This is a genomic window from Streptomyces sp. NPDC055966, from assembly GCF_042269865.1.
Lineage (GTDB): Bacteria > Actinomycetota > Actinomycetes > Streptomycetales > Streptomycetaceae > Streptomyces.
Map to the genome: position 1 here is coordinate 108,663 of NZ_JBHJYK010000019.1, position 56,607 is coordinate 165,269.

48 protein-coding genes and 6 pseudogenes (1 of these 54 cut by a window edge) are annotated in these 56,607 nt (G+C 69.7%); 29 read left to right on the plus strand and 25 right to left on the minus strand.

Annotation, left to right across the window (positions count from 1 at the left end):
• Together ACFC8N_RS34110 and ACFC8N_RS34115 are read left to right on the plus strand one after the other, a co-directional pair.
• Positions 1–896 carry the 3' end of a putative Ig domain-containing protein gene (locus ACFC8N_RS34110; RefSeq protein ID WP_376292534.1) on the plus strand. 1,312 nt of this gene lie to the left of the window's left edge, so only the last 896 of its 2,208 coding nucleotides appear in the window; its start codon lies beyond the left edge, outside the window; it ends in the stop codon at positions 894–896.
• Positions 897–1,131: 235 nt separating this feature from the next.
• Positions 1,132–1,515 (plus strand): transposase domain-containing protein, encoded by a 384-nt coding sequence (locus ACFC8N_RS34115; protein ID WP_376292536.1) that lies wholly within the window; start codon positions 1,132–1,134, stop codon positions 1,513–1,515.
• Between the two features lie 756 nt (positions 1,516–2,271).
• Here ACFC8N_RS34115 and ACFC8N_RS34120 read toward each other — a convergent pair.
• The 5 genes from ACFC8N_RS34120 to ACFC8N_RS34140 all read right to left on the minus strand — a co-directional run bounded on the left by ACFC8N_RS34120 (position 2,272) and on the right by ACFC8N_RS34140 (position 8,419).
• Positions 2,272–3,897, minus strand: a complete 1,626-nt coding sequence (locus ACFC8N_RS34120) for a phospholipase D-like domain-containing protein (protein WP_376292539.1) — start codon at positions 3,895–3,897, stop codon at positions 2,272–2,274.
• 278 nt (positions 3,898–4,175) lie between these two features.
• Complete coding sequence (locus ACFC8N_RS34125; RefSeq protein WP_376292541.1) at positions 4,176–5,855, minus strand: Ig-like domain repeat protein; 1,680 nt, start codon at positions 5,853–5,855, stop codon at positions 4,176–4,178.
• 151 nt (positions 5,856–6,006) lie between these two features.
• Complete coding sequence (locus ACFC8N_RS34130; RefSeq protein WP_376292543.1) at positions 6,007–6,834, minus strand: class I SAM-dependent methyltransferase; 828 nt, start codon at positions 6,832–6,834, stop codon at positions 6,007–6,009.
• 328 nt (positions 6,835–7,162) lie between these two features.
• Positions 7,163–7,921, minus strand: a complete 759-nt coding sequence (locus ACFC8N_RS34135) for an ATP nucleotide 3'-pyrophosphokinase (RefSeq protein ID WP_376292546.1) — start codon at positions 7,919–7,921, stop codon at positions 7,163–7,165.
• A gap of 267 nt (positions 7,922–8,188) precedes the next feature.
• The gene (locus ACFC8N_RS34140; protein ID WP_376292549.1) at positions 8,189–8,419 is read right to left on the minus strand and encodes a hypothetical protein; all 231 of its coding nucleotides are present in this window, start codon (positions 8,417–8,419) and stop codon (positions 8,189–8,191) included.
• A gap of 848 nt (positions 8,420–9,267) precedes the next feature.
• Here ACFC8N_RS34140 and ACFC8N_RS34145 point away from each other — a divergent pair.
• Positions 9,268–9,474, plus strand: coding sequence for a hypothetical protein (locus ACFC8N_RS34145; RefSeq protein ID WP_376292551.1), 207 nt, complete (start codon positions 9,268–9,270; stop codon positions 9,472–9,474).
• Positions 9,475–9,801: 327 nt separating this feature from the next.
• On the plus strand, positions 9,802–9,963 hold the full coding sequence (locus ACFC8N_RS34150; RefSeq protein ID WP_376292554.1) for a hypothetical protein: 162 nt from the start codon (positions 9,802–9,804) through the stop codon (positions 9,961–9,963).
• A 137-nt stretch (positions 9,964–10,100) separates the two neighbouring features.
• Here the strand turns inward: ACFC8N_RS34150 and ACFC8N_RS34155 are convergent, their stop codons facing one another.
• The 3 genes from ACFC8N_RS34155 to ACFC8N_RS34165 all read right to left on the minus strand — a co-directional run bounded on the left by ACFC8N_RS34155 (position 10,101) and on the right by ACFC8N_RS34165 (position 12,353).
• Complete coding sequence (locus ACFC8N_RS34155) at positions 10,101–10,745, minus strand: helix-turn-helix domain-containing protein (protein WP_376292557.1); 645 nt, start codon at positions 10,743–10,745, stop codon at positions 10,101–10,103.
• A gap of 76 nt (positions 10,746–10,821) precedes the next feature.
• The gene (locus ACFC8N_RS34160; RefSeq protein ID WP_376292560.1) at positions 10,822–11,811 is read right to left on the minus strand and encodes an LD-carboxypeptidase; all 990 of its coding nucleotides are present in this window, start codon (positions 11,809–11,811) and stop codon (positions 10,822–10,824) included.
• A 365-nt stretch (positions 11,812–12,176) separates the two neighbouring features.
• A complete protein-coding gene (locus ACFC8N_RS34165) occupies positions 12,177–12,353 on the minus strand; it encodes a hypothetical protein (RefSeq protein WP_376292562.1) in 177 nt (58 codons plus the stop codon).
• A gap of 777 nt (positions 12,354–13,130) precedes the next feature.
• Here ACFC8N_RS34165 and ACFC8N_RS34170 point away from each other — a divergent pair.
• The 3 genes from ACFC8N_RS34170 to ACFC8N_RS34180 all read left to right on the plus strand — a co-directional run bounded on the left by ACFC8N_RS34170 (position 13,131) and on the right by ACFC8N_RS34180 (position 16,118).
• Positions 13,131–14,351: a glycosyltransferase 87 family protein gene (locus ACFC8N_RS34170; RefSeq protein WP_376292564.1), complete on the plus strand. Its 1,221-nt coding sequence runs from the start codon at positions 13,131–13,133 to the stop codon at positions 14,349–14,351.
• 1,199 nt (positions 14,352–15,550) lie between these two features.
• Complete coding sequence (locus ACFC8N_RS34175) at positions 15,551–15,904, plus strand: DUF6400 family protein (RefSeq protein WP_376292566.1); 354 nt, start codon at positions 15,551–15,553, stop codon at positions 15,902–15,904.
• A complete protein-coding gene (locus tag ACFC8N_RS34180) occupies positions 15,885–16,118 on the plus strand; it encodes a hypothetical protein (protein WP_376292568.1) in 234 nt (77 codons plus the stop codon). The genes ACFC8N_RS34175 and ACFC8N_RS34180 overlap by 20 nt, the downstream gene beginning before the upstream one ends.
• A gap of 691 nt (positions 16,119–16,809) precedes the next feature.
• On the opposite strand, the gene ACFC8N_RS34185 is transcribed toward ACFC8N_RS34180, so the two are convergent.
• Positions 16,810–17,982 carry an alpha/beta hydrolase family protein gene (locus ACFC8N_RS34185; protein WP_376292570.1) on the minus strand — a complete coding sequence of 391 codons (1,173 nt, stop codon included), beginning with the start codon at positions 17,980–17,982 and terminating at the stop codon, positions 16,810–16,812.
• A 103-nt stretch (positions 17,983–18,085) separates the two neighbouring features.
• Here ACFC8N_RS34185 and ACFC8N_RS34190 point away from each other — a divergent pair, with 103 nt between their 5' ends.
• Both ACFC8N_RS34190 and ACFC8N_RS34195 read left to right on the plus strand, forming a co-directional pair.
• Entirely contained in the window at positions 18,086–18,694 is a 609-nt protein-coding gene (locus ACFC8N_RS34190; protein ID WP_376292572.1) for a TetR/AcrR family transcriptional regulator, read from the plus strand.
• Between the two features lie 109 nt (positions 18,695–18,803).
• The gene (locus ACFC8N_RS34195; protein ID WP_376292779.1) at positions 18,804–18,953 is read left to right on the plus strand and encodes a multicopper oxidase domain-containing protein; all 150 of its coding nucleotides are present in this window, start codon (positions 18,804–18,806) and stop codon (positions 18,951–18,953) included.
• A gap of 399 nt (positions 18,954–19,352) precedes the next feature.
• Here the strand turns inward: ACFC8N_RS34195 and ACFC8N_RS34200 are convergent, their stop codons facing one another.
• The 6 genes and pseudogenes from ACFC8N_RS34200 to ACFC8N_RS34225 all read right to left on the minus strand — a co-directional run bounded on the left by ACFC8N_RS34200 (position 19,353) and on the right by ACFC8N_RS34225 (position 24,073).
• Positions 19,353–19,745 carry a hypothetical protein gene (locus ACFC8N_RS34200; RefSeq protein ID WP_376292574.1) on the minus strand — a complete coding sequence of 131 codons (393 nt, stop codon included), beginning with the start codon at positions 19,743–19,745 and terminating at the stop codon, positions 19,353–19,355.
• 286 nt (positions 19,746–20,031) lie between these two features.
• Positions 20,032–20,677: pseudogene (locus tag ACFC8N_RS34205) on the minus strand (ATP-binding protein); the annotation flags it as partial.
• A 278-nt stretch (positions 20,678–20,955) separates the two neighbouring features.
• Positions 20,956–21,939: a DUF1259 domain-containing protein gene (locus tag ACFC8N_RS34210; protein WP_376292577.1), complete on the minus strand. Its 984-nt coding sequence runs from the start codon at positions 21,937–21,939 to the stop codon at positions 20,956–20,958.
• A 344-nt stretch (positions 21,940–22,283) separates the two neighbouring features.
• Positions 22,284–22,404 (minus strand): annotated as a pseudogene (locus tag ACFC8N_RS34215) (IS701 family transposase); the annotation flags it as partial.
• 203 nt (positions 22,405–22,607) lie between these two features.
• Positions 22,608–23,270: a CoA transferase subunit B gene (locus ACFC8N_RS34220; RefSeq protein ID WP_376292579.1), complete on the minus strand. Its 663-nt coding sequence runs from the start codon at positions 23,268–23,270 to the stop codon at positions 22,608–22,610.
• 2 nt (positions 23,271–23,272) lie between these two features.
• Positions 23,273–24,073, minus strand: coding sequence for a CoA transferase subunit A (locus ACFC8N_RS34225; RefSeq protein ID WP_376292582.1), 801 nt, complete (start codon positions 24,071–24,073; stop codon positions 23,273–23,275).
• A 188-nt stretch (positions 24,074–24,261) separates the two neighbouring features.
• Here ACFC8N_RS34225 and ACFC8N_RS34230 point away from each other — a divergent pair, with 188 nt between their 5' ends.
• From ACFC8N_RS34230 to ACFC8N_RS34255, 6 genes are read left to right on the plus strand one after another with little or no spacing between them, the layout of a single operon-like run.
• Positions 24,262–25,497, plus strand: coding sequence for a substrate-binding domain-containing protein (locus ACFC8N_RS34230; RefSeq protein WP_376292585.1), 1,236 nt, complete (start codon positions 24,262–24,264; stop codon positions 25,495–25,497).
• Positions 25,498–25,516: 19 nt separating this feature from the next.
• Positions 25,517–26,314 (plus strand): ABC transporter ATP-binding protein, encoded by a 798-nt coding sequence (locus ACFC8N_RS34235; RefSeq protein WP_376292587.1) that lies wholly within the window; start codon positions 25,517–25,519, stop codon positions 26,312–26,314.
• Positions 26,311–27,114: an ABC transporter ATP-binding protein gene (locus ACFC8N_RS34240; protein ID WP_376292589.1), complete on the plus strand. Its 804-nt coding sequence runs from the start codon at positions 26,311–26,313 to the stop codon at positions 27,112–27,114. Before ACFC8N_RS34235 ends, ACFC8N_RS34240 begins: the two co-directional genes overlap by 4 nt.
• Complete coding sequence (locus ACFC8N_RS34245; RefSeq protein WP_376292592.1) at positions 27,114–28,001, plus strand: branched-chain amino acid ABC transporter permease; 888 nt, start codon at positions 27,114–27,116, stop codon at positions 27,999–28,001. The genes ACFC8N_RS34240 and ACFC8N_RS34245 overlap by 1 nt, the downstream gene beginning before the upstream one ends.
• Positions 27,998–29,131, plus strand: coding sequence for a branched-chain amino acid ABC transporter permease (locus ACFC8N_RS34250; RefSeq protein WP_376292595.1), 1,134 nt, complete (start codon positions 27,998–28,000; stop codon positions 29,129–29,131). The genes ACFC8N_RS34245 and ACFC8N_RS34250 overlap by 4 nt, the downstream gene beginning before the upstream one ends.
• On the plus strand, positions 29,128–30,090 hold the full coding sequence (locus ACFC8N_RS34255; protein WP_356033798.1) for an alpha/beta fold hydrolase: 963 nt from the start codon (positions 29,128–29,130) through the stop codon (positions 30,088–30,090). The genes ACFC8N_RS34250 and ACFC8N_RS34255 overlap by 4 nt, the downstream gene beginning before the upstream one ends.
• Positions 30,091–30,119: 29 nt before the next feature.
• On the opposite strand, the gene ACFC8N_RS34260 is transcribed toward ACFC8N_RS34255, so the two are convergent.
• The 3 genes from ACFC8N_RS34260 to ACFC8N_RS34270 all read right to left on the minus strand — a co-directional run bounded on the left by ACFC8N_RS34260 (position 30,120) and on the right by ACFC8N_RS34270 (position 34,604).
• Positions 30,120–32,069, minus strand: coding sequence for a helix-turn-helix domain-containing protein (locus tag ACFC8N_RS34260; protein WP_376292598.1), 1,950 nt, complete (start codon positions 32,067–32,069; stop codon positions 30,120–30,122).
• Between the two features lie 117 nt (positions 32,070–32,186).
• Positions 32,187–33,584, minus strand: coding sequence for an MFS transporter (locus ACFC8N_RS34265; RefSeq protein ID WP_376292600.1), 1,398 nt, complete (start codon positions 33,582–33,584; stop codon positions 32,187–32,189).
• 192 nt (positions 33,585–33,776) lie between these two features.
• Positions 33,777–34,604, minus strand: coding sequence for a 3-hydroxybutyrate dehydrogenase (locus ACFC8N_RS34270; protein ID WP_362817250.1), 828 nt, complete (start codon positions 34,602–34,604; stop codon positions 33,777–33,779).
• Between the two features lie 518 nt (positions 34,605–35,122).
• Here ACFC8N_RS34270 and ACFC8N_RS34275 point away from each other — a divergent pair.
• From ACFC8N_RS34275 to ACFC8N_RS34295, 5 genes and pseudogenes are all read left to right on the plus strand, one after another.
• Entirely contained in the window at positions 35,123–36,547 is a 1,425-nt protein-coding gene (locus tag ACFC8N_RS34275) for a PHB depolymerase family esterase (protein WP_376292603.1), read from the plus strand.
• Between the two features lie 773 nt (positions 36,548–37,320).
• A complete protein-coding gene (locus tag ACFC8N_RS34280) occupies positions 37,321–38,316 on the plus strand; it encodes an ABC transporter ATP-binding protein (RefSeq protein WP_376292605.1) in 996 nt (331 codons plus the stop codon).
• Positions 38,313–39,089: an ABC transporter permease gene (locus ACFC8N_RS34285; protein WP_376292607.1), complete on the plus strand. Its 777-nt coding sequence runs from the start codon at positions 38,313–38,315 to the stop codon at positions 39,087–39,089. Before ACFC8N_RS34280 ends, ACFC8N_RS34285 begins: the two co-directional genes overlap by 4 nt.
• A gap of 298 nt (positions 39,090–39,387) precedes the next feature.
• Positions 39,388–39,558: pseudogene (locus ACFC8N_RS34290) on the plus strand (transposase); the annotation flags it as partial.
• A gap of 1,005 nt (positions 39,559–40,563) precedes the next feature.
• A complete protein-coding gene (locus ACFC8N_RS34295; RefSeq protein ID WP_376292610.1) occupies positions 40,564–40,911 on the plus strand; it encodes a hypothetical protein in 348 nt (115 codons plus the stop codon).
• A gap of 973 nt (positions 40,912–41,884) precedes the next feature.
• Here the strand turns inward: ACFC8N_RS34295 and ACFC8N_RS34300 are convergent.
• Positions 41,885–42,580 (minus strand): hypothetical protein, encoded by a 696-nt coding sequence (locus ACFC8N_RS34300; RefSeq protein ID WP_376292612.1) that lies wholly within the window; start codon positions 42,578–42,580, stop codon positions 41,885–41,887.
• A 180-nt stretch (positions 42,581–42,760) separates the two neighbouring features.
• Positions 42,761–43,684, minus strand: coding sequence for a LysR family transcriptional regulator (locus ACFC8N_RS34305; RefSeq protein WP_356033775.1), 924 nt, complete (start codon positions 43,682–43,684; stop codon positions 42,761–42,763).
• A 70-nt stretch (positions 43,685–43,754) separates the two neighbouring features.
• On the opposite strand from ACFC8N_RS34305, the gene ACFC8N_RS34310 reads away from it, so the two are divergent.
• Both ACFC8N_RS34310 and ACFC8N_RS34315 read left to right on the plus strand, forming a co-directional pair.
• Entirely contained in the window at positions 43,755–44,696 is a 942-nt protein-coding gene (locus ACFC8N_RS34310) for an NAD-dependent epimerase/dehydratase family protein (protein WP_376292615.1), read from the plus strand.
• Positions 44,697–44,710: 14 nt separating this feature from the next.
• A complete protein-coding gene (locus tag ACFC8N_RS34315; RefSeq protein ID WP_376292617.1) occupies positions 44,711–45,595 on the plus strand; it encodes an aldo/keto reductase in 885 nt (294 codons plus the stop codon).
• Positions 45,596–45,799: 204 nt separating this feature from the next.
• Here ACFC8N_RS34315 and ACFC8N_RS34320 read toward each other — a convergent pair whose 3' ends face one another.
• Positions 45,800–46,051 (minus strand): hypothetical protein, encoded by a 252-nt coding sequence (locus tag ACFC8N_RS34320; RefSeq protein ID WP_376292620.1) that lies wholly within the window; start codon positions 46,049–46,051, stop codon positions 45,800–45,802.
• A 54-nt stretch (positions 46,052–46,105) separates the two neighbouring features.
• Between ACFC8N_RS34320 and ACFC8N_RS34325 the strand changes: the two genes are divergently transcribed.
• From ACFC8N_RS34325 to ACFC8N_RS34340, 4 genes are all read left to right on the plus strand, one after another.
• Positions 46,106–46,504, plus strand: coding sequence for a spore germination protein GerW family protein (locus tag ACFC8N_RS34325; RefSeq protein ID WP_356033767.1), 399 nt, complete (start codon positions 46,106–46,108; stop codon positions 46,502–46,504).
• A gap of 949 nt (positions 46,505–47,453) precedes the next feature.
• Complete coding sequence (locus tag ACFC8N_RS34330; protein WP_376292622.1) at positions 47,454–47,849, plus strand: hypothetical protein; 396 nt, start codon at positions 47,454–47,456, stop codon at positions 47,847–47,849.
• Positions 47,850–47,988: 139 nt separating this feature from the next.
• The gene (locus ACFC8N_RS34335; RefSeq protein ID WP_376292624.1) at positions 47,989–48,342 is read left to right on the plus strand and encodes a hypothetical protein; all 354 of its coding nucleotides are present in this window, start codon (positions 47,989–47,991) and stop codon (positions 48,340–48,342) included.
• A 239-nt stretch (positions 48,343–48,581) separates the two neighbouring features.
• Complete coding sequence (locus ACFC8N_RS34340) at positions 48,582–49,244, plus strand: carbonic anhydrase (RefSeq protein WP_376292627.1); 663 nt, start codon at positions 48,582–48,584, stop codon at positions 49,242–49,244.
• 813 nt (positions 49,245–50,057) lie between these two features.
• Here the strand turns inward: ACFC8N_RS34340 and ACFC8N_RS34345 are convergent.
• From ACFC8N_RS34345 to ACFC8N_RS34360, 4 genes and pseudogenes are all read right to left on the minus strand, one after another.
• Positions 50,058–50,441 (minus strand): annotated as a pseudogene (locus ACFC8N_RS34345) (protein kinase); the annotation flags it as partial.
• A gap of 320 nt (positions 50,442–50,761) precedes the next feature.
• A complete protein-coding gene (locus ACFC8N_RS34350) occupies positions 50,762–51,208 on the minus strand; it encodes a hypothetical protein (RefSeq protein WP_376292629.1) in 447 nt (148 codons plus the stop codon).
• A 2-nt stretch (positions 51,209–51,210) separates the two neighbouring features.
• Complete coding sequence (locus ACFC8N_RS34355) at positions 51,211–53,358, minus strand: amidase domain-containing protein (RefSeq protein WP_376292781.1); 2,148 nt, start codon at positions 53,356–53,358, stop codon at positions 51,211–51,213.
• Positions 53,359–53,385: 27 nt separating this feature from the next.
• A pseudogene (locus ACFC8N_RS34360) lies at positions 53,386–55,176 on the minus strand (DNRLRE domain-containing protein); the annotation flags it as partial.
• Positions 55,177–55,667: 491 nt separating this feature from the next.
• On the opposite strand from ACFC8N_RS34360, the gene ACFC8N_RS34365 reads away from it, so the two are divergent.
• From ACFC8N_RS34365 to ACFC8N_RS34375, 3 genes and pseudogenes are all read left to right on the plus strand, one after another.
• Positions 55,668–55,946, plus strand: a complete 279-nt coding sequence (locus tag ACFC8N_RS34365) for a hypothetical protein (protein ID WP_376292631.1) — start codon at positions 55,668–55,670, stop codon at positions 55,944–55,946.
• Positions 55,947–56,157: 211 nt separating this feature from the next.
• Positions 56,158–56,316 (plus strand): hypothetical protein, encoded by a 159-nt coding sequence (locus tag ACFC8N_RS34370; protein WP_376292633.1) that lies wholly within the window; start codon positions 56,158–56,160, stop codon positions 56,314–56,316.
• Between the two features lie 36 nt (positions 56,317–56,352).
• Positions 56,353–56,577, plus strand: a pseudogene (locus tag ACFC8N_RS34375) (IS3 family transposase); the annotation flags it as partial.
• Positions 56,578–56,607 lie beyond the last annotated feature (30 nt).

The window sequence follows — 56,607 nt, forward strand, 5'->3', positions numbered from 1 at the left end:
GGATGTTCGGCGACTACATATCCACGTCCGTCCTGTCCGGGGGCAACGCCGTCACCGTCATCCCCGTCGCCCATGCCCCCAGCGGCAGCACCTTCGACGTGGCGATGTACGCACCGACCGGCGGCCTGCCGATCGGCAGCGGCCAGCCTGGCGGCAACACCGTCACCGTCACCAACCCCGGTGACCGGACCGGTACCGTCGGCACCGCGGCGAGCCTGCAGATCGCGGCGACCGACTCCTCCTCGTCCGCCAAGCTCACCTACAGCGCGACCGGCCTGCCGCCCGGCCTGACCATCGCCTCCACCAGCGGCCTGATCTCCGGCACACCCACCACCGCCGGTACGTACCACGTGACCGCCACCGCGACCGACGACACGAACGCCACCGCCTCCACCACCTTCACCTGGACCGTCAACCCGGCCGGCGGCGGAACCTGCACCACCACCGGCCAGAAGCTCGGCAACCCGGGCTTCGAGTCCGGCACCACCGTGTGGTCCGCCAGCTCCGGTGTCATCGGCCAGTACGGCTCACAGGGAGAGGCCCCGCACAGTGGTACGTGGGACGCCTGGCTGGACGGCTACGGCAGCTCCCACACCGACACTCTCTCGCAGTCCGTGACCATCCCCGCCGGCTGCAAGGCCACCCTCAGCTTCTACCTGCACATCGACACCGCCGAGACGACGACCTCGACCGCGTACGACACACTCACCGTCAAGGCGGGCGGCACCACTGTGGCGACCTACTCCAACCTCAACGCCGCCACCGGCTACAGCCAGAAGACCTTCGACCTCTCCTCCCTCGCCGGGCAAACCGTCACCCTCACCTTCACCGGCACCGAAGACAGTTCCGCCCAGACCTCATTCGTCCTCGACGACAGCGCCCTGACACTCAGCTGACCCGGCCAACTACCCCCCGTCCGCGGAGGGCTGGCTGCGCGGCAGCGGCAATGAGCGTCAGCGCGGCCGTGGTCTGTATCGCTCACGGTGTGCTGTACGCCGACACGTCCTCCTACCGGCCTTCGTCCTGTGCTGACATCCGTTTTGGCATGTCAGCACAGGCGCGAGCCGTCTTGCTGCCGCGAACAGGGCTCGTGTCCGTCAGCGTTGACTGCCGAGGAAGTCGGCCGGCGTCGTGCCGTGCGAACCCGCCGACGCGGTCCTGACGGCGGCGAGGACGGTACAACGGCGGCTGCGCCATCTTCCGCCCAGGGTGGGGTACTTCCTGTTCGCCATGTGCCTGTTCCCTGAGGTCGGCTACCGGCCGGTCCGTGACGAGTTGACGGCTGGTCCGGCCTGGAGGCGGGCCGCCCGCTCCTGCCCGTACGGCACTGTGTCGTTCGACGGCTCGCAGAGGGTTCCCGACAGCGGACGCACCCAGGCCTGGCTGGTGCGGACATCTCATCACGGCTGCCTCACACCGGAGTCGATGATGCTGGTCGAGACCGGCAGTGCGTCGCGCCTGCTGCACGTGCTGGGGCCGGGCATGCTGCCAGGGGAAGACATCTACGGACGTTGACGCTCGCCGCACCGACCTGGTCTGTGACCGCACCCGTCCGGTCAACCGCCTGCGGGCTCAGCGATGAGAGGTCTTTCCCGCTCTGCAGCGCGCGCTGACCCTGACGAATCAGGGGCGCCGTCACGCCGCTGACTGTCCGTCAGATACCTGCTGCGAGCTGGCGGGCGGTCGGGGCGGCTCCGGCGGCTGAGGCTCAGCACACAGCACTGCCCGGCGAGAAAATCACGGTTCCCCACCCCCATCGAAGATCCGTATGGATACCTTCACGGGCACCCGGCCCCGCGTCACCAGCTCATGACCGCGCCGGTACGGTTCTCGCCGCCCATAGGCTAGGTCTGCTAGGTGACGACTGGGGTGAGTAAGAACTCCTGACGAAATGATCTCCGAGGCGGTTGGGACACTTCGGGGCCATTGATGCTGCGCCGTTAGTTGAAGGGGCCCGGCGCGCACGCTCCTTGCCTGACACCCCCGGTTCAACGCCGTCAAGTGGGACTACAGCGGGCGAGGCGATGGTCGTGGAAGCGGAGGTTGGAGCGGGGGGCCCTGAGCTGCTCGTCAACAGTGCGGCTGTGGTGGCGAGTTGGCGGATGCGCTGCTTGGAGATCTCGGCGTGGGCGGCCTTGGGTCCTTACTCGGCGCTCGCTGGACTCGCCTGTGCGGGGAGGCGTGTGTCGGTGCGCCCCCGGGCCCCGGAGACCAGTGTGGCGCAGGGGCCGGGGGCATCTGCTCAGCTGCTGCTCGTGCCTGTAGCGGGATTCATCCCTGGCAGACGCCACGTGCGTAGTCGAACGTGGCCGTCGCCTGCGAGTACTGCCACTGCGGCGCGAGCAGGTTCGCCTTGAGCTGGGTCGCGGCGTCGGGGCTCTCCACCACGTAGCCGAAGTCCTGGAGCCAGGACGGGTAGAGGTTTTTCGAGCCGATGTAGAAGGCCGAGTCGTCGACCGACACCAGCTTGTGGTGTTGGGCGTAAGGGTGGCCGTCGGCCCACTTGGCGCTGTCCGAGCTGCGGAAGGTGGCCAGTTGGAGGGTGGAGCACATCGTCGTGCGGGCGGTGTTCTTGTCGCCGGTGAGCAGGGCGAGGCGGTCGCGCAGGGTGTCGCTGATCTCCGAGAGGGACCTGATCTGTGAATAGCCGCCGCTGCCGACCGCGCCCCGGTTGGCGGGGTCGCTGACCACGATGCGCACCTTCACGCCCGCGGCCATCTTCGCGGCGAGGGCGTCGTAGAGCCTGATGTCGTAGCGCGGCAGCGGCGGGCAGGTGGCGTTGAGGTCCTGCTGGGAGATCTCGATGTGGTCGCGGGCGCTCGCGACGAGGGCGCGCAGGGCGCTCTCCTCGGGGTTGACGGTGTCGTAGTCGCGGTCGGCGTTGGTGTTGTCGTGCAGCCCGACGACACACTTGGTGTCCGCGGCGGTGGGCAGGGTCGGGCTGAACCTCGACGCCGGGTCGCTGTTCTTGATACCGACGCCGAGACCGCCGACGGCGATCACGGGGACGTCCCCGCTGGGGCTCGGGGTGCCGGTGTCCCCGGCCAGCGACGGTATGCAGCCCGCACCGTTCGACGAGGCGAACCAGACGCTGGCGATGTTCGACTTGTTCGCGCATGTCCAGGACCACAGCGTGTCCAGGTACTTGCCCGCGGACTTCGCGGCGGGCCCGGTCAGCGCGAGGTCGACGTCCGTCACCGGGTGGGCGGTGTCGAGGTAGTCGTTCTTCCAGCCGTTGATGCCGCCGGTGACGACGGACTGGTTGTCGACGACGAGCAGCTTGGAGTGGTTCCAGGAGAACGCGGTCTTCGAGGTGGTCATCGATGCCACGTTCAGCGTGATGTCCTCGGCCGCCTTGCCCAGCTTGGCGGTCAGTTCGTCACGGTATTTGGCCGGCATCACATTGAGGTGGTAGATCGGCGCGGCGCCGACGAGGATGCGGACCTTCAGCTTGTTGCCCGCGGCGGCCGATGCCTTGAGGCCGTCGACGATCGCGTCCTGAAAGGCCCCGTCAGGGAACGGTGCGAGGGAGGATATGTCGACGGTGTGCGTGGCCTTGGAGATGTTCTCGGTCATCTTGGCGAGCAGCCGCTTGGTGCCGGGACGATTGGCGCACTTGTCGTCGCCCCAGCAGCCGGGGGTCTGGAGCAGCCAGTCCGAGGGGTCGGCCGTCGAGGAGTCGAACCGGTTGCCCGCGGTGCGCTCCCAGACACTGCCTTCGAGGCCGGGCGAGACCTCGCGCAGCGCCTGCTCCACCGCGTCGAGGTGCGGGGTGGTCGATGGACCGGGGGAGTCCGCGAGGGCCGGAGCGGCGGGCAGCCCCGCGAGGACCAGAGAACAGGCAACGACGCGGCCCGTGAGACGGAAGCGACGGCGAAGCTGACGGCGGTGAGCCAATTCTTTTCGCATTCTGGCAGGCGCCAAGGGGCGCAACTTCAAGATCAACTTCTGGAGACTACCAACGACGTGAAGACCGCCAGACCGCTCGGCGGCACCGTTGGCCGGACATCGACGTGTCCAACCCCACCCTGCGGTTCCCCGCCGCCCGCCTGCAGGCCCGCCGCCGCGACCGCGGAACGCGTTGGCGCGCTTGAGCGCGGGCCGTCAGGCCCTGCTCGACCGGATCCCCGCTGACCGGCCCGGGTCAGCGTGTGCCCTGACCCGGGCCGGACGGCTCAGTGTGTGCTGACCTTGACCGTGCTTGTGACCTGAGCGGGTTCGGTGCGCGCGTCACCGCCGAAGACCGCGGTGAAGGTCGTGTTCCTGGTGACCTTGCAGGTGATGACGAGCTTGCCGTCACGATCCACCGTGGCCGCCTTCACCAACTCCTTCGCACCGCCCGCCGGTTGCGCGTATACCGAGACCTTGCGCTCCTTCCACGTCTTGCCGAGCTTGGCGGTCAGTGTGGCGTTCTTCCCCGACGTGACGGTCTTGCCGTTCCCGTCCAGGGTCAGCGTCGTCTTGTTGCGCGGGACCGCGACCGTGGCCGTGACGGTCGCGGGGGCATGCGTGTCGTCGCCGGGGTAGTGGAGGGAGTAGGTGACCGTGCCGCCCGCTTCCGGGGTGTCCTCGATCTCGAACTCGCGGTCGCGCGACAGCCACACCGTGCGGGTGCCGAGCGACTTGCCCATGGGTGAGGCGAGGTCGGTCCGCGTCACCTCGATCGGCAGGGAGTCGGGAAGCGAGGGCAGGACGAGGTCGAACTTGCCGGTCAGGGTCAGCTTCCTGTCCAGCGGGGCCTTCGCGGGCGCACTGACGCTCAGCCTGGTCACCGTCTTGGTGGCGTCGTCGAACGATCGCAGAACGAGGTTCTTCCCGCCCGCGCCGTCGCTGGTGAGGACGAACAGCTTGCTGCCGTCGGGAGCCCAGGCCAGGCCGTGCGGCTGCACGGAGTTGTAGTCGCCGGTGCTGATGGAGCGGATCGCGCGGTTGTCTCCCGGCCGGTAGACGTATGTGTCAACGCCCTTGCCGTAACGGACGCCCACGGCCAGGGCGCCGTTCGGCGCGTACTGGACGGCGTTCGGTTCGCCCTGGATGTCGAGGGTTCTGGTGTCCTTGCCGCCCGAGAGGTCGGAGCGGAGGTTCGTCACGAAGTCGTCGGTGCCGTCCGCGGTGACGATCTCCTTTCCGTCCGGCGAGACGGCGAGGTCTTCCTGGCCGCCGAGGCTGTCGGGCATGATCTGCTTGCGGTAGGCGCGCCTCTGCGCCGTGCCGGAGGAGACGTCGTAGACGGCGAGTTCCTCCGGGGAGCGGTCCTTGTTCCCCGCGACGAGGACTCCCTGAGCGGTGGTCAGCTGCGGTGCCGACTCCCAGGGCACCCCGCCCGACTGGTTCAGCGTGACGACCGGCTTGACGCCGGAGAGGTCGAGAGAGCCGATGTTGCCACCGCCCTGGGCGTACGCGCCGTAGCTGAACCAGAGCTTGCCGCCGGCGGAGGCCAGGTCCAGCGGAGCGGTGTGCGGGCCGGTGGTGTAGCGGGCGGTCTCCTTGAGCGTGACCGTGTCGACGGCGGAGATTGCGTCGGCATCGGGCAGGGCTATGTAGAGCGTCGACGAGTCCTCGCTCAGCGCCATTCCGGTGCCGCTGGTCTCGCCGGTGATTCGGCCCACGGTCTTGCCCGTGTAGTCGGCGACCACGACGGAGTTGGTCTTCGGGTCGCTGATGAAGACGGAATGGTGGACCCCGTCCACCACCATCTCGCCCCGCGGCCAGTCCGCCGAGATCGGCAGAGTCGTACGGCTGTCCGCGGCGGCGGTCTCAGTGCTGGCCCCGGCGAGGCATACGGAACCGAGCAGGATGGCGAGCCCCGCCGTGCCTGTGGTGGCGGCTCGAGAATTGGTATGACGAACACGCATGGTCTTGCGTTCCCCGTTCACAATGTGCCCGGCCGGTTCTGCAATGGCCGGTATCGGTCGTTGACGAGGATATGTCATGTCTGGCGCACGGGTGCGACCCGTTCCCCGCGCTCATGGGCCATTTCTGCCTGGTCGGAGATGCTGCCTGGCCTCACTCGGCGCGCCGTCCGACGCGGAGGACGCTCAGATAGCGGCGTGATGCTCGGTCGTCCATCCGTGTGCGGATGCGCTCGGCGATGGCGTCGAGCAGGGGCTCACGGACGTCCCGTTCGAGCCTCCGGTACAGCGACGTCGAGCGAAGGAGATCGGCGAAGCCGTCCCCGTTGAACCACTGAACGGTCGGGTACCAGCGCACGATCGTCGGACCGAACAGTCCTCCGGGGTCGTCGACCAGGCCCCAACCCTCGTTGGTGGTGCGCACGTCGTCCTCCAGCGGTGGATGACCCCAGCCGGGGTTCCCGGGGCAGAACCGCTCGTGGAGATCGGCGGTCTCGGCGTAGACCTCCGGCTCTCCCGGCTTGCGGACAACGACGTTGCCGAGCAGCGCCATCCAGCCTCCGGGATGGAGCACGTCGTACGCTCGCCGCCAGCCGATCGACAGGTCGACCCAGTGCCACGACGACGCAGCCACGAGGGCGTCGAAGCGTCGGCCGCGGTCGTCCCACTCCTCAAACGTCGACGTCTCGACTTCGACGTTGCGGAAGGTGGCGATCCGCTGGCGGGTGAGTGCGGCCATGGCTGCCCCGGGTTCGACGGCGGTCACCGAGCAGCCGAGCGCTGCCAGTGAGCGCGTCGCCTGACCGGTACCACAGCCCACTTCCAGCACCGACGACCTCTCGTCCAAGCCGGTGATGGCGCCAAGGTCCGCGAACAGTTCCTCGGGGTATCCCGGGCGGACCCGGTCGTAGAGCTCCGGCACCTCGTTGAACACTCGGCCGAGGCCGTGTCGATTCGGGGGCGCCTTCGGATCGTCGGTCACGAACGCACAAACTATGGGGCCGGTCCATGGAGACGCCACTGGTTTCCCGGCAGCCGCTGGCGTGCCGGAGGCGTGTGGTGGAGCCGGTTCGCCCGACACCGACGCCGTCCAGGCCTGTGGCCATGACGATGCGGGCGCCGGCGCGGTGTCCTGTGAGGGAGCTGTACGCGACGTTGCTGTAGTTGATGACGACTGAGCTGGCCGTCAAAGGTGAGGGCGGGCAGGCCACCACAGACGTTGGGAAAGTTCCCCGGTGGCGCTGGGTGCGGCGGGCGCCGGTGGCTGGTCCGGGCGCCCGCGGGAAGGGTATCGGCTCTGGTCGGGCGGGTCAGGGGAGGGCAGGCACCGGCATGGGGGTGGTCGGGTTGGCGGGTGGGGTGAGGCGGTCGGCTCCCTCTGGTACGGGGACGGCGTTGAAGACGGCGTCCTGCTGGGCCTGGAGTTCCTTCTTGCGCGCCGGGGGAGTGGAGGGCAGGCGCTGTTCTTCGTAGAGCAGGTGGGTGACTTCCTGGGCGTGCTTGCTCTCGGGGGTGTGGAACTGGATCTCGAAGAGCTGGCCCGAGCGCGGGGCGCGCCAGCCGGTGTTGAGGCCCTTGTAGCCGCTGGTACGGCCCCAGGTGTTGGACCACTTGGTGCTGTGGTTGCCCCAGGCCGTGAGGAGGGTGGAGGCGCGGGTGACGCCGGTGGTGTAGGTGGTGTCGGGCAACTGGAGGGTGTAGCGGACGGCATCGGTGAGCCGGGCCAGGACGGTGTCCACGTTCTGCCCGGGGTCGTCCTTGAGGGAGGTGGCGACCTTCCGCTTGAGCGAGTCCGCGGACTTCAGCCGGTGGTCGAAGCCGACCAGTACTGCGCCGGAGACCAGGGCCGCGGTGCGCACGTCCGTGCTGATGGACTGCTCGGCCTGGCGGGCGTCGTTGAGGTAGGCGTCGACCTTTGCGTTGTCGGTGCTGTTCAGTGTGAGCCCGCCGGCTCCTTTCCAGCCGTCGTCGTCGGCCGCGACCGCAGGGCAGGTAGTGAGGGTGAGGGCCGCGGTGAGCGTGGCCGCCAGCAGGCCCTTGCTGAGAGAGGAGGTGGTGGTGACCGTCATAGAGTGTCCGCCTTCACGCCGGTGGGATGCGTTGTGTCAGGCACAACCGCCGGGACAGGGGGCGGGTTACTGGCGCAGGTGCGGTGGTGCGGCTCCGCGACCGGTCTTGTCCGTGTGTGCGTCGGCGCCGTCTTCGTCACAGCCAGGCGACTGACATAGCGGTCCCGAGGGCACGGGCCCGGACGGCGATATCTCTCGGGTGTGGCTCGGGTGTGGCTCTTCCGTAGTGAGATCGCCGGTCAGGCCGTGAGCTCGTAGTCGCGCTGGTCAGTGGCCGCGCGGATGCGTTCGATCTCCCGGGCGGTGCGGGAGGGCCCAGTACTCCTCGCAGTGGTTGTTGCTGATGAGGTGTCGGCAGGCTCCTTCAATCACCCCGCTGGCGATCGGCCAGCCCTTCGCCAAGGCCTGCGGCGGGTCCGTGGCGGTGTGGAAGCAGCGGGCAGCGGCCCACAGCTTGTCGATCGCGTGGACGGTGTCGAGGACGATACCGACCTTCACGTTCCGCCGCCGCGCCTCGTCCTGGATCAGCTGCAGCTGGTGGGCGGACGCCGTCCACCAGCACGATCCAGGGCCGCAGGTGCTGCGGGTCGCGGGCCTGTGCCTGGTCGAACGCGGCCGCGATGGCCTCGGCGAGGTCGTGGGCGAGCGAGCCGTCAGCCACTTGTTGCGGGCCACCGGGCCCGGTCGAGGGGTGTGGCGGCCAACTGCGGCCGCCGGGCGGGGCGATCACGTCGTGGACCCGGCGGCGGGCCGGGTGGGCGTCGCAGACCATGGTGAGGGTGGTCATCCGCTTGCGGTTGTTCTTATCGCAAGGAGCGTGCCAAGCGCCGTGAGTTCGTGTCGGACCGCGCGGCCGTTGCGGGCGGTACCGATCAGTCGTGCTTCGCGGAGAGCGGCCGCGTGCGTGGAGGGCGCACCGGGGCTGATACCCAGCTGGCCGGCCAGCTCGCTGGTGCTGAGCGGATGGGTGAGGACACGCGCTGTGTGGGTGCTCGGGTACTGCCAAGGACCGGGGCGGGCGCGTCTTCGTCTGATGCAGCGGGCAGGATCGGCATGCCCGGACCGGCTGGGTAGACCACCAATATCGGGTGCTCCTCGTTGTCGGCGACCAACGGCGCCACGGTCCAGTGGAAGGTGGGCAGCAGCAACAGGCCTCGGCCGCCCGCCATCACATGTCGGCGATAGGGCGCGGGCAGCTCCCCGTCCGGACAGGAAGCCTGGCCTACGAACACCACGCACGCCAGGCTGAACGTGTGCCGCCGGACCGGTTGCGCCCCACGTTCTTCCCGGCCACCAGGCCTACGGTGCGAGCGTGATCGAGGCAGCCCCGGCACATCAGGAACCGGATGCTGCAGGGAAGTTGCCGTGCAGTCATCACCGGTGTGGGTACGGCCGCGGCCACGGTGATCCCGCCCGGCGGTGGGGACACCGTGGCCCTGCAGAAGGTGGCGACCGGCAAGTGCATCGAGGACAGCAACCACGGTCTGCGCGGCTTCGGCTGCCAGGACCCGAACGGCCCCTACGCCGGCTTCCAGCAGTTCTCGCTCGAATAGCACGGAGCGGCCGGCCAGGACCGCCTTGAGAGATGTGGCCGCCCATTTGCGCGCACCCCGCGCAAGCGGGCGGCACGCTTAGTGGTCGGCTCCGGAAGCCCTTCGGGGGTTGATCAGGAGGCCGGGGCAACAGAGGATTCTTTTTGTCGGCCGGTGGGTGTGTGCGCCGGTCGAGTCGGCCCAGCACATCGTCCAGGTCGGTGGTGGTGAACTTCCACTGGAACGGCTGTGCCGTGGCGTTGTAGCGGTCTTCGAAGGCGCGAAGCCGGTTCCGGACCTGGGACAGGTCCGTGAAGTCGTCGGGTTGGATGACCTTTCGCTGAATGAATGGAGAAGAAGATCTCCATCTGGTTCGTCCAGGAGGCGTGGACAGGGGTGTGGACCATCACCGCGTTCGGAAAGGCCCTGGTGAGACTGTCGATGGCCTTCTTCCCTCGGTGGGAGGAACCGTTGTCGACGATCCGGAAGACACGTCTGGCGCTCGCGTAGGGCTCCTGGGCCATGAGCTGGGTGACCAGGTCCATGAAGGGCACGACTCCGGTCTTCGCTCGCAGCAGCCGAAGACCTTCGCGCGGTGGACGTCGTAGGCGGCCAGGTAGGCTGGCGCTCCGCCGCGGCCGTATTCGTCATTGACCCGCATCGCTCGGGCTTGGCCCGGGACAGGGTCGGATGGCAGCGGCAGCGGGCTTGGACGGAGGTCTTCTCGTCGCTGGAGACGACGTACTCGTCCGGACCGAGCGGCGCACCCTCGAACGTACGGGCGTACAGGTCAAAGACACGCCGGGCTTTGGCGCGGAAGTCCGGGTGCGGATGAAGATCCAGGACCGGTACTGCCAGGGCTTGAGCACGTCCTCGCGCAGCCAGCGGCGCACCGAGGACGGGGAGACGGTGTCGGTGATCCCGTGTGCGGCCAGCTCCGGGCAGGACCGGCGCGAAAGAGGCGCACCCGTCTCGGCTGGCGACTGGCAGGCCAGAGCCTTGGTCTCGGCGATCTGTACGGGGGTGAAGCGGGCCGGGCACCCCGAGCGTCTACGGTCGGCCAGGGCCGACAGGCCGCCGTGGGCGAACCGGTCGCGCCAGGCACGAACCGTGTCCGGGTGCAGGCCGGTCTCGTGTGCGATGCGTGCGTTGGAGCGCCCCCGTGCCGTGTGCAGGACGATCTGCGCACGGCACCGTAGCTGGTGCTCGGTCTTGTGGCCGTAGGCCATCTTCTTCAGTCGCTCGCGCTCGGCGGTGGTCAGGACGATCGGGCAGGCCAGGGCAACGGGCATGACAGGCAGGCCGATCGGGAGACGCGGAACACGACGGGTCGCAGCCCGCCGGGCCTGCGCCAATATCCAACAGAACTCAGCCTTCCGTGACCGCCGACTCGATCAGGGACAGCGTCTGGTTGTCCGCGTCCACGTCTGCGCGGATGCCGAGAGGCAGCGGCAGGTTCGGCGAGGTGTGACCGAAGTCGACCTGCGCGAGAACCGGAATGTCACGTCCAGCCAGGACATCGAGTACCACGTCGCGTAGACCTGCGCGCCCTCCGCCGCCCTCGTGTGGCGTGACCTCGGTCGGGATGCCGACCACCATGCCCGCGATCCGGTCCAGCACACCGGACAGCCGCAAGGTATGCAGGTCGTTCCAGATCCGCGAGACCGGCCGCTGCAGCTCCTCCCAGAACAACACGGCGCCGTCGAACCGTTCGGCGGCCGGCGCGAACGGTGTCGCCTGCAGCAGGACCAGGCGGTTCAGCAAACCGCCGAACAGTGGTCCCTGCGCGCGGCCCGGCCGCCAGGTTTCCCAAGCCCCCATCGCGGGCAGCACGCCCGGCGCCTCGGCCTTGGTGAGCACACGGGTGTAGAGGTCGACGAGCTCGGAGCGACGGGCCTCGTCGCCCAGCGTGTACCAATCGCCGCCGAAACCGTGGGTGGCGATGTCGGCGTGGAAGCCGACGAGGCCGGTCTTGGCGTACAACGCCATGTGCAGCAGCGAGATATCGCTGTAGCCGAGGATCGGTTTCGGGTCGGCCCGGATCGCGTCCAGATCGATCAAATCAAGATAGCCAATGGTCGTCTGTCCACCGGTATGCGCGATGATGGCCCGCACTTCCGGGTCCCGGAGCAGACCATTGAGTTCGTCGGCCTGCTCCGCCGGAGTGCCCGACGCCCACCAGCGACTCCGCGCCGGGTTGACCATCGGGCTGACCCGCACGCGGAAACCCATCCGCTCAAGTATCGCCACACCGCGGGCGAGCAGTGGTTCCTCACCGGGTTCAAGCTGGCCCGAGGGTGCGGTAACGACCACGAGGTCGCCGGAACGTAGCGCGCGGGGCCGAAGGATCGCAGGCATGGGGTCTTCTCCTTGTTGATCAACAACGGCGAGGAACAAGGTCCGTGCCGCCGATATTCCGCCTCCCCCGACGTGATCAAGCCGAGCCCCGAAACCCCGGCTGGGCCCACCGATCGCCTCCACGCGGACAAGTCAGGAAGGGCGAGTGCCGATGACGTGTTCGTCGGCCCCCCGAGGACTCCTTCGACTGCGCCTCCAGCCCCACTTCGCCGCCCCAGACCACTAACGGATCGATGCGGAATCGGGCCCCGATGTCAACCCCGAAGGATTTCCGAAGCCGACCACTTAGGCACCCTTGCTGCGACATGCGCAACGCCAATGGAGCGGCCCCGCCCGATCATCGACCAGGCGGGGCCGCATCCGCGTCAGCGCCCGGGCACGGGACAGGCCTGGATGGCCCTTGGAGTGCGGGCGCGGCCGGTGCGCTCGGGGCCGGGGAGGCCGGTGACCTTGAGCGGGGCCGTCATCGCGGTGACGTCGTGCGCGGTGGCGACCGGCAGGTCGGCGTCGTGGAAGAGGCGGAACATCGCCTCGACGTTCACCAGCAGACGGCAGGCCCACGCGCGGGAGCGCAGCGCCTGGTGCTCATGCGCGCTGAGCGCGGACAGGGTCCGCGGGCGCGGGGAAGTACGCCATGATCACCCCTCTACGGTCAGCCGCACAGGATGTGGCTGATCTCGTAGGGGGTCTGCTCGGCCAGGCCCAGCAGCGACTCCAGCAGGCCGTCCCACAGTTCATCGACTCATCGACCTTCGGCGATCCTGCTTCGTGCGCGTTGTTGGGGTCTGCCGAAGGCGTCGAGGCGTGGGTGGAGGCGGCTCTGCAGCACTCCCGAAGTCCGCCACGAAGCTGTGTCCGAAGCGGCTCCCGATCCGGTTGGCGAGATCGACACGGGGCAGGTCGTGAAGCGGCTACGGGAACTGCACGGGCGGGGCGGTGACCCGGTCTCCGGCGGTCCGCCGCTCGCCACCGACGGCCGGGTCTACGGGGTCGTCCTCGCCCGGTCGGAATCCGATGTCTCCGCCGGATACGGGCTCACCGCACGGCAGGTCGCGGCGGACGCCGCACGGGCCGCATCCACCACGGTTCCAGTCGGCACCGGCAATCGGGGCCGCGCGTTGACGGGTGGCAACGTGGTCGCTCGCTCGCAGCCATTCACGGAGTGGTGTCACAAGATGACGCGTTACGTTCATCATGTTGTCACCTTCGTGCGGGCCGGCACCGGCAGTGTGACCCGTGCAAGGCGGTTGACGGAGAGGCGCTGGAACGTGACGGTGTGGTGGCGTGAAACGGTGACCGGGTGGCGCTCAAGGACATGGGTGCCGGTGCTGGCCTGGGCGGTGACGCGAGCCGTACTGCTGCTGACGCTCTTCGGCGCCCTGCGCTTCCCTGGTGACGATGTCCGCCCCGACGTGGTCATCATCTACCACGGCTGGTACGAACGGCTGCTGACCGGCAGCTTTCCGATCGGCGACGTCACCTGGCAGTACCCGCCCGCCGCGGCGGCGGTCTTCGTCGCCCCGGCACTGCTGCCGTTCCTGACGTACTCGCACGCCTTCTACCTGCTCGCCTGCGCCGCCGACGCGACGGTCCTGGTGATGCTGTTGCGGGCCGGGCGGGCCCACGGCCGGGGCCTGGCCGGCGCATGGCTGTGGGTCGCCGGGGTCGCCGTACTCGGCCCGCTGGCGCTGGCCCGCTACGACGTGATGGTCACCGCCCTCGCGGTCGCCGCCCTGCTTGCCGCCGCACGGCACCCTCGGGTGGCGGGCGCGCTGGCCGGGATCGGCGCGCTGGTCAAGGCCTGGCCGGTGCTCCTGCTCGCCGGTGCGCGGCCGGGCCGCACGACCCGCCGTTCCTGGGGGGCGGCGCTGGTCACCACTGTCGGCGTCAGCGCCGCGTTCCTGGCGTTCACCCGGGGACCGTTCGCGTTCGTCACCGAGCAGCGTCAGCGCGGCGTCGAGATCGAGTCGTTGGGCGCCCTGCCGTTTCATGTCCTGCGCTGGCTCGGTATGTGGCACGGCACCTCCCGGCTGCACTACGGGTCGTTCGAGTTCCTCGGCCCGTATGTGCCCGCTGCGGCCCGGATCGCACTGGCCGGCGCGGTGCTGGCCTTCTGCTGGCTGGTCTGGTGGCGGGTCCGCGCCCGCACTTTCAGCGACGCCGTGCTCTACGACGCGGCGTTCGCCGCGGTGCTGGTCTTCGTCACCACCAGCCGGGTGATCAGCCCGCAGTACCTGATCTGGCTGCTCGGCCTCGGCGCGGTCTGCCTGACCGGCCGCTCCACCGTCCAGCGCCGGCCGGTGCTGCTCATCCTGGCCGCGTGCTTCTTCACGGTGCTTGAATTCCCCGTCGGCTTCGGCCAGGTCGTGCGCAGCGATCTGCCGGGCATAGTCGTACTGCTGATCCGCGACGGGCTGCTGCTGGTGGCGACGGTCTCGGCCTGTCGCCGGCTCTGGCGCAGTACGGCCTCGCAGCCGGAGGCGACGCCTGACGACGTGCCGTCCCCGGACACGGACTACGCGGCGGCACCTACGGGTTGAGCCTCCCAGGGCCAGGCGCGTCGGCCCTCGCCCCAATGGATCCATGCCTCGGGTTCGGCACGCACATGGCGGTTCACGGTCCTGGACAGCTCCGTCTCCATGGCTCTTCGACCAGGCCGTTTACGGGCACGGCGAAGCTGGTCACACAGGTGACCGGGACGACGTTGCGCGGCGCCTTGAACGTCGCTCGCCGAAGACCGGCATTCAAGCGATCCGGCCAAAGAGCGTGCTGCTCCACGCACTTGCCGAGACCACAGGGCCCCGTGCAGCACCTGCCGTCCCACGGTGAGGATCGAAAGCGCGCGAGAGGACCGTTCTCCTGTGGCAACGCGGGGGCCGGAGCGGGGGCTTGATGCCACGAAGCCAGAGTCGGGTGAGGATGGTGAGGACACGGACGCGTACTCGGCGTGGTGGCGCTGTGTGCGGCCGCCAGGCTGATCTGGGGCGATGTGCCGAATGACCGGCGGACCGCGCGACGAACCATCGGCAGGCCGACCGGCGATCCCCTCCATGGCGGATTGTGGAGGGCCGCGCGCAACACCCAGAAGGGAGTTCGACGCCGACAGCTGCGGGATGGGCCAGGGATTGCAGGCGCTCGCACCGGTGACCCATGGCAAGGGCATCACCTTCGACAACAAGGTCATGACGGTCTCTGTCGAGTGTCCGGCTGGTTCACCTCGGCAGGCCGTGGGGAAGACCGGTACCCCGGGGCGCAGAACCCAGATCCCGGACCGCAAGAGCGCCTTCGGCACAGGCATGGGCTCAGCGATGCCCGGCCCTGTCTGGCGCCCCAACGGCCCGCAGATGTGGCCCAACCAGGAACCCGGCATCACCCAGGTGCGATTCGGCGACCGCCTGGAGCAGTTGCGGCAGTTAGTCGATCTGCTGGACGGACACGCGCGATCCGTCGGCCGCGGGCTTCACCACGACGGGGCCGGAAGCAGCGAGTTGCTGCACCCGCTGAGGCCGTTCCTACGGGCCACAGCGCGCACTCGGCAGCCGGAAGCCCCGCCACTGCGAGCACTGCCTGGGCGCGTCCCTTGTGTCAGGCAGCCGCGCACGCGGCGAAGCGGGTGCCCTCTCCGCCCTGGCCACTGCCCCGGGCCGCCCGCCGAGGGACGGGCTGTGACACAGGGCTCCTGTGACTCCGCGCACTCTCTCTTGACCGGAAAGGGAGTATTTATCTAATTTCCCACGGCATGACCCCCCAAGACCCGACCCCCGAGATACCGCACCGGAACGAGCCAGCTCGGACGCCGGACGGCACCGCGCCGCCCGCGCTCGTCAGCTTCGACCTCGACTTCACCGCCCACGAGATCGAACGGCGCGCCCAGGTCCTCGCCGCCCTCGGCCCGGACTGGGACCCCATCGAGGCGCTTCGCGGTGAGGAGCAGGCGTACGACCTGCTGTACTCCGGTCTGGACGGTGAGCAGCAGCGCCTGTACGACGACCTGGTCACGGCGGGGGTGCTGCCGCGGCGCGCGGGCAGCGACGGGCGTGGCGGCAGCGACAGGTGTGACGGCAGCGACGGCGATGGCCGTGCTGCCACTTGATCCACAGGCGGATCCCGGCCGCCGCGCGTGGGCGGCCTGTCCGAACTGCGCCGACGAGCGCGGCTGCGAGCCCTGCGCGGCGCGCCGCAGCTGCGCCGCACACTGGCGCTATCTACTGTCGAGCACCGGCAGCCTGCTCTGCCTCCAGTGCCCGGCCTGCGCCCACGTCTGGGTGCACGACAGCGGCTTCGGCGCGACCCGCTCCCCGCTCTAGGGGTGTCGTCACATCGGGGCGGGCGGGCTCTCGCTGAGTAGCCGTGAACCGTCCGGTCTTCAGCGGGAGTTCATAGGTTTCGCCTCGCAGCCGTCTGCCTCCTGGCTCGCCCCTCGCCTCGCGTCTTCTGCCCCACATCCACCGGCAGCCGTCATGGTCCGCGGAAACCGTGATCCGCAGCTTCGAGTCATCGGCTCGATGAGATCGCGAGAGGACGGACATGAGGCTGCGCGGCCGCGAACGACAGGAGACGGACGACCGGCCCGAGGCTCAGGGCACACTCGGTCTCGCCGTTCGAACTGCGCGGCGTCCGGCGGCGGTACGGCCGCGGCACCGGCGCCGCGCACGCCCCGCCACACGGCACGTTCACCGCGGTCACAGGCCTGTGAGGCGCCAGCCAGTCCACGCTCTTGTAGTACGCCGCCGGCCTCGACCGGCCGCGGGGGCGAGTTCGGCACGGGTCCGGTCCACGAGACCAGGGAGTACGCGACGGACAGGTGGCCACGCGCATCCGCAAGGTCTTCCGGCTCGCAGGCCTGCTTCCCGCCTACCGGCTCTACGCGACCGTGGAGGAGGCGACGTGAGGCGAGCCAGCCCTGTGACACGGCCCCGGAAAGGACGACACCAAGAGAGATCGTCCCCGTACCCTCGACACGACGTGCAGACCGGCCGGCGAGGTCAGTCGGCGAGGTCAGCCGGCGAGCAGGGTGTCGAGCCAGTCGAAGGTGCGCTGGTGGAACAGGGAGAGCGCACCCTCGTGGCAGTGCTCGCCGGCGCCTTCGTCCTCACGGAAGAGGATCAGTTCCTTCGGGCAGGTCAGCTCGCCGAGCAGACGCTGCGGCTGCCCCTTGAAGAACTGGTCGTTCTCGGCGTCGAGGACGAGTGTCGGGCAGGTGATGCGGTCGGCGATTCCCGCCAGGGTGTACGCCTCGGTTGCCTTGACCAGCTCGTCGAAGTCGGACACACCGAAGGTCCACCGGCCGTTGCGCACCACCCATCGCACCATGGTGTTCTGCGCCATCAGCGCCTCTATGCCGCCGGGCATCGAAGCGGCTCGGCCGGCCGTCGCGGCGGCGACTTCGTGGAAGTCGTCGACGCCGTCGTGCAGCACGCACGCGGCGAGGCGGTGCTCGAAGGCGGCCGCCCTCGCGGCGAGGTAACCGCCGAGGCTCGTGCCGACCAGCACGAGTCGTTCGGCGTCCGCCTCGGGCATGGTGAGCGCGAAGTCGACGACCGGGGTGACCACGGCCTCCCAGTCCGGCCGGAAGTGCAGGCCCTGCTCGCGGACGGTGCTGCCCTGGCCGGGGCCGTCGAACGCGATGACGTTGTAGCCGCGCCGCAGCGCACCCGCGGCCAACGCCAGGTAGTCCTCCTCAAGGGTGGAGTCGTACCCCCCGTGGTAGAGCACGGTCGGGCGCCGGATGCCGGAGTCGTCGACGAGGAACAGGTAGCCGGGAAGCGTGGTGTTCTCGTACGGGATGTGCAGGGCGCGGGCTGGTGTGTCGAGCAGGGCGGCCGCGTCGGCGAACGTCTGCTGGGAGGCCTTGGCGAGCCGCGCCGATTCGGCGTCGGCGGCGGGATCCTCGCGGCGGTAGAAGTCGGCGGTCCGGTAGTAGTTGGAGGCGCGCAGCAGTGCCTCCCGGGCGCTGACTCGGTGACCGGTGGCCAGCGCGTCCCGGCCGATGCGCTCGATGCGCGCCGCCGTCGCGGCCCACTGGGCCGACCAGGCCTCCTCGTCTCCCTCGGGGATCTGCCGGCAGGTAACCAGGACCTCTCCCAGGTCGGCGCCACCATAGGCGGCGTAGCCCGCGGCACGTAGTGCCTCGAAGGAGAAGGACTCGTCGTCGTAGAGGAACTTCATCATCGGCCCCCTTCCATGAATGGAACGGAACGGGAGCGTTCCGTCTTGCCCGAAGAGTAGCACACGGAACGGGACCGTTCCGTTCGCTATGCTGGGGAGCATGTCAGTGCAGCAGAAGAAGGGCCGGCCGGCGACCGGCGGGGCGGTCCTGCGACAGCGCGTGACCGAGGCGGTCACCGAGGCAGCCTTCCTCGAACTCGCCGAGGCCGGGTATGCGCGGATGTCGATGGAGTCAGTGGCCCGTCGCGCCGGCGTGGGCAAGGCCGCGCTCTACCGGCGCTGGCCCTCGAAGCAGGCGATGGTCACCGAGTTGATCCGTAGCAAGGTCACCGACACGCTCCCGCCCACGCCGGCCACCGGAGCCCTGCACACCGACCTGCGCGAACTGCTCGCCACCTTCCGCAGCCAGCTGGCCAATCCGCTGCTTGCCCGGATCGCGGCCGGACTGCTCGCCGAGGCCAGTCACGACGACGCGCTGACGGAGGCGCTCTACACCGGAGTGACCGCACCGCGGCGGGCGGCGGCGCGCACGGTACTGCAGGGCGCGATCGACCGCGGTGAACTCCCCCCGGGACTGGATCTGGATCTCGGCACCGACCTACTGATCGCACCGCTCGCATTCCGCATCCTGGTCATACAGGGCCGCAGCGACGATGAGTACCTGGAAACGCTGACCAACGCGATCGAGGCGGCGCTGAAAGCGGCCGTCCGCTGACAACGCCGTCTCGGTTGGGGCGGAATCAAGTGGCGGCCGGAAACGTGAAAGTATCAACGGCCGCCCCTTCAGCACCTCGGAGTTCCTCGCCCGCCCGCGCCCACCGACGCTGGGCTCGAAGGAAACGGTTGACGTCCGTCCGTACGATGCCGTGGACGTCCTGGTCCGCTTCCGCGGCTACCGCGGCCGGTACATGCTGCACCGCCGCAGCCTGGAGCACGAGGGCATGGAGATGATGGCCAACTTCCAGGTGGTGTGAGGAATCTACGCAGCGCCGAGCGCCCTGCGGTCATACTCCTCGCTCGGTGTTCACGGGCTGGCGGCAGTCGAGGCTGGTGTCCCCGCCACCGCCGGTGCTCGTGCAGGCCAGAAGGTCCTCCGAGTGTCGAACCGGCGTATCCGGACAGGGCTGGATACTTGCCCCCGCAGCGCTCGCCCCGGCAGGACGCGGGGGCGAAAGGGATTGTCGACGGCGGTGTGGTGGCCGGGGCAGCGGCTGGCGCCGGCCGGGCGGCGTCAGAAGGGGGCGGCCCGCTCAGATTCGGGCAACTGCTGCCAACGGCGCATGTCATCCCCGTCCCTGGTCCGTCTACCCCTCCCCGTTGGGCGGGGAAAGGCATCCGTGCGGTCACCAGGGACAAACCTGGCATTGGATGCTTCACCCGTCTGAAAGTGGCGTGCCGATGGTCGTCGCGCGAGGGAAGAAGACGCGGAGGGGCATGAGCAGTCCGGCCAGCGACAGAATGATGAAGACCACTTGGTGCACATGGTCCTTGCCGGGCGGCAGCCCGCCCACCAGGTGCGCGATCCAGAAGACCGGATAGAACCACTGCACGTACCAGGCCCACCGCTCCCCGCGGCGGAACGGTACGAGAGTGATCAGCAGACCGAACAGGCCCATACCGGTTGCGGCCACTCCGTCGGCGCGCATGAGCTGTTCGTTGCCGGACCCAGGAGCCACAGCGGCGACAACGCCGAAGGCCAGGATGCCGACACCCACGATCGCCAGGCAGATCCACGCTGCCTTCAGACGCACGCTTTCGTGCCGCATACGGGATCTGTACCCGCTTCGAGGGGCGCGGCACGCCTTTCTCCTCGTCGTTCGTGGACACCTGCAAGTCCAGGCGGCAGCGATCAGCGGCCTGGTGGGCCATTTGCGGCAGCCGGTGCGTGACGTGTGCCGTGTCCACATCCGGGCGGCATACGTCCGTCCGGGGTGAGCGGCGTGATGACCGGCGCCGCAGCGCGCATACTCGTCGCGTCCCCAACTCCCGTCTCCAGAGCCGATACGACCATGTCCTTGTTCAGCAAGCGCCGTGGGCCCGGCACGCGGCCCGTCACGGCCAGATCAAGGTCGACAGGCAGGTGATCCCCACCCGCCGGGGGAACGGCAGCCGCTGGGCCCTGCGCCCGGAGTTCACGCACCTGTACGGCCGTACTGGGCGCACCTGCGACCTGCGGCCCACCAGCCTTCGCCAGGCCCGGCTCCTGACGCAGCACCCCGAAACCGACCGCCAGCGAGGCGTGGTGGCGGAGTCGGCCGTGGGCGTCGTATGCGGGCGGCGTTCGACATGGGAGGCGGGGGCGAGGGTGAAGCCGATGACCGTGCCGCCGTGGGTGACGGCGACGGCGTGCGCGATGGCCAGGCTCAGCCCGGAGCCGGGCAGGCTGCGTGCGCCGTCGGCGCGGTAGAAACGGTCGAAGACGCGGGGCAGGTCGGCTTCGGCGATGCCCGGTCCGCGGTCGACCCCACGCGCTTACCGGTCCGGACAGGCCCGTACGACGGCGTCGTCGGCCTCGATGCGGATCTCCTGGCCGGTGCGGCGCCGGGCGAGGGCGGCCGAGTCTTCGGCCAGGGCGCCCAGGTTGTCGGTCTATACGGTCCAGAAGAGCCACGTTCGTCCGCAACGAGGTGAGCGGCGTGCGCAGTTCGTGCCCGGCGTCCTGCACAAGGCGCCGCTGCACCTCCTCGGAGACGGCGACCGTGAAGCCTCCGTGACGAGGGGGCGGCCCTCGCGGCCAGGACCGGAAGGACCTCGTTCGACGAGAGACGTGGAAACCCCGTACGGATGCTCCCGACAGCACGGGCCAGGCACCGGAGTCCGGTGGCGAAACATCACGCCGCAGCGGAACTCGGCTGACGACTTCATCGTTCGCGATGTCGTCGTGCACTGGCGTGAGGGCCGCCGACGGGGGCATCGGCTACGGGGACGACGGACAGAAACAGTGGTGATCCGGGGGTCTCCCTGACGGGAAGTCATTCAGGGATTGGTGGCTAGATTGGTGGCCGTGCTGGCTGTCCGGAGGGTACGGGCCAGGGAGACGGCGTGGCCGACCGCCCAGAGGTGGAGGTAGAAGAGGCGGGGGTTGTCGCGCAGAGCGTGATTGTGCAGTTCGACGACCTTGATGCCGCCGTGCCGCAGCGCTCTGATGACCGGCTGGACCTCGTTGGCGGTGATGACGAAGTCCCCGCTGACCGCGGCAGAGCCGCTCCCCACGGAGTGGAAGGCGAAGGACGTCGTCACACCCATGGCCGGCGGCACCACGAAGGTGTCGTCGCTGATGGTCTCCCTGCGGACGAAGGAGAACCGGTAGCCGTCCTCGCTCACGCCCTTCGCGCCGATCGCGGCGTCGATCGCGGCGGTGTCGAGACCGGCCGGAGGGGTCCTGTCGGGCTCCCGGGGCCCGGGGGTGGCGGTGGCGTCCAGGCAGGCTCGCATGGCGAAGGCCAGGACCGCCGGGTCGGTGGAGAGTCCCCGGTCGTGCGTCCACCAAAGGGTGGGCCGGTGGGCGAGCAGATGTTTGTGGATCGCGCACTGTTCCAGGTCGTGGGCCTGGATGACGTCGGTCACCCGTTGCAGCTCGGCCTCGGTGGCGACCACGTCGCCCATGAGCATCGTTCGGCCGTCGGGGTAGCGGCCGAACGCCGTGTACGACGCCTCCACCAGACCGCGGACCCCGTACGAGGACAGGTTCAGGTCGTAGCGGGGAAACGTGGCGCGGTATACGACGCCGTCCGCGCCCAACTGCCCAGCCCCGTCCAGCTCTTTGGCCACAGGCTGCCAGTCAGCCGGGCGTGTCACCACGGGGTGCTGCAGCACCCCGGGGACTTCACCGCGCGTGCCCCCGGCGCGGGTCAGAGCGTGTGCCACGGGGGCCTCGGTCAGGGCGGAGGCCAGCGCGCTGCCCGTGAGGAGAAAGCCACGGCGCGATGTCTGAAGAGTGCTGCTGCAGTCTGGCTTCATGTGTCGTCCCCTGGTACCCCGGCTGATTGTTCGGGCCAGACCGGGATAGCGGTTTTCGCCGCTCAGGTGCGGGCGACACGACCGAGTTTCGCCTGGTCGTGGGGGGGGTCGGGGTACGGCGTTCTGCGCCCTTGTCAGTGAGCTGCTCTCGCCCGGATCGGTAATCGACACTCTCGCGCGCGGGCGCGGACCGGGTGGAACTGCTGCCGGCCCACTACGGCTACGCGGAGGCGTTGGTGCCCGTGCGAACCTTCCTCCCGCGGCAAGCGATCGGCGGCCTGGCCTGGTCGCAGTCGCTTGTACTCGGTGGCTACTGGCTGCGCGACTCCGTACGCCATCCCGCCGGTTGCACAGGCGAGGAACTCGCCGACCTGGCTGTTCGCCGTCCGCCCGGCGGTGCCGGAGTACTGCCGCCGCGCCCCCTGCCGACCGCGTCCGCACTTTCATGAAGCCCGTCTCGTCCACCGTGCACCTCGCCCGCGAAGTCCGCCTTGCCCCCTCCGGGTCGTGTTGGACCCGCAAGCTGTCGATGCGCCGCCCCATGTTCCCGAACAGGGGTCCGAGGCTTCGGAGAGGAGCACGACCCCGTCCCTCGATCTGGGTGGTGACGTGGTGGTGACTGGAGGCCGACGGAGGTTTGGGCTTCGGGCTGTGCTCGTTCATCGGAGTCAGGAGGTGGGTGCAAGCGCCTCCCAGCCCGCGTCGACAAGGAGCCGGGCACCGGTCGCGGCCAGGACCTCCTGCACGCGGATGCCCGGAGCGGTTTCCACCAGGTGCAGTCCCTCGGGGGCGACGTCGATGACGGCCAGGTCGGTGATGATCCGGTTCACCACACGGCGGCCCGTGGCGGGAAGGCTCAACTCCTCGACGATCTTCGGGCGGCCGTCCCTGGCGACGTGCTCCATCACGACCACCAGCCGGCGGGCGCCGTGGACCAGGTCCATCGCACCGCCCATGCCCTTGACCATTTTGCCGGGGATCATCCAGTTGGCCAGGTCGCCGTGCGCCGACACCTGCATGGCGCCGAGTACGGAGACGTCGATCCGGCCGGCCCGGATCATGCCGAAGGAGAGGGCCGAGTCGAAGTAGGAGGTGCCGGCGACGGTGGTCACCGTCTCCTTCCCGGCGTTGATCAGATCGGGGTGCTCCTCGCCGTCGTACGGGTAGGGGCCCACGCCCAGAATGCCGTTCTCCGAGTGCAGCACCACGTGCACCCCGTCCGGCAGGTGATTGGGGATCAGGGTGGGCAGGCCGATGCCCAGGTTGACGTACTGGCCGTCGCGCAGCTCCCGGGCGGCGCGGGCGGCGAGCTGGTTGCGGTCGAGCGGCATGGTCACTTCTCCTCGGAGTGGGTGCGCGGAACGGCTGCCTGGGCGCCGATGTGTGCCGGGCGCACGGTGCGGCGCTCGATGCGCTTGTGCAGACAGTCGTCGACGGCGACCACACGGTCCACGTACACGCCGGGCAGATGGACGGCGTCCGGTGGCAGTTCGCCGGCGTCGACGATGCGCTCGGCCTCCACCACGGTCATGTGCCCCGCCATCGCGCACAGCGGATTGAAGTTGCGCGCCGCCGCATGGAAGACGCAGTTGCCGTGCCGGTCGGCGACCGCGGCCCGGACCAGGGCGAAGTCGGCGGTGATGGCTTCCTCCAGCAGGTAGCGGCGGCCGTTGAACTCCCGTGTCTCCTTGGGCGGGGAGGCCACCGCGACACCGCCGTCGCGGGTGTGGCGCCACGGCAGGCCGCCCTCCTCGACCTGGGTGCCCACCCCGGCCGGGGTGTAGAACGCGGGGATGCCGGTGCCCCCTGCCCGCAGTCGCTCGGCGAGAGTGCCTTGCGGCGTCAGTTCCACCTCCAGTTCGCCAGCCAGGTACTGGCGGGCGAACTCCTTGTTCTCGCCCACGTAGGAGGAGGTCATCCGGGCGATCCGGCCGGCCCGCAGCAGCAGTCCCAGCCCCCAGTCGTCCACACCGCAGTTGTTGGACACGACCCGCAGGCCGGACGCGCTCGTCTCGGCCAGCGCGGCGATCAGCGTCGACGGGATGCCGCACAGGCCGAACCCGCCGACCGCGAGTGTCGCGCCGTCAGGGATGTCCGCCACTGCCTGCGCGGCCGCGGCCACCACTTTGTCCATGCCGTGTCCCTTCCCCACCGGGTTCGTTCGGTGGATCTCACCCTCGCGGTACCGGCTCCCACCGACCATGTGTGCCGATGCCACGACTGGGCCCGGAAGAGCGGTGATTGACCACATGCCGCCCGTCGTGCGGCGCTCCTATCGTTCCGGCAATCACGCACCGCGCCCACTGTCAGGAGCCGATCGCCATGCGTTCCAGCCTCACGGACACCTTCCGAAGCAGATCCGTTCGCGCACTCACCCTGTTCGCGGTCGGCGCTCTGGTCGTGGGCTGCTCCTCGGCCGGCACGGCCGGCACGGCGGCCGCCGGCGCGGGCGGCAGGGCCGCCCCCGTGAAGGTAGGGCTGGTGTACTCGCGCAGCGGACTCCTCGCCGCCTACGGCAAGCAGTACGAGCAGGGCTTCAAGGCGGGTCTGGAATACGCCACGCACGGGACGGACAAGGCCGGAGGCCATCCGATCGAGGTCACCGAACAGGACGACGCGGGCGACCCGGCGAAGGCCGTCGCCGCGGCCAAGACCCTCGTCGGCAAGGGCTGCAAGATCCTTGCCGGCACCACCGACTCCGGTGTGGCACTGCAGATGGCGCCGCTGGCCGCGCAGAACAAGGTGCTGTACGTCAGCGGTCCCGCCGCCACCGACGCGGTCACCGGCGTCAACGCCTACACCTTCCGCTCGGGCCGGCAGTCCTATCAGGACATCCTCGCCGCCGGAACACTCCTCGGCGACGCCAAGGGCAGGAAGGTCACGGTACTGGCCCAGAACTCCGCGTTCGGACAGGCCAACGTGGCCGCCGTGAAGTCGGTCCTCGGCAAGGAGGGCGCGCACGTCGGCTCCGTGTTGGCCCCGCCGAGCGCCACCGATCTCACGCCCTTCGCCCGGCAGACCAGGGCCGGCAAGCCGGACCTGGTGTTCGTCGCCTGGGCGGGCGCCACCGCCCCCGCTCTGTGGACCGCGCTGAACCAGCAGGGCGTGCTGGACGCCAGCAAGGTCGTCACCGGACTCGCCGGCACCGCCTCGTACCCGGTCTTCGGACCGGCCGGCTCCAAGGTCGCCTTCCTCGCGCACTACTTTCCCGGCGCCGGGGGCGGCAACCCGGTGGAGAAGGCCATGCTCGACGGCATCACCAAAGCCGGCGGAACCCCCGACCTGTTCAGCCCCGACGGATTCACCGCCGCCCAGATGATCGTGCACGCGGTCGAGTCCGGCAGCGCCACCGACACCGCGGCCATGGCCAGGGCGCTACAGGGCTGGAGCTTCGACGGACCCAAGGGCAAGGAGCAGATCCGCGCGGCGGACCACGCCCTGCTGCAGCCCATGTTCACGGCCCGGCTCAGGGGCACCGGCAGCACCGCCCGGCCCGAGCTGATCGGCAGCATCCCGATGACAGCGGTCGCACCACCGGCCGCGCGGACGGCGGGCTGAGACGATGTCCTCCTCGAACATGACGTCACCGGGCGCCGCGCGGGTTCCGGGCGCCGGGGAGGCCCCTGCCTTCCCGGCCCCCGTGCTCCGGCTGCGCGACATCGGCTGGACGGTCGGCGGTGCGACCCTCGTCGACTCCGTCTCCTTCGACGTCCGCGAAGGAGAGTTCCTCGCCTTCATCGGCCCCAACGGCGCGGGCAAGACCTCCCTGTTCAACCTGGTCAGCGGGCTCAGTCCGGTCTCCCGGGGCACGATCGAACTGGACGGCCGCGATGTCACCGGGGAAGCCGCCTACGCCCGGGCCCGGCGCGGCCTCGGGCGCACCTTCCAGACCTCCAGCCTGTGGCCGGGCATGACGGTCGCCGACCACGTGGCGCTCGCGGCCCAGGCTGCCGACGGCGGCTCGTACCGGGTCTGGCGCCGTGCCGACACCTACCCGGAGCGGGTCGACCGGGTGCTGGCCCGCACACAGCTCGCGCACCGCGCCGACACCTGTGCCGACGCCCTCTCGCACGGCGAGAAACGCAAACTCGAACTCGCCGTCCTGCTCGTCGGCGAGCCCCGGCTGATGCTGCTGGACGAGCCGATGGCGGGCGTGAGCGCCGAGGAGGTGCCCGCGCTGACCGACCTCATCCGGTCCTTGCACAAGGAGGAGGGGCGCACCGTGCTCATGGTCGAGCACCACATGGACGTGCTGCTGGACCTGGCCGACCGGCTGGCCGTGATGCATCACGGCACACTGCTGGCGCTGGACACCCCGCAGGCCGTGATGGCCGACCCCACCGTACAACAGGCCTACCTCGGGGAGGAGTTGTGAACCCCGCCCCGGTGCCCCTGCTGACCGTACGCGATCTGCGGGTCGTGATCGGGGGCAAACACATCCTGCACGGCGTCGACCTGGAGGTGGCGGCCTCGGGCACCACCGCTCTGCTGGGCCGCAACGGAGCGGGCAAGACGACCACCGTACGCGGCATCCTCGGCCTGGTCCCTCGAACCGGCAGCGTCCTGCTGGCCGGTGAGGAGACGGTGCGCCTGGCCACCCACGCCCTGGTGCGCCGAGGGATCGGCTACGCCCCCGAGGACCGCGGTGTCTTCGCCGCTCTCAGCGTGGCGGAGAACCTGCGGCTGGCCGAGCGGCCCGGCGCCGGTGAACCGGCCTACGACCTGGTGCACGAGCTCTTCCCGGAGCTGAGACGACGCGCCCGGCAGGCCGCCGGAACCCTGTCCGGCGGCCAGCAGCAGATGCTCGCCATCGCCCGGACCCTGCTCAACGGCAACCGGCTGATCATCGCCGACGAGCCCACCAAGGGCCTGGCGCCCAAGGTGGTCACCGAGGTCGCCCAGGCGCTGGAGCGTGCCGCCGAGGCGGTACCCGTCCTGCTCGTGGAGCAGAACCTCGCCGTGGTGCGCCGTATCGCCCGCCACTGTGCCGTCCTCGCGGACGGCCGCACCGCGCACCGGGGCCCTGCCGCCGACCTGCTCGCCGACGCGGTGGCGGCACGCCGGCTGCTCGGCGTCGGCAGCGCCGGCCACGGCAGTCCCGCGAAGGGTTCCGCGGACCCGTCCGTTCGCACCGCGGCGCGCCCCGCCGCCCGGACCACGGAGGCGGACGCCTGATGGCCACCGTCGTGCTGCTCACCTTCACCGGACTCGGCCTGGGCGCCCTGTACTTCCTGGTCGCCGCAGGCCTTTCGCTGATCTTCGGACTGATGGACGTGCTCAACTTCGCCCATGGCGCGCTGCTGTCCGTGGGCGCCTACGGTGCCTGGTGGGCCGCCTCCGGCCACCTGCCCGGAGCCGGCCCCGGAGTCGCCGGATTCGCCCTCGCCGTCGTCTTCGGCACCGTGGTGGGCACGGTCGCCGCCGTGCTGCTCGAACTCGCCGTGATCCGCCCGCTCTACACCCGTCCTCGCGAGCAGATCCTCGCCACGGTGGGCGTGGGTCTGGCCGTGCCGGCGCTGCTGGCCGCGATCTGGGGGTCCGACGCCAGGCCCTTCCTCGGGCCGAAGGCACTGTCCGGAACGTTCGGGCTGCTGGGCGCCGAAGTGCCGCTCGACCGCCCGGTGTTGATCGGCGCGGCCCTGGTGGTACTGACCGCGCTCAAGCTGTTCCTGGGCCGCACCCGGCACGGGCTGGTCGTGCGCGCGGGGGTGGAGGACCGGGCGATGGTCACCGCGCTCGGCATCGACGTGCGCAGGGCCTTCACCCTGGTCTTCGCCATCGGCGGCGCGGCAGCGGCCCTCGGCGGTGCCGTCGGCGGCCTCTACTTCGGCTCCGTGGACCCCCAACAGGGCACCTCGCTGCTCATCTTCGCCTTCGTGGTCGTCGTGACGGGCGGCATGGGCTCGCTCACCGGCGCCGCGCTGGCCTCGGTGGCCGTCGGCCTCGTCCAGCAGTTCGCCAACTACTACACCACCGCCGGGCTCGGCGACCTCGCTGTCGTCGTCCTGCTCGCCGCCCTGCTGCTCGTCCGGCCGCGGGGGCTCACCGGGAGGCTCGCATGACCACCGCCACCCAGCCGCGTGGCCGGGCCCGCACGGCGAACCACCGCGTCGCCACCCGCTCCGAGCGGCTGCGGCGAGCCACCCGCTGGTGGCCCGCCCTGCTGCTGGTGGTGCTCCTCACGTTGCCCTACAGCGCGTTGCCGTTGCCGGGCCTGCTGGACGGCCCGATCGGCAGTCCCGGCAACCTGCAACTGCTCGCCCTGTGCCTGCTGTTCGGGGGCCTGGCCACCGGCTACGACCTGCTGCTCGGCCGTACGGGTCTGCTGTCCTTCGGGCACGCCCTCTACTTCGCCGCGGGCACGTACGTCACCAACACCGTGATGCTCGAAGCGGGTCTGCCGTTCGCCGCGTCCGCGCTGTCGGGACTGCTGGCGGGCACGGCGCTGTCCGCGCTGCTGGGCGCCGTGAGCCTGCGAGTCAGCGGCATCGGGTTCTCCATGGTGACCCTGGCCTTCGCGCAGGCCGCGTCGATCCTCGTGCAACGCGATCCCGGAGGCGTCACCGGCGGCGAGGAAGGCAGGGCCGCGCCCGCGGACAGGCTGCCGGCCTCGCTGGTCGGCATCGAGCACACGGCCAACCTGTACTGGATGGCCCTGGCCTACCTCGTGGTCGTCCTGGTCGTCGTGCAGTGGGCGGTCCGCTCGCCCACCGGCCGGGTCTGGGAGGGCATCAAGGAGAACGAGCGCCGGGTGGAGGTGCTGGGGCTGCGCCCGTACGGTTTCAAACTGGTCGCCTTCGTCCTGGCCGGCACCCTGGCCGCGCTCGGCGGCATCGTGTACCTGCTGCTGACCGGCGGCGCCACGCCGCAGACGACCACCTCCGACTTCACGCTGTCCCTGCTGGTGATGGTGGTGCTGGGCGGCTCGGGGACCCGGTGGGGACCGATGATCGGTGGCATCCTCTACACCTGGGCCGATCACCGGCTCGGCGACCTGGCCGGCTCGGGTGCGGTCACCTCTCTGCCCTCCGTGGTCCGTGTGCCGCTCTCGCAGCCGCTGTTCCTGCTCGGCGCCCTGTTCGTCGCGGTGATCTACCTGCTGCCCGGCGGCGTGGCCCGGCTCCCGGCCCGGCTGCGCACCGCCCGTACGTCCCACGCCGCCGCCGACCACGAGGAGGTCCTCCAGCCATGAGCCGCACTCCACGGAACGAGCCAACGGCCCATCAGGGTGGCGCTGTCCCCGGGCACGAGGAGTTCCAGGTGCCGGTGGCCGGCGGGGAGTTGGCCGTGTCGCGCTGGCCGGCCGACGACCCGGGCGCGCCGGTGGTCCTGGCGCTGCACGGCATCACCGCCAACGGCCTGAGCTGGGCGCGCGTCGCCCACCACCTGGCCGGCCGGGTCACCCTGGTGGCGCCGGACCTGCGCGGCCGGGGCCGCAGCGGGTCACTGCCCGGCCCGTACGGCATCGCGGCCCACGCCGACGACATGGCCGCCGTGGTGGAGGCGCTGGGCGTGGCGCGGGTGGTGCTGACCGGCCACTCCATGGGGGCCTTCACCGCGGCCCTGACCGCGGTGCGCCATCCGGACCTGCTGACAGGCCTGTTGCTGGTGGACGGCGGCGTGGGCTTCCCCGTCCCCCCCGGCCTGGATCCCGACGAACTGATCACTTCGGTGATCGGCCCGGCCATGCGGCGGCTGTCGATGACGTTCCCGGACCGGGAGGCCTACCGCACGTTCTGGCGGCGGCATCCGGCCTTCGCCGGCTCCTGGTCGCCGTGGGTGGACGCCTACGTCCAGCGCGACCTCGTGGGGGAGGAGCCCGAACTGCGCTCGTCCTGCAGCCTGGAGGCGGTCCGCACCGACGGCGTGGACCAACTGCGCGAGGAAGTGTCGGGTGCGGTGCACCGGCTGCCCCGCCCGGCCGTGCTGCTGTGGGCCGAACGCGGTCTGATGGACGAGCCGCAGGGCCTGTACGACGAGCAGCGGCTCGCCTCCGCGGGCCTTGCCCCCCGCCTGGTGCGCACACAGCTCGTGCCCGGCACCAACCACTACACGATCATCGTCGGCGACGAGGGCGCCCAGGCCGTGGCACGGCATCTGCTGGCCGCGGCCGGCGTGGCGGGAGCCGGCGGCCGGGACGGCACACCGTAACGGCGATCGCGCCGGCTCCCGTCCGGGCGTCAGGTGCCCGACAGCAGGTGCAGGCGCAGGGCGAGTTGGAGTTCCAGGGCCTGTTCGGGGGTGTTCCAGTCGGGTCCGAGCAGCGCCTGGATGCGGTCCAGGCGCTGCACGACGGTGTTCACATGGACGTGCAGCTCCTCCTTCGCCCGGGTCAGGCTCCCGCCGCAACCGAAGTAGGCGTGCAGGGTGCGGACCAGTTGGGTGCCGCGCTGGGCGTCGTACTCCAGCAGCGGCCCCAGGGTCGCGGCGATGAAGCCGTCCACATCGTGGTGGTCGCCCAACAGCACGCCGAGGAAGCCGAGTTCGTCGGCGCTCGCCCCGGTCCCGGCGCGGCCGAGCACGTGCAGGGCGCGCAGGCAGCGGGTGCCCTCGGCGTGTGCGTCGGCGATGGCCCGCGGCCCGGTGGCCGGCCCGGCGCCGGCCACCGTGACCGGCGTGCCGGCCAGCTGGCCGAGCTGCCCGGCGGCGACGCGGGCCGCCTCACCCGGACCGGTGCCGTCGTACGGCAGTAGCAGTACCACGGTGTTCTCGTGTTCCGCGCTGACGCCGCTGCCCCCGAACAGGCAGCGTGCGGCGGCGTCGACGAGCCGCTCCCGAGCCGCGGCACCGGACCGGGCGACGAGCAGGACGTGGGGTCGGTCGAGGTCGATGCCCAGGCGACGGCCGCGGGCCACCAGCCCGGCCGGGTCGCGGTCGGGTGCGGTGAGAAGATCGGTGAGCAGGTCGCCGCGGACGCGGTTCTCGGTCTCCGCGACCGAACGCCTCAACAGGAGCAGCAGTGAGGTCACGACGCTGCTGCGCTCGAACAGGCGCCGGTCGGGGCCGTCGAGCTCCGGCCGCCCGTACAGAACCATGCAGCCCAGCAGTTCCTGCCCGGCCAGCACCGCGCAGACCCAGCGCCCGTCGCGGAACACGGCATGGGCGGCCGCGCGCGAGCTCTCCGCGGCCGTGACCAGCGCGGCCGCCTCGGCGTCACCTGCGTCGCCCGTGCCCCGGGTGAAGGCTCCACCGTCCCCGGTGACTGTGGTGAGCGGCCACCCGGAGCCGTCGTGGACCGCGACGTCCCCCTTCAGCAGACCGGCCACGGCGGCAGCCACATCCGGGACGTCACCGCCGCGCAGCACCAGATCGGTGAGCCGGTCATGGGACTCCTCGGCACGCTGCATGGCGGCTGAGTGCTCCCGGATCACGGCGTTCGCCTCGGCCAGCTCGGCCAGCGCGACGCGGGTGTCGGCCATGGCTTTCGCGGTGTCGATGGCGATGGCGGCATGGTCGGCGAGCGAGCACAGCAGGGCGACCTCGTCCGGGGCGAAGGCGCGCGGCGTGCGGTCCGCGGCGAAGAGCGCACCGATGACCTGGCCGCCGCTCCCCGACCCCAGCAGCAGCGGCACGCCGAGGATCGCGACCAGGCCCTCGTCCAGAACCCCGGCGTCGATGCTGCCGGTGTGGAGGAAGCGGTCGTCGGAGCGGTAGTCCGGGGACGCGTAGGGGCGCGCGGTCTGCGCGACCAGACCGCCGAGGCCTTCCCCCAGCTGGAGGCGCAGGTTCTGGAACAACTCCGACACCGAGCCGTCGGTGACCCGCATGTAGGTGTCCCCGGCCTCCTCGTCGGGCAGCGTGAGGTAGGCCGTGTCGGTGCCCAGGAGCATTCTGGCCCGCCGGACGATGGAGCGCAGCACGGCGTCCAGGTCGCGCAGGGCCGCCAGATCGCCGGCGGTGTCGAAGAGCGCGGTCAGCTCCGCCTCCCGGCGCCGGTGCTGCGTGAGCGCGCCTTGTACGCGCAGCGCCGCTTCGGTGGCCTGTTCGACCTCCGCGAGGTCCGGGGCGGAGGCACCGCTGCGTCGCGCCTCTACGGCGACGGCGCCGATCTCTTCGGCAGGGGCGCCTGCGGCGAGGAGTTCGAGCAGCCGGCGCAGGTGACGGGCGGCGGAGGTGGGCTGGTGCGGCATGGGCGGGCAACCGTTGCGAAGTCGGGGACAGGGAAGTCGGCGTACGGCCGAGGAGGGCCGGAGCCATCCCCGACCGGGAAGACCCTGACCCTCCGGCCGGGCAGTGGTACCGGCCCGTCAGGCGGACGCGGCCCGCTGCTGGTCCGGGGCCGGCCGCGCCGCGGAGCCCTCCGGCTCGATCGCGGCCAGGTCTCTGCCACGGGTCTCGCGCGCGGCGACGACCGCGATCACGGTGATGAGGGCGGCCAGGCCGACGTATACCGAGATCGGCGTGGAGGTGCCGTAGGAGCCGAGCAGGGCGGTGGCGAACAGCGGGGCCGGGGCCCCGGCCGCCACCGAGGAGAGCTGGGCGCCGATGGAGGCGCCGGTGTACCGCATCCGCGTGGCGAACAGCTCGGAGAAGAACGCCGCCTGGGGTGCGTACATGGCGCTGTGGAAGATGAGGCCGACGGTGACGGCCACGACCAGCGCGGGGAACGACCTGGTGTCCAGCAGGGCGAAGAAGGCCCACGACCACAGGCCCACGCCGACCGCGCCCACCAGGTACACCGGCTTCCGGCCGATGCGGTCGGAGAGGGCGCCGAACAGCGGGATCAGGCAGAACTGCACGGCCGAACCGATCAGTACGGCGTTCAGCGACGTCTGCTTGTCGATCTTGAGGTGCTCGACGCAGTAGGTGAGGACGAAGGCGGTGATCACGTAGTAGGAGATGTTCTCGGCCATCCGGGCGCCCATCGCGACCAGGATGTCCCGCCAGTGGTTGCGCACGACCGCGACGAACGGCGGCTGCTCGGCCCGCTGTTCCGCCTTGCGCCGCTCGGCCTTGGCCAGCGCCTCCTTGAACAGCGGGGACTCGTCGACGGACAGCCGGATCCACAGACCGATCATGACGAGCACGGCGGAGAGCAGGAACGGCACCCGCCAGCCCCAGGAGGTGAACGCGTCGTCGCTGAGCACGGTGGTCATCAGGGAGAGCACTCCGACGGCGAGCAGGTTGCCGGCCGGTGCGCCGCCCTGCGGCCAGGACGCCCAGAAGCCGCGTCGCTTCGCATCACCGTGTTCGGAGACCAGCAGCACCGCCCCGCCCCACTCGCCGCCGAGGGCGAAGCCCTGGACCAGGCGCAGGGTGGTCAGCAGCAGGGGAGCCGCGACACCGATCGTGTCGTAGCCGGGGACGCAGCCGATCAGGGCGGTGGAAAGGCCCATCATCAGCAGGCTGATCACCAGGAGCTTCTTGCGGCCGAGGCGGTCGCCGTAGTGCCCGAACACCACGGCGCCGATCGGGCGGGCGGCGAAACCGATGGCATAGGTGAGGAAGGACAGCAGGGTGCCGGTCAGCGGGTCCGACTCGGGGAAGAACACGTGGCCGAAGACCAGGGCGGCGGCCGAGCCGTAGAGGAAGTAGTCGTACCACTCGATGGTGGTGCCGATGAGGCTGGCCACGACGATCTTGCGCAGGCCTCCCGGTCTTGCGGAGGAGTCCGGGTCGGTCACGGCGTTGTGAGCGCTGGGCATGGGTGTCACCGTTTCGGAAGGAGAGGGGAGCGGACCTCCGGATCCAGCCGACGCTGGGGGACGAAAGGAGCAGGTCCGGGGGAGTTCGAGGGCGGGTGCGCCGGGGGCAGTGGCGCGCGGGTGCCGTCCCGGCCGACCTCAGCCGGTCGGAACCGGCATGGGCGGGCAGGACGACGGGCGGTCGACGGGCGGTCAGTGCGCCGTCCAGCCGCCGTCCAGGGGGATCGAGCCGCCGGTGAGGTAGCCGGTGCGTTCGGTGCACAGCCACAAGGCCGCCTCGGCGACCTCGGCCGGCGCGATCAGGCGCTTGATCGCGGTGCGTTCCAGGAACACCTGGTCCATCACCTGCGCCGCCGGGATGCCATGGGCGAGAGCCTGGTTCGCGATCTGCTCCTCGACCAGCGGCGTGCGGACGTAGCCGGGATTGATGCAGTTGCTGGTCACGCCGTGCGAGGCACCCTCCAGGGCGACCACCTTGCTCAGGCCCTCCAGTGCGTGCTTCGCCGCTACGTACGCCGACTTGTACGCGCTGGCCCGCAGGCCGTGCACCGAGGAGATGTTGACGACGCGGCCCCACTGCCGCGCGTACATGTGGGGCAGGGTACGGCGCAGGATGCGGAACGGCGCCTCCACCATGACCCGCTGGATCAGGGTGAACCGCTCCGGCGGGAACTCGTGCACCGGCGCGACGTGCTGCAGACCCGCGTTGTTGACCACGATGTCGGCGTCGTCCGGCAACGCGTCGACGGCGTCGGCCTCGGAGAGGTCTGCCACGACCGCGATGCCGCCTATCGTCTCGGCCACCTCCTTGGCGGCCTCGGCAGCCCGGTCCACCACGTAGACCTCGGCACCGGCCGCGGCGAAGCCCTCGGCGCAGGCCCGGCCGATCCCGCTGGCGGCACCGGTGACCAGAACTTTGCGGCCGGTGAGGAATCGGGTCGAGGCCAGACCGGACGCGGTGACGTCACCGGCCTCGGAATGCTGGGTCGAGCCCTCGGCGGAGCTCTTGGCGCTGTCCATGGCCGAACACGGTAGGTAGGAACCATGAGGTGAGACACGTGGGTCGCCACCATATTTCCGAAGCATGAGATGGGTTCGGCCACCATGGGCGGGTGCTCGGTGCTCGGTGCTCGGTGCTCGGTGCTCGGTGGTGGGTGGTGACCCGGCGGCCCCCGAACGCCAGAACACCCGATAAGCACGGGTGTACCGGCCCGTGCGGCCCGTCGCATGTCACAGCGCCATCGCCGACACCATGGGTGCGCGAGCCACGCCGGGCGCCGCAGTCCTGGCTGTTCCTCACATGTCGAGGTTGGGTCGGCCGGTCGTACGGTCCGCTTTCAGTAAGCCGGTACCACAGCGGGCCGGTGCGGCCCGGTGTCGCACCGACCGGTCACAGGGACGTGCGCGGGGCGGCGCCGGGCGGGGTGGGACTGCCGGGCGGCGCGCCGCGTCCGCGCTCCCCTCCCTCTCTCCCCACCACTCATCGGAGTCGCACCATGCTTCACTCCACCTGGCGCAGAGTCTTCCGACGCGGCGCAATGGCCGCCGCATTCGGCGTTTTTGCCGCGGGCCTGACCGTCGTCGCCCCGCTCGCCTCGAATGCGGCGGCCGCCGGCACCCTCCAGCAGGTCACCGACTTCGGCTCGAACCCCGGCAATCTGGCGATGTACGAGTACGCGCCGGCGAACCTTCCCACGAACGCCCCGCTGGTCGTGGCTCTGCACGGGTGCACCCAGTCGGCGAGCGACTACCACACGCACTCCGGCTGGCAGAAGTTCGCCGACGAGTGGGGCTTCGCCGTGGTCTACCCGCAGACCAGCGCTGCCAACAACAGCCTGTCCTGCTTCAGTTGGTTCGACTCCACGAAGGACACCCGCGGTAGCGGCGAGGCGGCCTCGGTCAAGCAGATGGTCGACACGGCCGTGACGCAGTACGGTTCGGACCGTGGTCGCATCTTCGTCACCGGCCTGTCCGCCGGTGGCGGCATGACCGCGGATCTGCTCGCTGACTATCCGGATGTGTTCGCCGGCGGCTCCGTCGACTCGGGCATCCCCGCGCAGTGTGCCACCACCCAGACGGCCGCCTCCGGCTGCCAGTACAGCAACCAGAACCTCACCCCGAAGCAGTGGGGCGACAAGGCTCGCAACTCCTACCCCGGGTACTCGGGCCCATGGCCGCGGGTCGCCATCTGGCAGGGATCCTCCGACACCACCGTCGCCCCGGTCAACGGCACCGAACTGCGCGACCAGTGGACCGACGTCTGGGGCATCGGCCAGACGGCCTCCAGCACCCAGAACCTGACCGGCGGCACCACCGAGAGCATCTACAACGACCCCGCCGGCAAGCCGGCCGTGGCGCTCTTCTCGGTCTCCGGCATGGCGCACGGCCTCGCCGTCAACCCCGGTTCGGGCGCCGACCAGTGCGGTACCACAGGCACGTACTACCTCAACTCCATCTGCTCCAGCTACTACACCGCGAAGTTCTGGGGCCTGGACGGAAGCGGCGGTCAGGGCGGCACCGGTTCGCTGCCCGCCCCGTCCGGCCTCACGGTGACCGGCACCACCGACACGGGTGCCTCGCTGTCATGGAACTCCGTCAGCGGCGCCGCCTCGTACAACGTCTACCGCGACGGCACGAAGGTCGGCTCCGCGACGGGCACCACGTACACCGACACCGGACTGTCCGCCGGCACCACCTACGGCTACACCGTCGCCGCGGTCGACTCCTCCGGCGCCGTCGGCGCGTCGTCCGTTTCGGTCACGGCGACGACGACAGGCTCCGCACCCCAGTGCTACACCGACAACAACTACAACCAGGTGGCGGCCGGCCGCGCCCACCAGAGCGGCGGATACACCTACGCCAACGGCTCTGACCAGAACATGGGCCTGTACAACGTCGCCGTCACCCACACACTGAAGGAGACCTCCCCGGGCTACTTCGTCATCGCCGACTCCGGCTGCTGAACCGGCAAGGGCCGCCACGCCTGCGCCGGCTGGTCAGAACAGCCGGCGCAGGCGGCGGACTGGCCGGTGAGAGCAGCCTCGCGGAAGACGCGCGCCACCAGCCTTCCTGGAGGTTGCGTCTGCAGGCGCCGACGGGGATGAAGCCGATGGGGATGAAGACGTGCCGGATCCCGGGATGGTCCCCAAGCCATGTGCGGGTGGACACGCTGTGGTGCGAGGACAGGTTGTGGGTGACGACGTTTCATGTCTGCCGCGTGCCCGCGGGGCCCCGTGGACCAGGCCTTCTCCGGCCCGCGGTCGTGGTCGACCTCGGACTTGATGTGCTGGCCGTCCGGCGATCAGCCCGGCCCGGCGGGAAGGCGCGGGGGAGCACCGGTCCGGGCTCGTCGGCGCAGACGATCCGAGGACTGAGCCGCTTGAGGTACTCGATGACCGGCAGCCCCAGGCCCAACCGGCGCGAGACCAAAGGCCGGTCTTCAGCAGGGCCGACACGGGCCACCTCCTCCTCGACGGCGGCGACGAGCAGCGGGCGGTCGGGCCGCATCAGGCCCAGCAGCCGCGTGGACGCAAGGGGCGGCGGCGGTGTCGATCGCCGTGCCGTCCAGGCTTCGGCACGTGCGGCGGACCCACGGCGCCGTGCGCACCCTCTGCCGGGGCGCGGCAGCGGCACGGGATGCCGTGCGCGCTCGAAGCAGTCTCGCCTCGGCCAGGAGTGACCAGGTCGAGGGGGTGGCCTGGCAACTCGCTAAAGTGATATCACTTTGAATGTGACCGTGGACCGAAACAGTGCTGGAGCACGGACCCAGGCGCCCCCCTCCGGGCCCGCGATCGTCGTCGACGGGTTGACCAAGCGCTTCGGCGAACGCACTGCGTTCGCCGACGTGACCTTCTCTGTCGACTACGGCGAGGTGTTCGGCTTCCTCGGGCCGAACGGGGCCGGGAAGACCACCACCGTCAGGACGCTTGGCACCCTGCTCGCCCCTACCGCCGGCTCCGCGACAGTCGCGGGCCTGGCGCTGAACGCCGCCAACGGCGTCGAGATCCGCCGCCGGATCGCCGTCATGCCCGAGTCACCGGGCCTGTATCTGCGCCTCAGCGTCACTGAGAACCTCGACTTCTTCGCAGGCCTGTACGAGCTCGACAACCGGCGTACCCGCATCGAGCACGCCCTGCGGGCCGTCAACCTGCTCGACCGTGCGGACGACCCGTGCCGCTCACTCTCCAAGGGCCTGCGCCAGCGCGTCGGCCTGGCCCGCGCCCTGCTGAGCGACCCTCAGATCCTCTTCCTGGACGAGCCGACCTCCGGCCTGGACCCGCTGGCCGCCCGCGATGTCCACGAGCTCATCGACGGCCTGCGACGCCGCGGCGTCACCATCTTCCTCACCACGCACCGCCTCGCCGAGGCCGAGGCCCTGTGCGATCGCGTCGGCATCATGAACACCACCCTGCGCACCATCGGCCGGCCCGACGAGCTGCGCGAGCGCCTGTTCGCCAAGACCCTCCAGGTCTCGACCCGGGCGCCGCTCGCCGAGCCTCAGCGCGTCTTCGCCGACCTGCCCGGGGTGGAGGACTGGCACCCGAGCAGGTGCGACGAGAGCGGCGTCGGCTACGTGCTGGCCGTCACCGATCCGGATCTGGCCGCGCCTGCCGTAGCCCGCGCCGTGGTCGCCGAGGGCGCGGACCTGCTCACACTGAGCCCCTCGCGGCACTCGCTGGAGGACGTCTACCTCCAGCTCATCGACGAGGACGTGGAGGCGCAGGCGCGATGACGAACCCGACAACACTCCGGCCCACCGGCCGGCCCACGAGCCGACCGAGCTGGACCCGCATCCGAGCCCTGGTGCGCAAGGAGCTGAACGACTACCGGCGCAACCATTTCATCACCACCACGATGGCCGTGATGCCGCTGCTGTTCATGATCGAACCAGTGATCACCGTGTTCAAGCTGCCCGCGAACGCTCCGGCGTCCAAGCTGGACGCCCTGGTCGGCGTCTCGTCACTGGAACTGATGTTGATCCCGGCCCTCGTGCCGGCGGTGGTCGCCTCCTACGCGGTGGTCGGCGAACGCGAACAGGGCACGCTCGAACCGGTGCTGACCACCCCGATCCGCCCGGCCGAATTCCTGCTCGGCAAGGCGCTGGCGGCCTTCCTGCCAGCGCTTGTGATCGCGTACGCGATGTACGGGCTCTTCCTCGCCGCCGTCGGAATGTTCGCGCACCCGAACGTCGTGCACGACGTCTTCCAGGCCCCCAGGATCCTCGCGCAGCTCCTGTTCACCCCGCTGCTCGCGCTCTGGTCGATCTGGGCCGCCATCGCCATCTCCACCCGCGCCGGCGACGTCCGCGTCGCCCAGCAACTCAGCTCGCTCGCCAGCCTGCCACCGCTCTCGGTGACCGCGCTGATCGGCTTCAACGTCATCCAGCCCAGCGTCGGCGTAGCGGTGAGCCTCGGAGCCGCCCTGTTCCTCATCGACGCGCTCGCCTGGCGGCTGGTGTCCACCCTGTTCCACAGCGAACGCCTCGTCACCGGCGCCAAGGCCTGAGGCCGACCTCCACATGCCTTCGCCCGGCATCTTCACCGAGCCCACGAAGCGCCTGGCCACATCCGTACCGTCGGCGAACTCCAGGAGCACCCGCCACCGGTGTATCGCCCATGGGCCTGACTCTGATTGAGGAGGTCCCGTTCGTGTGTGTGGTTGTGTGCAAGGAGGCGGGGTACGGGTTCGACCCGATCCGGGGGGTGCTCCGGCGTCGAGGTGAGGACCGCAGAGACGAACGGCCACCGGCTGACCTTCGAGGTGTCGAAGCTCGAAGGAGATCAACACGATGACCGCACCTGACATCCCCAAGATCCGGCAGGGCAGTTACTTCCCGCACCGGCTCCTCGCACGCCGTCGCCGGGCTGAGCAGGTTCTCGCCTCGGTGGTCGCGACTGCCTGTCTGTTGGGTGTCTCCACCCGCCGGGTCGAGAGGCTCGTCGAGTCTCTCGGTGTGACTCAGCTGGCATCGACGTCGCCACCTGCGAGGACGGTGCTGCCGGGGCTCGCCTTCCTGCTCTCGCGCATCGCCCGCAGTCGCCGTCGGCGAGCCCCTGATGGTGTTGGAGATCGAGTCGTCCAGCGCCTCGCTCGTCGTCCTGAGCAGCTGTGGACCGGGTGCGTTCGGCAGCCTGCTCCCTCTGGCACTTGGATTGCGTCTGTTTTGCGGATGTCAAGAAACGCCCTTGCGGTCAAGTAGCCACATCGACAACGTTGTTGATGGTAGGAACTCCTCCGTGACCGAACGGAGGCCGTACCCGAGCGACCTGTCCGACACCCGGTGGGCGTTGACCGGGCCTGTGGGTGCCGCTAATCCGGTCACCAACGCTGAGCTGGGGCTTTCCCTGCCATGTGATTGCCTCGCGCACGTGTACGGCAACGCGGCCGACCGGCACGCGCGGCAGCGCCGGTACCGGACATGACCGACAGGGAGTGGACGGCGATCCGGCCCACAGCGCCGCTTCTCAGCCTGCGTCCGTGGACCGAGCGGCTCGACCGCTACACTGCCTGCGCTGGTCGAACTGATGATCCAAGGGTTGGGGCTGTGAATCTAAAGGCTGGACGCGTTGTGTGCGCAGCGGCTCTCTCGTTGGGCATCATTCCGGTGTCGGCGTGCAGCAGCGCCGGCGGGACGGCCCAGGCACCCCACACGCCTTTCCCAACTGCCGCAAGGCGGTCCACACAGTCGAGTTCCCACCCCACCCATTCACCAGTCGGCTCCACTTCGCCTTCGGCGGCAAGTGGGACTCCAATGACGGAGAGTCAGCTAAAGGCTGCCGTGATAGCCGCCGCAGACGTTCCGGGTCTGCAAGCCGACACAGCACATGACAGCACCGGGATCATGACCCGAAGGCTCACGGCGAGCTCCGGAGGGCCGGTCTGCACGGAATTCCTGAACGCTTCCAACGCGTCCGCAGACTCCTACCATCCCTCTTCCGAGCTGGGTAGGGCCTTCACTGCCCACACCACCGCCGGAACGATGAAGATCAGGGTCTCTTTGGTGGGCCATGCCTCGTCGGCCGATGCACAGCAGGTCATCAACGACACTCGTAGCTCTGCCAAGGGATGCTCCTATCTTACGGACGAGGGTGGGAAGCAGCGCATGAACCTGGCTCCCCTGCCGCTGCCGGTAATGGGCGACGATTCCACCGTTACCCGCATCGGTATGATCTCCGGCAGCCTGAGCGAATGCGTGACCGTTGGCCTGGTGCGAGTTGGCACGGTATCGCTCACCATCACGGTGTTCGCACATGACGGGTATTACCCCCATATGCTCCAAGAGGTGGCGAAAGCATCCGTGAGCAAGCTTCAAAATGCACAACGCTAGATCACAGTCTCCCATCCCGATGCAGGCCTGACCTTGCGACGTCAGGGAAGGCCCGAGCGGTGTAAGAAGCCTGGCGCCGTACTGATCTTGGGGTTTGTCGATCGAACGGGAGTCCCGATTGGGTGGTCGCGGTGCGCTCAGCGCATACGAGCAAGGGGCTTACCGGTTCGGAAACGCCACCGACAACATCTCCCGGCATCCGCACTATCCGACGGACCTGACGTACGCGGAAGCGGGCGGGAAGGGCAGCCGGAGGCGTACGGCCACCGGGCATTGCTCGATACGATCCGCAACCGGGTCGACAATGGCGTCAAGTGGCAAGTTATTAGAATTCGAGATAACGATCGGGCAGGGTGGTGGACGGAGGTATGAGTCGCCCTTGCCGGGAGGATTCGTCAATGCCGTCGTCCGTGTCGGGGGCACGGTGCGTCGTCCAGCCTCTCCTCGCACGAACTTCGTGGGTGATCTCCTGAGGTTGCTCGAAGCCGGTGGCTGGTGTGGAGCTCCGCGGTATCTCGGTGTGGACGAGAAGGGCCGCGAGGTGCTCAGTTACCTCGATGGCCATGTCGCTCGGAGTCGCGACAGCCTGCTGCTGGGGCGTCGGACGAGAGCCTGGTGGCGGTCGCCCAACTCGTGCGCGAGTTCCGCAACCTGACGGCCGGCACCGGTCGAGCGGCTCGCTTCGGCCAGCGGCGTTCATCGACTGGGACCTTGTGGCGCCGGGCGCCCGGATCCGGGACATCGCTCATGCCTGCTGGCAGTACCTCGGTCTGGGCCCTGCCGTGGCTGACGCCGGGGAGACAGCCCGGCGCATGAGACTCATCGCTGACAGCTACGAGTTGTCAGCCTCGGCTACCGCAGTCCCGCCGACTACGAGGCAGTCTTGGCGGCCGGACCACGACAACGATGGTGTCCGTCAAAGCATTCCAAGAGTCAGCGATCCGGGCCCCGCCCCGGTGGATAGAACAGTTTCCTAGCTGATGAAGCGCTTGTTGGCGGCCTTGGCAGCAGCGGAGACCAGGCCATCGCGGTTGTGGGGGGTGTTGATGGTGAGAGCCATCAGGTTGGCGCCGTATCGGACGATGAGTACCGGGTCGGCAATGGTGCCATCCCCGCCGGAGAGAAGTTCTGCGCTTTGATCCCCGTAGCGGGGAGCAGGCGACCGGGTCAGCGTGAATGTCGCTGCGGGCGTCGGTGAGGTGATGGTGCCGACAGGACAGGCAGCCGCGTCGCGCAGCAGGTTGTTGGCGGCCTGTTCGGCCCGGGCCGGGCTGGAGAAGGAACCCACCCATTCGTCCAGGCCTGCCCCGGTCATGGGATTTCCCAGAGTGCGGAAGGCGAACTGCTTCGCCGAGAGCCTGCCAACCCGCGGATTCGCTGCGAAGGAGGCCATGGCGTCGGTGCAAGCGACCGATCCAGGCTTGAGTGTACGGAAGCCTGGCGGCTGGTCCACTCCTGTCTGAAGGGTGCCGAAGGTCTTGTAGCCGACGCCGAGTTCGTCGGGAGTGAGTAGCCGTTGGATGAGCTGGGCCGTGGTCAACGCGGGCATGCCGGAGGTCGTAGGCGGGGCGGCGCGGACCGTGGAGGCCGGCTGGGTGCCGGCGCCAGAATGGCCTGTGCTGCTCGTGGCGTTGGGACTGCAGCCGACGACCAGCAGGATGCTGAGCATCCCGGCCATGGCACCGGTCACCAGGGAGGGTCTCGCTGGAAGGGTGAACACCCGCCTATCCAATCCGGTCCGCGGTGCCATTACCAGGGACGATGTTGTGTGACCTCAGCGGTCCCGTACACCGGCACACGGGGGCGTACACACAGACTTCGTCAGCGGTGTACGGATGAACGAGGGCAGTTAGTGCTGTGCGGGTCTGGTTTCGTCCAGCGCTGCTGCCTGTCCCTGGAGGGCCTGTATCAGTGTCCTGACCTGGGCGTGGTTGCGGCGGAGGAGCGTGGCTACGCCGACGTGCCGGGTCGGAGTCGGCGGTGCGATCGGGACGGTGCGCAGTCCTGCCACGTGCGGGGTGTGTGCGATGGAGGGGATCAGCGAGATTCCCGTGCCCGCAGCGACGAGCGAGCGGGCGAAGAAGTAGTCGGTTGTGGTGCCGCGCACCTCCGGGGTGAATCCGGCACGTTCGGCGTAGCGGCGCAGGTACGTCTCGGTCTTGCGGCAGCCGAGTACCCAGGGTTCGGCGGCCAGTTCGGCGATGTCGATCGCCTCGCGGTCGGCCAGGGGATGGGCGTCGGGCAGGACGACGTACAGGGGGTCTTCCATGAGCGCAGTCCACGCCAGGCTGGAACTCGGGCCCCGCCGGCCGGGCAGCGGGCCGTCGAAGTGGTAGGCGAGGGCGAGGTCTACGGCGCCCTGGCGGACCAGCGGCAGGCTGTCTTCGGGCTCGCTCTCCCTGACGTGCACCACGGTCTCGGGATGGGCGGCGGTGAGGCGGGCGAGTGCACCGGGCAGCAGGAGCCTGCCGCCGCTGGTGAACGTGGCGATGGTGAGCTGAGTGCGGCCGCTGCCGAGCCGGTCGACCTGCTGTTTGGCGTGTTCGAGTTCCGCGGCGACCGACTCGGCGGCCCCGACCATGATCCGGCCGGCCGGGGTGAGAGTGACGCCGCGTGTGCTGCGCACCACGATCTGGGCGCCGAGGCTGCGCTCCAGTGCAGCGACGTGCTGGGACACGGCTGAGGGGGTGAGGCGGAGGACTGCCGCCGCCCGGTTGAAGCTGCCCACCTCCGCCACCGCTCGCAGGACACGCAGCCGCTGTACATCGATCAACAGTATTCCTTAATACGTTTCCAGTAAGCAGGCGCTTCTGCTGACGACGGTAGATGTCCAGGATGGGGGCATGCAAAAGATCAGCGTCATCGGCGGAAGCCGGTACTTCGGAAAGCTCCTGGTCGAGCGCCTGCTGGCCGGTGGCCACCAGGTCACGGTGATCAATCGGGGCTCCACCTCGCCGCCTGCCGGAGTCGAGCACCTCGTCGTCGATCGCAACGACGAGGCCGCCCTGATCGCTGCGCTCGGCTCCCGCACCTTCGACGTGGTCGTGGACCAGGTCTGCTACACCCCGGTGCAGGCCGCGATCGCCGCCCGCGCCTTCAGCGGCCGCACCCGGCGCTACGTCATGACCTCCACCATCGAGGTCTACGACCCGGCGACCGCCGCACTGCGAACCGTCCCGCCCGGCACTCCGGTGCCGGAGGAAGTCGTCGACGCATCCACGTGGCGGGTGGCCATGGACCTCCCGTGGCACGTCGCGGCGTACCTACAGGCGCACTACGCCGAAGGCAAGCGCCAGGCGGAAGCCGTCTTCGCCCGACATCACGGGTTCGATTTCACCGCCGTGCGCAGCGCCCACGTACTCGGTGGCGGTGCGGCGGAGTTCACCGGCCGGCTGGCGCACTACGTCGAACACGTCACCCGGGGCACGCAGATCACCGTGCACGCCGAAGTGCTGCCCACGGTCTTCATCCACTACGAGGAGCTGGCGGACCTGCTGCTGTGGGCGGCCACGCTCACCGACGTCACCGGCCCGATCAACGCCTGCTCAGACGGTCCACTCGACGTCTACGACCTGGGTGCCGTCATCGCCGCACAGGCCGGCAGGACGGCCGTGTACCGGAGCGCCACCGCGGGCGAGCCGGCCTCGCCGTTCTCCTTCGACCGCCACTACGCCATGAGTAACGCCCGCGCCAAAGAACTGGGTTTCTCCTTCTCCCACACCACCGACTGGCTCCCCGGCGCCGTTGCCGAAGCCCTCGGCACATCCGCCGCCCCCGCCGCCTGAGGAACAGACACATCATGCAGTACCGCACCATCGCAGACACCACCGTCAGCGCCATCGGCCTTGGCGCCATGCCGCTGTCCATCGAGCACCGTCCGGACGAACAGCAGGCCATCGCCACCATCCACGCCGCCCTGGACGCCGGGGTCACGCTCATCGACACCGCCGACAGCTACCATTGGCACGCCGGCGAAGCCGGCCACAACGAGCTCCTCATCGCGCGCGCCCTGGCGCGCTACAGCGGCGACACCTCTCGCCTCCTCGTCGCCACCAAGGGCGGCCGCGGGCGCCCCGGCGACGGCAGCTGGACCGTCACCGCCACCCCTGCCCACCTCAAACGCGCCGCCGAAGCTTCCCTGAAGCGCCTGGGCGTCGAGGCCATCGGCCTGTACCAGCTGCACAAGCCGGACCCGGCCGTGCCCTGGGCGGAGTCCGTGGGCGCGCTGCGCGAACTGCTCGACACCGGCACCATCCGCGCCGCCGGGATCTCCAACGTCACCACCGGCCAGATCCGCGAGGCGCACGCGATCCTCGGCGACGGCCTCGTCTCCGTACAGAACCAGTACTCTCCCGCAGTCCGCCGCAGCGAGCCCGAGCTGCGGCTGAGTACGCAGCTCGGGCTGGCCTTCCTGCCCTGGAGCCCGCTGGGTGGCATCTCCCGAAGCTCCCTCGACGAACCCTCCGGCCCGACTGCTGCGAGCACCGCCTTCCACCGCATCGCGGCCGAGCGCGGCGTCAGCCCCCAGCAAATCGCCCTGGCCTGGCTGCTGACCCGCTCCCCGGCGGTGATCCCGGTGCCGGGCGCCAGCCGCCCGGCATCGATCCAGGACTCTGCCAAGGCGGCCGATCTTGAGCTGAGCGAGGCGGAGCAGGTGCAGCTGGAAGAAGCACTGCCCGACTGAGTGCCGCCACGTGTCGGTCGGTTGACGGATGAACCCGACGCCCGACCACCACGGGTGAACACCGTCGAACCCTGGGCCGGCCGCGTATGCCGACTGCGCCACTACCTGGACGCGCCAATCTCCGCCTGCCGGAAGGAGTTGGAAGTGCTCCACGTCGTAGTGCTCGCCGTTGTGCTGCCACTGCCGGAGCTGGAAGGTGACGGTTCACTCTCCGCCGTCGGCGCAGTCGTTGACCCAGCGGGCTTGCGAGGCGCCGATGTACGACGGCGCCTCGGACTCCATGAGCACCCCTGCCCGCGACGACCTCAGCAAGATCATCACACGCCGTACCCACAACTCGACGACACCCAGCGTCTGCCTGTAGAAGCCCAGCAACTGCGTTTCCCCGAAGGCTGGTTCGAGGCGGCCGTGGTGTGCCTGGCTCCCTGCTGCGCAGCCGATCCACACGCGCGCCATGCCAGGCACCCCCATATCCTAGGGACCGCCGTACCCGCCCCCCGGAGGTATTCGATGACCAGCTCAGACACACCGGACCAGCCCGTCCCGCAGACCGACACGGCCGCAGCCCTGATGAAACGACTGGCCGAACAGCTCGGTAGCCGGGCCTCGGTGTCAGCCGTCTTCGGTGAACCCGTCACCAGCGACGGAATCACCGTCATTCCGGTCGCCGAAGTCGGTTTCGGATTCGCCGGGGGCACGGGCCCCGAAGCCGGAGCCGCCAACGCCGGCGCAGGAGGGGGCGGAGGCGGCGCCCGCCCCCGTGGCTACATCGAGATCAAAGACGGCATCGCCACCTACAAACCCCTCCGAGCCTCCTGGGCGAGTGTCGCCGTACCGCTGGCCGCCCTCCTGGCAGGAACCGTCGTCCCCCTGCTCGTTCGCCGCCTCGCCAAGCGCCGCTCTCGCTGAAGAAGTGCAACGACGAACCAGACATCAACTCATGTACCGCCCTCTCAGCCACTCCCGGCGAGATGTGCGAGGTGCGGGATGCCGTCGTGGCGAGTGCATGGTCGCTGCGCCCGTCGACTGGGCGACGCCCCGTTGTGCGTCGTGTTCGTCGTGACCGAGTTGGCGGTGCGCCGGTTCGAGTGGCTCAACTCCCTGTCCCGGTAGTGACGTTCGCCGAGCAGATTCCCGGACTGACCAGCCCGTATGACCGTTGCATTTCGCTGCTGGGAGGCGGGTGGCAACGGTCCGTGCCGATCGGGAGTGTGCAAGGTTCCGGGAGGGTCACGTGACCAGCCCCGCGTTGCGGAGTGCCGACGATGCCACCGCTCTCCACGGCGCAGGCCCGCCGGGTGACGTCCGGGCTACCGGGGGCGACGGGCGACGTCAGACGCTCCGTGGCGGTCCTCGCCGCCCAGGTCCGCGACGCGCGCACCGCCCGGGTGCGGCTCCGGCTCGGCCATAACACCTTCCCTGTTGGATCTGCGTGTTGAAGCGGATCGACCAAGGGGGGTGCCTGGGTGCCGCAGGTCCGGAGCGGGGCGTAGGAACGGTCGCGCATGAGCCAACTACCCCCTTCGCCTTCAGGTGACGTCAAAGGTCAGGCGGGGCCCCGCGCACCGCCGGCAGACATCTGGCCAAGTGGGCAGAGGCAACAGCGTCGGTCACGGAACTCATCTTCGATGGCTGCTCCTCTGTGCGGCATGGCCGACTGCGCGCCAGATGCCCTCCGCCCTTTCAGCACACAGCCACGCTGTCGAGCCCGTGCGGCGGCCGGGCCGGGCTCCTTCTCATTCGGGTAAGGATGACGTCCGGGCTCGTTTACTGGAACAGTACATTCCGTGCATGGGTGAATACGGAACATTTCGGCTCGTTCGCCTCTCCTCGTGGGCCTCGACGAAAGGGCACAGGCATGTCTTCGGCTATGCGCAAGACGACGAAAACTCCGGTGGTACGGCGGCTGGCCTTCGCTGCCGTCGCACTGGGCAGCTGCCTGGCGCTCGCCGGCCCGGCGGGAAGCGCCGGCGCGGCGCCTGCCGACCCCGTACCGACCGTCTTTTTCGGCGACTCGTACACCGCCAACTACGGCATCGCCCCCTTCAACCAGGACGGCGACAGAACCCTCTGTTTCCAGGCGAAGGAGAACTATCCCACCGTCGCCACCCGGCGCCTCGCGGACAAGGGCATCCTGCTCAAGGTCCAGTCGGATGTCTCCTGCGGAGGCGCACTCATTCATCACTTCTGGCAGGAGCAGCAGCTGCCGCTCACCGGTCACAGGCTCCCGCCAGCCGGCCGCCAGGTGCCGTGAGTTCTTCGAGTCCGATGACGGAAAGGAGTGGCTGGACGGTCAGTTCGAGCGGGTCGGATGGGATCTGGAGGAACTGCTCGAACGCATCCGGTATTTCTCCCCCGACGCGAAGCCCGTCCTGGTCGGCTACCCCAGGCTCGTGTCAGCGGACAGCGCGAAGTGCCTGGCGCCGGCGCCCGGTCAAGCGGAGCTGCCGCTCGCCGACATCCCGCGGGACGCCATGCCATTCCTGGACCAGATCCAGAAGAGGCTGGACGACACGATGAAGAAGGCCGTCGCGGACGCCGGAGCCGACTTCGTCGATCTCCATGCCCATACCGGCAGCAACACGGCGTGCGACGGCGCCAACCGGGGCATCGGCGGCCTGCTGGAGAACTCCCAGATCGGTGGCGACGGCCAGTGGCTCCCCTGGTACGCGCACCCCAATGAGAGGGGCCGCGACATCCAGGCCATGCAGGTGGCCGACAAGATCGAGCAGATCCTCAACCGGTAAAGAGGCACGCGACCCCTCCGCTGCGTTCGACGGTGTTGCGCTGCTTGTGTGCTTTGGCGCCGGCGCCGGCGCCGGGCGGCAGGCCCGAGGAAGGTTGACCGGGCCGCGCTTGCGCGTGGCGGATCGATCAGGTCGGAGAAGAGATCGATGACACATGGACTGTCGAGGTGGGAGCTGTGACGCAGATCGACAGGAGGACCGTATTGCGACAGGCAGGCGTTGCTGCCGGGCTTGCGGCCGTGGGAACCGTGTCCGCGGGTGCGGTCCCCGCCGCTGGGACGCCGCTGCGCTCAGGCGTGTCGGCTCCCGCGTACCCCACACCTCACGAAGCGCTGACCCTGCTCAAGGAGGGCAATGACCGGTTCGTCGCCGGTGAGATGACCCACCCCAACCAGGATCCGGCGCGTCGCAAAGAAGTGGCCGCCGGACAGGAGCCGTTCGCGGTGGTCTTCAGCTGTATCGATTCCCGTGTGCCGCCGGAGATCGTCTTCGACCGGGGCCTGGGCGACCTGTTCGTCATCCGCACCGGGGCGCAGGACTACGACTGCCTGATCGAAGGCAGCGTCGAGTACGGCCCCGTACTCGACCACACGCCCCTTCTCGTGGTGATGGGCCACCAGCGCTGTGGCGCGGTGACGGCCGCCGTCAACGCCCTGGAGTCCGGCACAACCCCTGCACCGAACCTCGACGCCGTCGTGCAGTCGCTCAGCCTCGCCTACGCCGTGGCCAAGAAGACCGGCGCCGACGATCTCGTCGAAGCCACAGTACGTGCGCAGATCCGGCTCACAGCCCGTGCACTGCGCCGCGACCCGGCTCTGAGACCCAACATCGCCCGGGGCATGTTGACGGTCGTAGGCGCCTACTACTCCCTCGAAACCGGTGAGGTCAGCTGGCAGCCCTGAGCTCTTCACGGCATTCGTGTCGGGCTCGACGGCAGTCAGCAGCGTCGAGTAGAGCTTTCCGGGCCTGCGTGCCAGACCGTGCGCGTGTAGAGCACCAGATGCAGCAGCGAGTTGTCTCTGTAGCCGAGGATCGACCATGGTCTGGCCGCCGTCGTGCGCGATGATCGCGCGCATCTCAGGATCACGCAGCATGGCATTGAACTCCCTGGCGGTCTGCGTCGGCGTAGCCGCGCTCCACCAAAGGTGCCGCCTGCTGCGAGGGGCGGTGCCTGACGCACGCGGAATCCCATCCGACCTTGAGCACGGCGACCGCCTGCGACCGCCCGGCCTGGTCAACGGCCTGCGCCGGGACGGGCACACCGTCGTGGTGGGCCTGTCCGGCTCCAGGAACACTGGCCAAGACGAGGGGCGGACGTCCGGAGTGGAAGCGTGGCAAAAGGGACAGGTGTGGCCGGGGCGACTTCGATCTCCTCCACACCCGTACCCTGCACAGGTAGCCGGGTTTCGGGATGGCCCGCACCGGTGGTGTGATGCCGCTCCGGCGTGCCGCGCCCCATGGAAGATCACCGCTGCTCTGATCCGGAGAGGCTGTACCGGGGGAGAGAGCAGCCAGTCCTCGGGCGACGAGTCGTTCGGGGAGAGCTGTTCGAGTACCTCGGCGGCCGCCGGACGGATGTCCGGGTCATGGTTGAGGTACCGGGTGATGATGCCGACGAAGCGGGACGGCAACAGGCTGAGGGCGGTTTCCAGGGAGTCGCCGTCCGTGAGCGGCCTGGCTCCGGCGGCGTGGCACAGCACCATGCCGAAGGCGTAGAGGTCCGTGGCGCGTGTGGTCGATGCGCCGGTGAGCTGTTTCGGGGCGAGGAAACCCTGTGTGCCGTCGACGTGGTTGGTACGGGTGAGTGCGGTGCTGTCGAGGGCTCGGGCGATGCCGAAGTCGATGACGCGAGGACCTGTGCTGGAGATGATGGTGTTGCTGGGTCTGAGGTCGCGGTGGATGATGCCGCAGGCATGGGTGCGCTTGAGGGCGTCGGCGACGCCGACGGCGAGGGTGCGCAGGGTTCTTGTGGGCAGGGCGCCCTGTTGTCTGAGAACGTCGTGCAGTGACGGGCCGGGGATGTACTCGGTGGCCGGCCAGGGCGGATCGCCGTGGGCGTCGGCAATCGACCACGGGCGCGGTGTGGAATCCGCCGACAAGGCGATCGGCCTCGATCTCGCGAGTGAACCGTTCCCGGAATGTAGGGTCCGCAGCGAACTCCGGCCGGATGACTTTGACCGCGACCATGCGCTGCCCGGGGGACCGGCGGAGATAGACGGTCCCCATCCCCCCTTGGCCCAGCAGAGCCGTCATCCGCCACCTGAGCCGTGGCGCGCGGTGGGCCAGGCTCCGCGCGAGCGGCCTGCCAAGGCGCCCGGACTGCAAGCCCTTGGCGGCCTGCCGAGCGAGGAACAGAAGAGAAGGGGTGTACCCCGGTCACCCGACCGGGGCACACCCTGCGCACGAGAGGTGCGGCCTCTCAGGACTCCTGCCGCGGCTCCGGTTCGTCCAGAACGATCCCCCAGGAGTCGTCGGCGCCGATCCGCACGGTGAGTTCCTGCGTGCGGCGCGGCCCGGTGAAGTGGAGGACCACGTCCTGGCGCACGGAGCCCTCGTCGAGGAAGTCGGCGGTCACCTCGGACCGGGCCGCCTTGCCGTAGGCCTTGATCCAGGCCTTGGCCGCCGGACCCACGTCGCCGGGTTCGGTGTGCAGGGCGGCGAGGCCGTCGGCGTCTCCGTCGGCGAGGCGCCAGACGACCTTCTGGACGGTTTCGAGGCTGCCGGTGCTGGGGCGGCCCGTGACGCGCAGGGGACGGTGGTTGGTGTAGTCCGTCTGGTAGTCCAGGTGGCCGTCGTCGGAGCAGGCGGTCAGGGCGGCACCCAGGGCGAGGGCGAGGGCGACAGCCCGGATATGGCTCGGTTTCACGGTCAGTTCCTCGCCTTCGGGCGCAAGATGATCACGCGCTCGATGTAGTTGGCCTTGTGGCGGTAGCGGGCGATGGCGGCGCTCAGCGTGGTCTTGCTCACGCCGCCGTGCTGGCGCAGTTGGATCTCACGGCCGTTGTTGCCGACGACGACCGCGGCATGGTTGTACACCTTCTCCTTCTTCCACTTGAACATGACGATGTCGCCGGGCCGGGCGCCCTTCTGCGACACCGACGGCGCGCCCCTGTACTTGGTCATGTGCCGGCGGAAGTTCTCGGCGCCCGACCAGGTGTAGCTCTTGTTCTTGATCGTGCCGAACAGGTAGTACTGCTGCCACCAGGCGCGGTCGTGCTTGCGGCCGCCGGAGCGGGTCTTCATCTTGCCGCCGTGGTAGAGGGCCTTGGACACGAAGTTGGTGCAGTCCTGCCCGTACTCCCACTTGGTGTTGATGTTCTTCGAGGCCCACGCGGCGGTCCCGGAGCCGGACACCGCCGCGGCACGCAGGGCCACGGGGGACGCGGCGGACCGCTCCTCGACCGGGAAGCCGTCGGCGTCCAAGGCGATGGGTTCGTCCGGGACCTCGTCGGCGCTCTGGGCGTCGGGTGGGGCCACGTCCAAGCCGTTCCAGGCAGAGGGTGCCTCGGTCAGCACGGTCTCGGCGGCCGGGGCGTCGGTCGCCAGGTGCAGGATGGGGGCGCCACCGTTGCTGCTGAACGTGAACCGCTGCTCCTGGAGCCCCTCGTCCGGCTCGGCGGCACCATCCTGCTTCAACTGGGCCGACTCGGCGACCGCCGCCCGCAGAAAGACGGTTCCGTCGGCGTCCGTGCCGACCAGGACGTCGGAAAGCCTCGCCGAGGCGTCGGTGTAGGTACGGCCATGCCGGGCAAGGAGCTCGCGGGATTCGACCAGGGCGGGCGCCTGGGCGTTCAGCAGGTCCGCGAAGGACGCCCCGCGGGAGCCGGCGGCGAGTGCCGCGGCGGCGGTCGGGTGCCGGCCGGTGAGGATGCCGGCGCGAGCGTCAAGGTACTGCTGGACGATCTCCCGGTAGGAGGTGGCGCCGCCGGGGACGCCCGCTGTGGTCACCGGCTCGGCGGTGGCTTCGGGGCTGGTGCCGTGCCCGGTGCGGGCCTGGACGGAGACGCGGTAGGTGGTCTTGTCCGCGAGACCGGTGACGACGGCCCGGGGGGCGGTCGTGGTCACGCGGGCGGCCTCGGTGCCGTCCTGCCTGCGGACAACGACGGTGTACTCGGGCCCGTCACCGGCCGACCCGTCGTCCTGCGGCGGGTTCCAGGTGGCCAGCAGTCCGCCGTCACCGGAGGTGGCGCGGACGTCCTGCGGGCGGCCCGGGGCGGCCGAGGGGACGTAGTCGATCACCAGGCGGGGCCGCTGGGCGGCGTCCTGGGCCCGGGAGGAGTGGTACGCGACGGTCTCCCGTTCACCGGAGGGCAGCCGCAGCGCGAGGCCCTCGCCGCTCTCCTGCTCCAGCCAGGACTGGACGACCGGGGCGAGGTCCTGGTCGCCGGGCCGGGCGGCGTCGGCGAAGGGAGCCTCGTCGAGGAGGCCCGGGAGGTCCTTGCCGTGCTGCGGAGAAGACCAGGCGTCGAGCAACTCATAGATCTCGACCGGCCGTTCGGCGCTGCTCACGGGCGTGAGTTCGAGCCGGGCCCGGGCGATCCGCGCACCGGCAGGCACCTTGGTGAGGTCCGGTTTGATCCAGCCGATGTGGTCGGCGTCCAGTACAAGTCGGCCGTCCCGCGTGGCGGGAGCGTCCTCGTGCACAGGGGCGGTGGCGTCGTCCAGCGACGGGCCGGTCAGCGTCAGCGACTTGATATCGGGGGCTTTCGGGCCGGGCTTGTCGGACGCGGTGAACTCCTGCTCGTACGACCAGGCCGAGCAGCCGGCGTCGGTGCAGGCGCGCATTGCCCAGAGGTACGTCGTTCCGGATCGCAGCGCGCCTGCCGGGACCTGGGCGGCGGCGCGCCGGCCGCTGTCCACCCAGGCGTCGGGCACATGCACGCCGTCGAGTGGCTTGCCGTCCTCGTCGCGCAGGGAGAACTCGGCGCGGACACGGCCCTGTTCGGGGCTGGAAGCGACACCGGACAGCAGCGGGGCGAGGGTGTCAGTCGCACCCTGCTCCAGCGCCTGCGGCATGTCGGGCAGCCCGCCGGGCCGGCGGCCGGTCTGCACGGTGAAGGTGGTCCACTGCGACCATGCGGTGTTGTAGTGGCTGCCGTCGTAGGGGCTCGTGCGGAAGCGGTAGGTGGTGCCGTCGCTCAGCAGCCCGTCGGGCAGGGTGACGGCGGCGGGGCGGCCGGAGTCGACATAGGGCGAGACGAGATGGTTCCCGACGCGCTTGCCGGTGGCGGCCTCGACGATCTCGAAGGTGCCGTTGACCCGGTCGCCGTCCTTGTCGGAGAAGGTGTCACGCAGCGTCGGGGTCGTGGTGTCGACCTGCCAGGTGGCAGAGGCGTCCTTGACGAACGGCGGCCCGGCCTGCCGGTTGTTGCCGCTGCGCGGACGGAAGTTGTACGTCACGGACAGCTTCGGCGGGTTCGCGGTGGCGTTGGCCGAGTTGACGCGCTTCCAGGGGGCGACGGCAGACTCGTCGGCGGCCCGCAGGCCCATCGTGGCCTTGGGGGCCCTGGCGGAGGCCCAGGTCTGCACGAGACCGGTCACGTCGGCACCGATCCAGCCACCGGCACCGCAGGCCGGGTTGCCCTTGGTCTCGGTGGAGGTGGCGTACTTGTTCTGCATCGCGGGCTGGCTGGTCCAGCGGCTGGCGGTGGTCGCCGCGTCGGCCGACCAGACCTCCCAGGCCTGCGGCTTGCAGTCGGTGTTGGCCGAGTGGAAGTTCCACAGGCTCAGCTTGGCGTTGCTGACCAGGGCGTCCGCGACGGGGGCGGTGCCCCAGGTGATGAACGAACGGGCCGTACGGGGCGTTCCGTTGGCGTTCTTGGTCCCGGGATTGCCGAAGTCCAGCTCGGTGTCGGTGGACCAGTCGCGGGTCTCGCCCTGTTGGACGTAGGTGTCGAAGACGTTGCTCAGCGCCGAGGTGGACGGGTCCACGGTCACCGGGTAACGGGTCTTTGGGTCGGCGAGGAAGCCGGCGTCGGGCGTCACCACGAGATCGAAGGAGTCGTCACCCTTCTCCACGACATCCATGTCCACCGGCACCCTGCGGGTGTGCTCGCCCGACCGCTCGTCCACGGTCGCGTCCCACATCACCGGGGCCGGCATGACGGCACGCTCCTGGCCGGTGCGGCGGTCGGTGAACAGCACGCTGCCGTCGGTCTGCTGCTTGAGTTTCAGTCCCTCGGCCCGCAGCGGCAGGGTGTACCGGTAGGCACCCTCGCCGTCGAGCTGCCGGGGCCGCTTCTTGATCTCGACGTACTGCTCGAAACCGGTCCGGGTCGCCTCGACGACCACGTCGGCACCGGGCACGGCTTCGACGTACTCGGCCCGGTTGCCGTCCAGCAGGGGCTTGGGCAGCCCGCCCTTCCATTGGAGGGTGACCTGCTGCTTGCCCTCCCCGAGAGTGACCAGGTCACGGGGCTTGGCGGTACGGGTCCCGGCGAGCGAGTCGGCCGGCTCGCCACCCGGGCCGCCCAGGGTCAGCTCGGCGGGGTGCGCCTTGGGGGCGACGGAGCCGTCCGGCCGGACGGCCAGGTCGGTGTCCACGGCCACCCAGCGACCGTCCCGCTCGAACCGGACCGGACCGGCGGTTAGTTCCGTGGTCAGCGAACCGTCCGCGTGCACCCAGGTGGTGGAGGTCTCGGTCCGCTCGGACAACGCCTCGACGCGATCGCCGCCACGGCGGGCAGCGGCGAGGGCGGAGGGAACGTCGGGGGCCGTCGTGGCGTCCGGTACCGGACCGCTCTGCTGCGACGGCGTAGCGGCGTACGCCGGTGTCGCCGGCACCAGGACGGAGAGAAGAACCAGGCCGGCGACACCGGCCTTTGGTATGCGCATGTGCTTGTCAATTCTCTGGCCAATAGAAAGTAATGCAACCGTAAAGTCTAGGGTCTGGCGCGATCTTCAGGTGAAGGTCAATGACCGTTTCGTTGCCATGTATCCATAGATCTGACCTGCCGTCCCACAGGTGACATTGATCATCGATCATGCTGGAACGCTGAGCTTCGAGAATCCGTCCCTCTCCGGTCAGTCCCTCCCGGCCGAACCGCGCACCCGCTTCTCTCCGCGACCCGCTTGACATCCGGCAGGGCCTGGGAGCGCGGGATCGACGAATGACTCCGACGTCGACTCCACCGCCATCGCCGTCATGACTCTCGCCCAGGCGGACCGTGAGGCCTTGGATGCGGGCCAGATGGGAGCCGTCAGACAGCCGGTCCGTCGTCGGCAGACGCCGGCCGGTTGGAGGTGAGGCGAACGCGTCGGCGTCAAGGGCCATGCCCGCTACGTCCCCTGACCACCGCCACCCGCACGCACGGGAAAGTACCGCCATGAAACCGGAAGAGATCGTGGAACTGCGCACCATGTTCGTCTTCACCCCTCCTCAGGGCCAGAGCTGGGCACTGACCTTCGAGGGGCTGGAAGCACGGCTGCGCGAGCGCAATCCAGACACCTTCATCCGCCTTGACGACGGGGGAGACGAACCGGTCCGCGGGGCATCGATTATCTTCGGGATCACTCTCAAGGACGAGGACCTGGAAGGCCTGGCCAGCCTGGAAACCGAGGGCACGTCCGTACTGGACTGCTTGCCCACGTCGCGAAGGACCTGAGCATCCACGAAGAGGCCCTGCGGGGCTGGGTCCGCCAGGCCGAGGCCGACCGCGGCGGGCGCGATGAGCGGCTGACCAGCGCCGAGTAGGACGAGCTCAGTCAAGTCCGCGAGGAAGTAGCGGAGTTGAGGCGGGAGAACGAGATCCTCAAAGCCGCCTCGGTGTCTTTTGCCCAGAAGATCGCCCGTCCCCGGACGAGGCCGAGCAGGTGATGGACCACCTGCGTGACAAAGGTCTCGGGGCCGATCTCGTCTGCCGGGTGTTTCAGCTGTTGCCGTCGACGTACTTCGCCCGCAAGAAGCGGCCGAAGTCGGCCCGTCGGCTCCGTGACGAACAGCTGATGCCGCTGACCGAGGGGATCCACACGTAGTCGGGCGGCACCTATGGCGCCCGCAGGATCACCCGCGCACGAGAGATGGCCCTGCGGAGACGGCGGATCAAGAAGGGCTCCGGCCTCGTTCGTCACAGCGACCGCGGGTCGCAATACGTATCCCTTCGCTACACCGACCGGATCGCCCACATCGGCGCCTCCGCGTCCGTCGGCTCCGTCGCGGACTCGTACGACAACGCGCTGGCCGAGGCGCTGAACGGCACCTTCAAGGCCGAGCTGATCGAAATGCAGGGCCCCTGGACCGGCTTCGGCATTTTCCGCGCACGACGA

Excerpts from the sequence above, each read along its gene's own strand:
- ACFC8N_RS34295 (WP_376292610.1), top strand. The coding sequence starts at position 40,564 with ATGAAGATCAGGGTCTCTTTGGTGGGCCATGCCTCGTCGGCCGATGCA.
- ACFC8N_RS34325 (WP_356033767.1), top strand. The coding sequence starts at position 46,106 with ATGACCAGCTCAGACACACCGGACCAGCCCGTCCCGCAGACCGACACG.
- ACFC8N_RS34185 (WP_376292570.1), bottom strand. The coding sequence starts at position 17,982 with ATGATGAAGTTCCTCTACGACGACGAGTCCTTCTCCTTCGAGGCACTA.
- ACFC8N_RS34275 (WP_376292603.1), top strand. The coding sequence starts at position 35,123 with ATGGCCGCCGCATTCGGCGTTTTTGCCGCGGGCCTGACCGTCGTCGCC.
- ACFC8N_RS34225 (WP_376292582.1), bottom strand. The coding sequence starts at position 24,073 with ATGGACAAAGTGGTGGCCGCGGCCGCGCAGGCAGTGGCGGACATCCCT.
- ACFC8N_RS34230 (WP_376292585.1), top strand. The coding sequence starts at position 24,262 with ATGCGTTCCAGCCTCACGGACACCTTCCGAAGCAGATCCGTTCGCGCA.
- ACFC8N_RS34300 (WP_376292612.1), bottom strand. The coding sequence starts at position 42,580 with ATGCTCAGCATCCTGCTGGTCGTCGGCTGCAGTCCCAACGCCACGAGC.
- ACFC8N_RS34260 (WP_376292598.1), bottom strand. The coding sequence starts at position 32,069 with ATGCCGCACCAGCCCACCTCCGCCGCCCGTCACCTGCGCCGGCTGCTC.
- ACFC8N_RS34285 (WP_376292607.1), top strand. The coding sequence starts at position 38,313 with ATGACGAACCCGACAACACTCCGGCCCACCGGCCGGCCCACGAGCCGA.
- ACFC8N_RS34370 (WP_376292633.1), top strand. The coding sequence starts at position 56,158 with ATGGACCACCTGCGTGACAAAGGTCTCGGGGCCGATCTCGTCTGCCGG.
- ACFC8N_RS34355 (WP_376292781.1), bottom strand. The coding sequence starts at position 53,358 with ATGCCGCAGGCGCTGGAGCAGGGTGCGACTGACACCCTCGCCCCGCTG.
- ACFC8N_RS34160 (WP_376292560.1), bottom strand. The coding sequence starts at position 11,811 with ATGCCTGCGATCCTTCGGCCCCGCGCGCTACGTTCCGGCGACCTCGTG.
- ACFC8N_RS34220 (WP_376292579.1), bottom strand. The coding sequence starts at position 23,270 with ATGCCGCTCGACCGCAACCAGCTCGCCGCCCGCGCCGCCCGGGAGCTG.
- ACFC8N_RS34150 (WP_376292554.1), top strand. The coding sequence starts at position 9,802 with ATGGAGAAGAAGATCTCCATCTGGTTCGTCCAGGAGGCGTGGACAGGG.
- ACFC8N_RS34265 (WP_376292600.1), bottom strand. The coding sequence starts at position 33,584 with ATGCCCAGCGCTCACAACGCCGTGACCGACCCGGACTCCTCCGCAAGA.
- ACFC8N_RS34180 (WP_376292568.1), top strand. The coding sequence starts at position 15,885 with ATGGCCGTGCTGCCACTTGATCCACAGGCGGATCCCGGCCGCCGCGCG.
- ACFC8N_RS34210 (WP_376292577.1), bottom strand. The coding sequence starts at position 21,939 with ATGAAGCCAGACTGCAGCAGCACTCTTCAGACATCGCGCCGTGGCTTT.
- ACFC8N_RS34310 (WP_376292615.1), top strand. The coding sequence starts at position 43,755 with ATGCAAAAGATCAGCGTCATCGGCGGAAGCCGGTACTTCGGAAAGCTC.
- ACFC8N_RS34200 (WP_376292574.1), bottom strand. The coding sequence starts at position 19,745 with ATGCGGCACGAAAGCGTGCGTCTGAAGGCAGCGTGGATCTGCCTGGCG.
- ACFC8N_RS34125 (WP_376292541.1), bottom strand. The coding sequence starts at position 5,855 with ATGCGTGTTCGTCATACCAATTCTCGAGCCGCCACCACAGGCACGGCG.
- ACFC8N_RS34270 (WP_362817250.1), bottom strand. The coding sequence starts at position 34,604 with ATGGACAGCGCCAAGAGCTCCGCCGAGGGCTCGACCCAGCATTCCGAG.
- ACFC8N_RS34330 (WP_376292622.1), top strand. The coding sequence starts at position 47,454 with ATGTCTTCGGCTATGCGCAAGACGACGAAAACTCCGGTGGTACGGCGG.
- ACFC8N_RS34320 (WP_376292620.1), bottom strand. The coding sequence starts at position 46,051 with ATGGCGCGCGTGTGGATCGGCTGCGCAGCAGGGAGCCAGGCACACCAC.
- ACFC8N_RS34135 (WP_376292546.1), bottom strand. The coding sequence starts at position 7,921 with ATGACGGTCACCACCACCTCCTCTCTCAGCAAGGGCCTGCTGGCGGCC.
- ACFC8N_RS34145 (WP_376292551.1), top strand. The coding sequence starts at position 9,268 with ATGCTGCAGGGAAGTTGCCGTGCAGTCATCACCGGTGTGGGTACGGCC.
- ACFC8N_RS34315 (WP_376292617.1), top strand. The coding sequence starts at position 44,711 with ATGCAGTACCGCACCATCGCAGACACCACCGTCAGCGCCATCGGCCTT.
- ACFC8N_RS34245 (WP_376292592.1), top strand. The coding sequence starts at position 27,114 with ATGGCCACCGTCGTGCTGCTCACCTTCACCGGACTCGGCCTGGGCGCC.
- ACFC8N_RS34155 (WP_376292557.1), bottom strand. The coding sequence starts at position 10,745 with ATGCCCGTTGCCCTGGCCTGCCCGATCGTCCTGACCACCGCCGAGCGC.
- ACFC8N_RS34235 (WP_376292587.1), top strand. The coding sequence starts at position 25,517 with ATGACGTCACCGGGCGCCGCGCGGGTTCCGGGCGCCGGGGAGGCCCCT.
- ACFC8N_RS34255 (WP_356033798.1), top strand. The coding sequence starts at position 29,128 with ATGAGCCGCACTCCACGGAACGAGCCAACGGCCCATCAGGGTGGCGCT.
- ACFC8N_RS34250 (WP_376292595.1), top strand. The coding sequence starts at position 27,998 with ATGACCACCGCCACCCAGCCGCGTGGCCGGGCCCGCACGGCGAACCAC.
- ACFC8N_RS34365 (WP_376292631.1), top strand. The coding sequence starts at position 55,668 with ATGAAACCGGAAGAGATCGTGGAACTGCGCACCATGTTCGTCTTCACC.
- ACFC8N_RS34175 (WP_376292566.1), top strand. The coding sequence starts at position 15,551 with ATGACCCCCCAAGACCCGACCCCCGAGATACCGCACCGGAACGAGCCA.